Here is a 53,239-nt window from a genome sequence, read left to right as displayed (position 1 = left end):
CGATATAAAGGTCACTTTCGACCTAGTACAGGGGCTCAGAAATATATTCAATAAGACAACTTCTATACAAATAGCATACACAAAAATGGCACATTGGTACAAAGACGTTGAAAACACGGGCTTCAGCTCATTCAATACAATTGCCAACACTATATCCCTCAATTATAAATCGATCCTAAACTATTTTATAAATAGAAGCACAAACGCATCCGCTGAATCATTTAATGCTAAAATAAAAGCTTTTAGAGCTCAGTTCAGAGGTGTGAAAAATGTAGAATTCTTCCTTTATAGGCTGACCACAATTTTTGCCTAAACACAACATTTAGGAATGATCCTAAATTTAAGGCATAAAAAAAGCCTTTATCAAAAAGATAAAGGCTTTAGTACTCGGGACGGGACTTGAACCCGTACGTCCTAATGGACATTGGATTTTAAGTCCAACGTGTCTACCAATTCCACCACCCGAGCGTGGAATATTTTTCAAGAAAGTATCAGAGCGAAAGACGGGATTTGAACCCGCGACCCCCACCTTGGCAAGGTGATGCTCTACCCCTGAGCTACTTTCGCAGTCTTTTAATGAACGAGCAATATTGCTATTGCGGGTGCAAAGTTAGTACTTTTTTAGGATTACCAAAGCTTTTTCGAAAAAAAATTAAAAAAATTTTCATTTTTTATTTTTTGGCTATCAACATGCGCTTAATCTCGTTTAATTTCATCAAAGCCTCCACCGGTGTAAGTGTGTCAATATCAGTTAATAAAATCTGTTCTTTTATATCTTCTAGTAACGGATCGTCTAAATTAAAAAAACTGAGCTGCATTTCATCTTTTATTGTTTTCACCTTATTCGTAAGCTCTTCACTAGAGTGCGACTTCTCTAATTTCTTTAAAATAGTATTTGCCCTATGCAAAACCTGCTGAGGCATTCCTGCTAATTTAGCCACGTGAATTCCAAAACTATGCTCACTACCTCCTGCTACTAATTTTCTTAGAAAAAGCACGTTGTCTTCCAGTTCTTTTACCGAAACATTAAAGTTCTTAATTCTAGAAAAGGTTTCAGTCATTTCATTTAACTCGTGATAATGGGTTGCGAATAATGTTTTAGGTCGCGCTGGGTGTTCGTGCAAGTATTCGCTAATAGCCCAAGCAATCGAAATACCATCGTAAGTACTTGTACCACGACCAATCTCATCGAGCAACACCAAACTACGCTCACTAATATTATTCAAAATAGAAGCCGTTTCATTCATCTCCACCATAAATGTCGATTCTCCCATCGAAATATTATCGCTCGCCCCCACTCTAGTGAATATTTTATCTACAAGTCCGATTTTAGCCTCTTCTGCTGGAACAAAACTACCTATTTGCGCCAACAACACAATTAATGCTGTTTGTCTTAATATAGCCGACTTACCGGACATATTAGGTCCAGTAATCATTATTAATTGTTGCGCTTCACGATCTAAGAATACATCGTTAGAAATATAGGCGTCCCCTAAAGGCAATTGTTTTTCTATTACAGGATGTCTTCCTTTAGTAATTTGTAACTCATGAGTATCATTTATAATTGGGTAGGAATAATTGTTATCTTTCGCCAATTGTGCAAAGCCACATAAACAATCTAACTGCCCTATTAAATACGCATTTTGTTGTACTGGCTTAATATATTGTGTCATCCAAGACACTAAATCTGCAAATAACTTTTGCTCGATAGTTAAAATTTTCTCTTCGGCACCTAAAATTTTAGACTCATACTCTTTCAATTCTTCTGTGATATACCGTTCGGCATTCACCAAGGTTTGCTTACGAATCCATTCTGCAGGCACTTTATCTTTGTGAGTGTTTCTCACTTCTATATAGTATCCAAACACATTATTAGATGCTATTTTTAAAGATGTGATTCCGGTACGCTCACTCTCGCGTTTTAGCATACCATCTAAATATTCTTTTCCTGACGTCGATAAGGCGCGGAGCTCATCGAGTTCTACCGAAAATCCTTCGGCAATCGAATTACCTTTAAGTACATTTACAGGCGCTTCTTCATTTAAAGTTTCCTTTATCTTTTCGCGCAACACATCGCAGCCTTGAAGATTATCACCTATTATTTTAAGGGATTCATTATCACTATGAGTAGCTAATGCTTTTATAGGAACGATAGCCTCTAAGGAGTTTTTAAGTTGAATAACTTCTCGCGGATTCACTTTACCTGTTGCTACCTTAGAGATGAGACGCTCGATATCCCCAATATGCTTTATGTGATTTTGAATCTTCTGATGCTCGACCGAATGCGCCTTTAAAAAGGACACCACTTCATGGCGTTGCTTAATCTTAGTTTCGTTTTTTAACGGTAATGCCAACCATCGTTTTAAAAGACGCCCACCCATGGGTGAAATGGTCTTATCTATAACATTTAGGAGCGTTACGGCATTATTATTTGTAGAATTATAAAGTTCAAGATTTCGAATCGTAAAGCGATCCATCCACACATATTCATCTTCAGCAATTCTAGATAGTGCACCAATATGTTCTAACTTACTATGCTGCGTTTCTCCTAAGTAATGTAAAATTGATCCTGAAGCGATAATTCCTTCGTGTAACTCTTCGACCCCAAAACCTTTTAAAGATTTGGTATTAAAATGTTTTAGTAAGGTTTCGTTAGCATAATCAAATTGATAAATCCAGTCTTCTAAGTTAAAGGTGTGAAAATCTTTTCCGAAGACCTCATTAAACTGTATTCGTTTTTGCTTGGATACCAGCACTTCACTAGGTCCGAAATTCTGCAATAATTTATCTATATATTCTTGATCACCTTGAGCAGTTAAAAACTCTCCTGTAGAAATATCTAAAAAAGAAACCCCAATAGCATGCTTTCCAAAATACACCGAACACAGGAAGTTATTCGTTTTAGATTGCAGGACTTCATCGTTTAAAGCAACCCCAGGAGTTACCAATTCGGTAACGCCACGCTTCACAATAGTTTTGGTTTGTTTCGGATCTTCTAGTTGATCACAAATAGCAACGCGCTGACCCGCTTTTACCAATTTTGGTAAATACGTGTTTAATGAGTGGTGCGGAAATCCGGCTAATTCAGTTTCACTTTCACTTCCCGCACCGCGTTTAGTAAGAATAATCCCTAGAATATCGGCCGTTTTAACAGCATCTTCGCCAAATGTTTCGTAAAAATCACCAACTCGAAATAATAATAAAGCATCAGGATATTTCGCCTTTATCGCATTATATTGTTTCATTAAAGGCGTTACTTTTTTAGTCTTTTTTGCCAATGGATTGTGGTTTTTAAGTAAGTTTGCTAATGTAACTAAATATTGATTTTTTTTGAAGTCAATGGCGAGTAAGTTATTTATAATTATTCACAAACCAAAAGACCTAAATTACAGTAAGGTATTATCATTATAGACCTATGCGCAAATTAAAAAATAGTGAATTAGACCGATTAAGTGTTTCCGATTTCAAAACGGCAGCTAAAACGCCACTTATAATTATTTTAGACAATATACGAAGCCTTAATAACATAGGCTCTGTCTTTAGAACAAGTGATGCCTTTTTAGTTGAAAAGATCTATTTATGTGGTATTACGGCAACCCCACCTCATAAGGACATTCATAAAACAGCCTTAGGAAGTACAGATACCGTTGCCTGGGAATATGTAAATAACACCTTAGAATTAGTAAACAAACTAAAAGCTGACGACGTTGTCATTTGTAGTATCGAACAAGCAGAACACGCTACTATGTTGGACACTTTTTCTCCTGAGCCGAACAAAAAATACGCTTTGATATTTGGGAACGAAGTAAAAGGCGTAGCTCAAAATGTAGTTAATGCAAGCGATTATGTTATCGAAATCCCGCAGTTTGGGACGAAGCACTCTTTAAATATTAGTGTAAGCTGTGGTGTTGTTGTTTGGGATCTGTTTAGCAAACTCAAGGCATCAAATTAATTCTACTCACAGATCTCATCTAGAATAAATAAATAATCCTCTCGGTTCTTAATAAAATCACGATCTGAGATATCAATAATTTTGACATTTAATTCGGTTTGATTTTTTAAGAACTCCAAATAACCCGAATTAATTTTCTCTAAGTAATCGTCCGCAATATTCTGTTCATATTTACGCCCGCGCTTCTTAATATTCTCTTTTAAACGTTCTGTATTTTGATAGAGATACACGTACAATTCAGGCTTTGCAATATCTTTATACATTAAATAGAAAAGCTTACGATACAGTTTAAATTCCTCTTCTGGCAAGGTAATTTTTGAAAATATCAGCGATTTATAAATATCATAATCACTAACAATAAAATCCTTAAACAGGTCAAGCTGCGAAAGGTCGTCGGTTATTTGCTGATATCTATCGGCTAAAAATGACATCTCCAAAGTAAAGGCGTAACGCTGTGCGTCCTTATAAAATTTAGGTAAAAACGGATTATCAGCAAAGCGCTCTAAAATAAGTTTTGCATTATAATCTTTGGAAATCATAGTCGATAAACTTGTTTTTCCCGCGCCAATATTACCTTCTATAGCTATATAATTATATTTTGAAAACTGATGCCTTTTACTGGGGTTTTTCAACCAAATATTAATCGATTCTAGTTGACTAGAATCCGGACATTCATCTAACAAGGCAGACACCTCTTTTTGAAACACAGGGTGCATTACAGATCCTGCGATACTCGCCAATGGTTCTAAGACAAACCGCCTATTTTGCAGTTCTGGGTGAGGCACTTGAAGTGCTTTAGTATCGATTACTGCGTCTTCAATAAACAAAATATCTAAATCAATAACACGGGATTCGTACACGCCCGACTTGGTCCTAACACGGCCTAGATTTGTCTCGATTTGCAACAATTCTTGCAGCACCTTATTGGGCTTTAATGTAGTCTCTACAAGCAAACAAGCATTATAAAACACATCACCTTCAAACCCCAAAGCAGGCGTTTCAAACACTTTAGATATTGTTTTTACAACACCAATGGTTTTATAAATAGCATCGACGGCGTTTTGCAAATTTTTTAATTTGTCGCCTTTATTACTGCCTATAGATAGGTAAATCTTTTTTTGTGATTGAAGCATAAGTACCGGCAAAAATAGTCAAAAGTAAATAGTTAAGTTTTAATTTTTACTCACTATTTATTCACAAGTTCAATTTTAATTAATCAGACAATTGCTTAACACTTAAAAGACTTGAATTTAACTTTACAATAGACTTGAAAATTCTAAATTTGAAGCTATAAATTGTACATTCGCGTTCTATTTTTATTAAAATGACTATAAAAGACACCTTTGCTGCACAACGTATTTATTTATTTTTAGGCGCTTTATTTATTACTTCACTCGTAGTTTCGAATTTAATCTTTCAGAAATTCTTTTACTGGTATCCTTTTAATGTAGAATTTTTTGGGTACAGTTTATTTGAAATATCGGTCGGCGTTTTACCCTATCCTATCACCTTTTTAATTACCGATTTGGTAAGCGAGATTTATGGTAAAAAACGCGCTAATCAAATTGTGATTGCAGGTATCTTTTCGTCGCTATTTTCATTACTCATAATTTATGTTGCGGACAGTGTGCCAGCAATTACAAACTCACCAGTAAATGACGCTTTATTTAGTAAAGTTTTTGGCAATTCGGTTATTGCTGTTTTTGCTAGTATGACTGCGTATCTACTAGCACAGTTTATCGACATTCAAATCTTTCATTTTTGGAAACGGCTTACAAAAGGAAAACATTTATGGTTAAGAAATAATTTTTCGACATGGTTTTCTCAATTTATAGACACCTTTTCGGTACTCTTTTTATTGTCGTCTTTTAACATTTTAGAATGGAGTAGTTTTCCTGGCTTATTAGTGAGTGGATTTTTGTTTAAAGTCTTAGTAGCCGCATTAGACACTCCTTTCTTATACCTCGGGGTTTACCTGATTAGAAAGCGTTTTAATTTAAAAGTTAATGAAGAGCTCTCCTTATTATAAATTTATCTTAAAATAGAGTAAAATCAGCACTTTATACCTCATTTTTGCGTATATTTTCAATATAACAACCATATCCTATCAATGAAAAAAATATTAAAAATAACAGGAATTACCCTACTTATTATTGTCTTGCTTTTAGTAGCAGCTCCTTTTGTATTCCAATCTCAAATAAAAGACATGGTACGCAACTTTGTCAATAATAGTGTAAATGCAAACGTCGAATTTAGCGATGTAAGCTTAAGTTTCTTAAGTAGTTTTCCACAAGCTAATGTTACAGTCGATGATTTAGTGATTACTAATTTCAAACCCTTTGACGGAGAAACATTGGCATCGGTAAAGACGTTATCTTTTGATATGTCTATTAAAGAACTCTTTAAAAAAGCAGATGACGCCCCAATAAAAGTTAACGCTATACAAATTAACGAGGCCTTATTAACACTAAAGACAAACAGTTATGGCGATGTTAACTGGGATATTGCGATCGCAACAGACTCTACTAACGCGACGGTTAACGATTCTAAGAATAGCTTTACTCTAGACATAGAATCGTATGGTATTAAAAATAGTGCACTTACGTATTTAGATGAAGAATCGAATATTAGAATGCACATTACTGAGCTTAACCATACAGGTAAAGGGCAGTTTTCGGAAACACTTTCTGAACTGGATACCGATACCGAAGCTAATGTTACATTTAGTTATGAGGACACCGAGTATTTAAGCAATAACAAAGTCAAACTAGACGCCTTAATTGATTTAGATTTAGAAAATAGCAAATACACTTTTAAAGAAAATAAAGCCCTTATAAACAACCTTCCCGTAGAATTCCAAGGGTTTGTTCAACTTATCGAGGACGGTCAAAATATTGATATTACCTTCGAGAATCCAGGTTCTACTTTTAAAGATTTCTTAGCTGTGATTCCAGAAACGTACTCTAAGAACATTAGCGATGTACAAACCACAGGGAATTTTAAAATTAATGGTAAAATAAAAGGTCAGGTGACCGAAACAACCATTCCGACTTTAGATATAAAAATCACATCTAACAATGCCTCTTTTAAATATCCGGAATTACAAAAGCGCGTAGAGAATATAATTATTGATGCTTCCATATTAAACGCCTCAGGTAATATTGATGACACTTATGTAGATATTAACACGCTTAATTTTAAAATAGATGAAGACGTGTTTAAAGCGTCTGCAAGTATAAAAAACCTGACGAAAAACATGTTAGTTAACGCCCATTTGGATGGTGTTCTAAACCTTGAAAACATTTCTAAAGCCTACCCGATAGAATTAAAAAATGATTTAAAAGGAATTATAAAAGCTAATGTGACCACCAATTTTGATATGAATGCAATCGAAACTAATGCTTACAATCGCATAAAAAACACAGGACGTGTGGCGCTTAGTGATTTCGTATTTGCATCTGCAGACATTGTAAATCCGATAGAAATTTATAAAGCTGAAGTTAATTTTAAACCAGGAATTATCACACTAGATAATTTTAAGGCAAAAACAGGGAAATCAGATTTAGACGCTACCGGTACCATAAACAACTTATTAGGATTTATATTAAGTGATAAAAAACTTAAAGGAAACTTTAATGTAACGTCTAATCATTTTGTAGTGAGTGATTTTATGATTGAAGGAGGTTCGGACCAACCGGTAAATCAAAGTACAGAACCAGCTACCGCACTAAAGATCCCAGCTTTTTTAGATTGCAATGTAACGGCTGATGCCAAAACAGTTGTTTATGATAACATCACCCTTAGGAATGTTAAAGGTTCACTGACGCTTCAAGATGAACAAGCGACTTTAAACAATGTTTCATCCGATGTTTTTAAGGGTAACCTAAGCATGAACGGCTCTATAGATACGAGAAACAAAACCCCTAAATTTAATATGGATTTAGGTATGAAAAATTTCGATATCTCAGAATCTTTTAACGGATTAGACCTATTAAAAAACATCGCTCCTATTGCCAATGCGCTACAAGGAAAGTTAAATAGTGCTATTAATTTATCTGGGGATTTAGGAGATGATTTCACTCCGATTATGAGTAGTATCTCTGGAGGTGCTTTAGCAGAATTACTAACTACAAAAGTAGAGCCTCAAAACGCAAAAATATTATCGGCTTTAACCGGCGCTCTAAACTTTATAGATGTCGATCAGTTGGATTTAAAAGATTTACAAACGAGTTTGACATTTGAAAATGGAACCGTAAAAATCTTACCTTTTAACCTAAACTACAAAGACATTGGTATTACGGTAGAAGGGTCTCATGGATTTGATCAAATCATGAATTACAACGCCGTATTTAATGTTCCTGCAAAATACTTAGGCAGTGAAGTCAATAGACTTATTGGTAAAATTAATGATAATGAAGTGAATAAAATAGCTATTCCAATTACGGCCAGTATAAATGGTACCTTTAGCACACCAAAAATAAGTACAGATTTAACAAGTGGAGTTAAAAACTTAACGCAACAACTAATAGAAATTGAAAAGCAAAAACTGATTAGTGCGGGTGAAGATAAAATAAAAGACATTATAGGGAACGCGATGGGTAATCATTCGGGAGCAACAAAAGACTCGACAGCAACGCAAAACAACGCCCCTATAAAAAATGCCATTAAAGACATCCTAAGCGGCAATAGCGGCTCGGGACAATCTCCTACTAAGGATACGACTAAGACAAATCAAAATCCAGTAAAAGATATATTAAATCTTTTTGGTAAGAATAAAAAGAAAAAACAAGAGAGTGAGCAAAGTACAGTGAAAGACACTGTAAATTAAATAAGTAATACATTAAAATAATACTTCACTAAATTATGTGAAGTAAAATGTAAAGCTTATCTTTGCAACCTAAATTTAAGAACTCACATAATTTACGCATATGTTAAGAATTGAAATTAAAGACGGAGAAAATATAGAACGTGCATTAAAACGTTACAAAAGAAAACACAGAAACATTAAGGTAATGCAAAACTTAAGAGAGAACCAGTTCTTTACTAAGCCTTCTGTAAAAAACAGACGTAAGATTCAAAAAGCATCTTATATCCAAGCATTAAGAGACGCGGAAAACGTATAATCGTTTTTTGATATTTATTATATATAAAAAAACATCGTATTTTTTAATACGATGTTTTTTTCGTTTATATAACTGAAATATTTACAACTATGCCTTCATTACTACGGATATTAAAAACGGTATCATCTTCAAATATAAGATACTGTCCTTTTATTCCTTTAAGCACACCTTGATAGCGTTGTTGTTTTTCAATATTTAAACTTTTAGGTTTTATAGGGTAGCGCAGAACAGGAAATTCTATTTCCGTTTCTGTATTCGTTTCAATATAAAAATCCAAAGCTTCTTCCGGAATAAACGCTTTCAGTTTTTCACGCCAAGTGACTAAATTTTCATCGTCCACATCATTCTTTAGCATTTTACGCCAATTGGTTTTATCTGCGACATGATCTTTTAGTGCGACCTCGGTAATTCCTGCCAAATAACGATTTGGAACCTCTACGATCTCAATAGCTTCATGAGCACCTTGATCTATCCAACGTGTAGGCACTTGTGTTTTACGCGTTACCCCAACTTTTACATTACTAGAGTTCGCTAAGTATACAATGTGTGGTTTTAGCTGCACTTTTTTTTCGTACTCTAAGTCGCGGTCTTCTTGATCCAAATGCGCTGTACTTAATTCTGGTTTCATAATCCAATCTGCAGCCTGAGGAATATCGAAAAAACAACTTTTACAAAACCCTTGTCGGTAAATTGGTTTATCGAGATGGCAGTTTAAACATTCGTGTTTAACAAACTCAATTTGAATCGTTTTATTAAGCAGCTGATTAAAGTTTATAAAATCGTTTTCGAAAACCAAATAATATTGAACAGGCTTCGCAAATTCAGTTTCCATTTTTCTGAGGACACCGTGGTAGGTCATAAAAAAAAGTATTATTTTTAGAGCTTAAATATACTTAAAAATATGCCAATCCCCTTAGTAAATTCTATTGCTTCCTGGTTTTTAAAAAAACGTTTTCACCAAATCGAACTCTTTTTAAAGTATCCTAATGAAGTTCAAAACGAACTACTTTTTAGTTTGTTACAGACAGCAAAAGACACCGAGATTGGTAAACAACACGGTTTTGAATCTATTAAAACCTATTCCGAGTTTGCTAACCGTGTTCCTATTTCTAACTACGAAGGCTATCAGCATAATATTGAGCGCGCTAGACAAGGTGAGCACAATATTTTTTGGCCAAGCCCAATAAAGTGGTTTGCAAAATCTAGTGGAACCACAAATGCAAAAAGCAAGTTTATACCCGTAAGCTCAGAATCTTTAGAAGACTGCCATTACGCCGCTAGTAAAGATTTGCTATGTATGTATTTAAACAATAACGAAGATTCGCAACTGTTTACAGGAAAGAGTTTACGTCTTGGAGGTAGCAAGGAATTGTATAAAGAAAACGGAACGGCATTTGGTGATTTAAGCGCAATATTAATCGACAACATGCCCTTTTGGGCCGAATATAGCAGCACACCCAGTAGTAAAGTATCGCTACTTAGTGAATGGGAAACGAAGATGGCTGCTATAGTTAACGAAACGACCAACGAAAATGTGACGAGTCTTGCGGGTGTTCCTTCTTGGATGTTGGTTTTACTTAATAATGTTTTAGAACACAGTAACAAGGATTCTATATTAGACATCTGGCCAAACCTTGAAGTCTATTTTCATGGTGGTGTTAGCTTTAATCCTTATGTAGAGCAGTATAAAAAACTCCTACCTCGAAAGGAGTTTAGATATTATGAAATTTATAATGCCTCGGAAGGATTTTTCGCTATTCAGGATCGCAACAGTTCAAGTGAACTCTTATTAATGTTGGATTACGGCATTTTCTACGAGTTTATCCCTATGGATACTTACGGGACGCCTGAAGAAAAAATTATTCCTTTAAGTGAGGTAGAACAAGGAAAAAACTATGCGGTAATTATCACCACCAATGCCGGTTTATGGCGCTATAATATTGGAGATACTGTACGGTTTACATCGGTAAGCCCTTACAGAATAAAAGTAACTGGTAGAACAAAACATCACATCAATGTCTTTGGAGAAGAACTCATTATAGAAAATGCCGAAGAAGCTTTGAAACGGGTTTGCAAAAAAACATTTGCTGAAATAATTGACTATACAGGAGCACCAATTTTTATGGAAGGCAAGGAAAAAGGTGCCCACGAGTGGATGATAGAGTTTAAAACACCCCCAAAAGACATTAATTACTTTAACGAACTATTCGACAATGCGTTGAAAGCTTTAAACTCCGATTATGAAGCAAAACGCTACAATAATATGACGTTAAACAAGCCAAAAATAAACATTGCAAGACCCCATTTGTTTTATGATTGGCTCAAAGAAAATAATAAACTTGGCGGACAGCATAAAATACCGCGATTATCGAATTCCCGCCAATTTATAGATAATTTAATAGCTCTAAACCAACAAGGAAAGTCGTAACCCCAAAAAATTATCACCCATAGCATTTTGATTATCAGGTATTTATTATTACTTTTAATGATTAACAATAACTTTTACACTTTTATTTGAATTCTGATTTAATTTTTACCACGAAAAATCAAACCAGTACAAGCCGCTTATAAGTTAATAATAAGTGGCTTTTTTATGGGGTACTACAGCACCAAAAGGTCACGATTTAATGACTACTTTCTGCGTAACCGATTAGAAAAACAGATACACGTTATAAAGCAAAAAACCCTTTCAAGTTACTGAAAGGGCTTTTGTATTTACTAAATAGAGTCTAAAATTTAAGACACTGCTTTTAACTTTTTAAGTGTCGTTTTAGACAACTTATCTTCTGCATAACTTTTTGTTACGTTTAATTCCTTAACATCAGTACCAGGCAATTCGAACATGGCATCAGTTAACACCTCTTCACATAGTGAACGCAGTCCACGAGCTCCTAACTTATATTCGATAGCTTTGTCTACAATATAGTTTAAAGCCCCTTCAGTGACGTTTAACTCGATCTCATCCATTTCAAACAACTTCTTGTATTGTTTAATAATAGCATTTTTAGGCTCGGTTAAAATCGCTCTTAACGTTTCAGCATCTAAGGGATTCATATGTGTTAAAACAGGAAGACGACCAATTATCTCTGGTATCAATCCAAAATCTTTTAAATCCTTCGGAATAATATATTGCAATAAATTGTCGTGATCTATTTTGTTATCACTCATAGACGCACTATACCCTACCGCTTGCATATTTAAACGCTTAGAAATTACTTTATTGATACCATCAAAAGCACCACCAGCAATAAACAAGATGTTTTCGGTATTGACTTCAATAAATTTTTGATCTGGATGCTTACGTCCTCCTTTTGGTGGTACGTTAACAACTGTTCCTTCAAGAAGCTTAAGCAGTCCTTGTTGAACACCTTCTCCAGATACATCACGGGTAATAGAAGGGTTGTCACTTTTACGTGCAATTTTATCGATCTCGTCGATAAATACAATTCCTTTTTCAGCTTTTTCTAAATTATAATCGGCTGCTTGTAATAAACGCGTTAACAAACTCTCAACATCCTCTCCTACATATCCTGCTTCGGTTAGCACGGTTGCATCAACAATAGCTAAGGGTACATTTAACATTTTTGCAATGGTTTTAGCAATTAATGTTTTACCAGTACCTGTTTGCCCAACCATAATGATATTTGATTTCTGAATTTCGATATCATCATTACTTACGGGTTGCAATAAACGCTTGTAGTGATTATAGACCGCAACAGACATTACGCGCTTGGTATAATCCTGCCCGATGATATACTCATCTAAAAACGCTTTAATTTTTTGTGGCTTTTTAAGCATCAGTTCTGCCGATAAGTCACTATTGTCGGTTTGCTTAGATTCTTCTAAAACAATGCCGTGAGCTTGCTCGATACAACGGTCGCATATATGCGCATCTAACCCAGCTATTAATAAGCTAGTTTCTGGCTTTTTCCTACCACAAAATGAACATTCTAATTCTTCCTTTGCCATACTTTGTAATTTAAACTGTTTCTCTAGTACTAGAGAAACAGTTTGTATTTTTTAATAATTAACTACGAACTAAGATCTCATCGATCATTCCGTATTCTTTTGCTTTATCAGCTTTCATCCAATAATCACGATCACTATCTTGGTATACTTTGTCGTAATCCTGACCTGAATGCTTACTTATTATATTGTATAATTCTTCTTTTAAGATCAAAATCTCTCGCGCTGTAATTTCAATATCACTAGCTTGACCTTGAGCACCACCTAAAGGTTGGTGAATCATAACACGCGAGTGTGTTAAACCACTACGTTTTCCTTTTTCACCAGCACATAATAAAACCGCTCCCATAGAAGCAGCCATACCTGTACAAATTGTAGCTACATCTGGCTTAATAAATTGCATTGTATCGTAAATACCTAAACCAGCATATACACTTCCTCCTGGAGAGTTAATGTAAATTTGGATGTCTTTATTCGCATCTGTACTTTCTAAAAATAAAAGTTGCGCTTGAATAATATTAGCTACTTGGTCGTTAATTCCTGTTCCTAAAAAGATAATACGATCCATCATTAATCTTGAAAACACATCGAATATAGCGATATTCATTTGGCGTTCCTCTATAATGTTTGGAGTCAGGTTTGTAGGGTACATACTACTAATAATTTTATTGTAGTACATGCTGTTAATCCCTTGGTCTTTTATTGCGAATTTTTCGAATTCTTTTCCGTAATCCATAGTGTAAGTAATGCTTTTTAATTGAGTTATATATCTTGTAATAATTACAAGCGTATGTATTAATGTACCATTATATCAATAGCTTTCAAACTTTTTAAGTTGAATTTAACTGAAATAATTTAGGCGTTAAAACTATAACATTTCAACGCCTAAAGATAATGATAATTCTTTAAAAAGAAACGGCTTATTTATCGCCATAAACTTCCTTAACAAACTTATCGTAAGTTAACTCTTTAGCTTTAATGTTTGCTTTTTCTTTATAAAGATTAAGTAATTTCTGACTTACAACTTGTTCTGAAATACGTTTAACTTCTTCTTGATTAGATAACACACGTGCAGCGATATCGTCTAATTCTTTTTCTGAAGGATTTAACTGTCCAAATTGAGCCATTTGTGTTTTAATCATTGCTTTAGCACTACTCTTAACGTCTTCAAAATCAATTTTTAAATCGTTTGCTTCCATTAATTTCGACTCGATTAACTGGTAACGTAAACTCTTTTCAGACTTCTCGTATTCCTCTTTAACCTGCTCTTCAGACATTTCAGTTTCACCTGCTTGCTGCATCCATTTTTGAAGGAATGTAGACGGTAGGTCGAAGGTTGTGTTCTCTACTAAATATTCTGTAACGTCGTTTAATAATTTTTGATCAGACTGTTGTACGAATTGCTTTTCAGCATCTTCTTTAATCTTAGCTTTTAATTCTGAAACCGATTTTACAGCACCTTCACCAAATAACTTATCAAATAACTCTTGATCTAAATCTGCAAGCTCTCTTTTGTTGATTTCTGTAATCTCAAAAGTCACTTCAATTTCTAATCCGTGTGCTTTATCGTGCTCCACTTTAAGCGCGTGCATTAATTCGTGATCGTCTTCGTAAAGTCCTTTAGTTTTTAATGTAATTACATCGCCAACTTTAGCACCTACAAATTTCTTTTCTGTTGCTTTACCTTTAAATTTATCTAAAGTTAAAGTTACCGTGTTTTCAATACCTTCTTCTTCATTTTTGAAAACCCCAGTGATTTCACTATCTGCTTCAACAACATCTTGAGAGATTAGTTTTCCGTATTGTTTTTGAATACGTTCTACCTGCTCATCAATCATTTTATCGTCTGCAACAATAGTATAATGAGTGATTGCTTTCTTTCCTTTTAATTCAACATCGAATTCCGGAGTTAATCCTAATTCAAACTCAAAAGAAAAATCGTCTGCATCCCAATTAATATCCGACTGCATTCTTGGAAGTGGCTGTCCTAAAACGTCTAACTTCTCTTCAGTTAAATATTTATTTAAAGACTCTTGAAGTAATTTGTTTACTTCTTCTATTAGCACCGCTTTTCCGTATTGCTTTTTAACCATTCCCATAGGCACTTGTCCTTTTCTAAATCCTGGAATGTTAGCAGTTTTCTTGTAGTCTTTTAAGATTTTATCAACCTTATTACTGTAATCGTCTTTTGCGATATTTACTTTTACAACTGCATTTAATGCATCAATGTTTTCTCTTGTAATATTCATTTTGAATAATATATAGCCGTTGGCAATTAATTTTTTACTAAATAAAAATGGAGTGCAAAAGTAGTATTTTTTTACACTCCATCAAAGTTTTTAACACCTTGTGTTTCAGTCTTATTTAAATTTTAAGACATTGTTTTCAGGCATCTTACTAATCATCATTTAAGAATGAATGTAATAAAGACTGTAATACCGACAATAAAATACTAAATAGCACAGCCCACCAAATACCATCTACGGCAAAGCCTGAGATTAAGCTATCGGCCAATAAAATCACCAAGGCATTTACTATTATTAAAAATAATCCTAAAGTAAGAATGGTAATTGGCAATGTTAATATTACGAGTATAGGTTTTACAAATAAGTTTAAAATAGAAAGTACTAGCGCCACAATAATTGCAGTAACATAACCATCTACAGATACACCATTAAGTATATTTGCTAATACAACTACCGCTAAAGCACTTAATAAGAGTCTAACAATTAATTTCATAAGGTTTCGATTTTTTGGTTTTGATTATTAATTAATAAAATTTACAACAGCATTGTAAAAGTCCTCTGGATTTTCGGCGTGCAACCAATGGCCTGCATTCGAAATGGTTATAATAGTTGCATTTGTAAAGTGAACGTTAATTAAAGCCTCATCTTGAGGACCTATATACTCACTTTTATCCCCACGTAAAAATAAGGTGTCTTTATCAAATTTAGCTTGAGCCGGCAAAGCTTCACCTACTTCTCCAACATGCTCTGTTAGCACCTCTAAATTTATTCTTAATCCTAACTTCCCTTTTTCTTTCCAGTAGAGGTTTTTAAGCAAAAATTGACGCGTGCCAAAATCGGTTACATAATTTGCCATCTGCTCATCGGCATCCCCACGACTACTTAACGTCTCGAAATCTAATGACTCCAATCCTTTTAAAATGGTATCGTGATGCACAGGATAAAAACGAGGAGAAATATCTGCAACCAACAATTTAGACACATATTCCGGATAGGTTGCTGCAAACTGCATAGCTGTTTTACCTCCCATAGAATGCCCTAGAAGAATAATATCTTTTAAATTATGAGCATTACAGTATTCTTTTAAGTCTTCAACCAACACATCATAATTAAACGTATCGCTATGCGGACTCCTACCATGGTTTCTTTGATCTACTAAATGCACTTCGAATGGTAATTCAGAAAACTTGCGTCCCAAGGTTTTCCAATTATCACTCATCCCTAAAAAACCATGTAAAATAACAAACGGTCTTCCCGCCCCTAATATATTTGAATGTAGTTGCATTATTTTAATTTTTGTAAATAGCTTTTTATGACTTGTTCCACACCTAAATATAAGCTTTCTGAAATTAATGCATGGCCAATAGACACCTCCAACAATTCGGGGATATTAGCTTTAAAGAACGCAATATTCTCTAAAGATAAATCGTGCCCCGCATTAATACCCAGTCCGAGACTATTGGCTAGCTCTGCACATTCGGTGTAAGGTACAATCGCTTGCGAATTCCCTAAACCATAGTGATGCGCAAAGGCTTCGGTATACAGTTCTATTCTATCGGTACCTGTTTTTGCTGCGCCTTCTATTTGCTGTTTTTCGGGATCAACAAATATCGACGTTCTTATGCCATTGCTTTTAAACTCTTGGATAACCTCCGATAAAAAGTCTTTATATTTAATAGTGTCCCAACCCGCATTACTCGTTAACGCATCTATACTATCTGGAACTAAAGTCACTTGAGTAGGCTTTAATTCTAAAACCATCTCCATAAACTTTGGTATGGGGTTACCTTCTATATTGTACTCGGTATACACCACTGGTTTTAAATCGTAAGCGTCCTGATACCGAATATGTCTTTCATCTGGTCTTGGGTGAATCGTTACACCTTGCGCCCCAAACTCCTGAACATCCTTTGCAAATTGAACCACATTAGGCAAATCGCCACCTCTAGAATTTCTTAAAGTAGCTATCTTATTAATATTAACACTAAGTTTAGTCATCTTTTCAAGTATTTAAAAGACAAAAATACAAAGTAGAACTGCGTTAGTGTATTAAATTTTAATTAATTTGCGCAAAGTTAACGTGAACTCAGATGAATTTATCAGAATACATAATAAACGATATAAAACCACTTCAAAACACCGGGTTGATTAGTGATTTAAAATTGCTATTTAATCAACTCACCTATTCTCATATCCCTATTATGAATGAAGACGGTGTTTATTTAGGCTGTTTATCGGAAATTGATTTACACTGTTTTGAAAGCAAAAAGCACATTAAAGATTGTGTCTATGCCACCGAAAGTTTTTTTGTTCGCGATAGCACCAATTGGCTCGATGTTTTAGAAGCTTTTGCACAAAACAAAACTAATATCATGCCTATTCTAAACGAGCAAAATAGTTATTTAGGCTATTACGAGTTAAATGATATTATTGGTTTATTTAATGACACCCCGTTTTTTTCTGAAGCTGGAGCCGTTCTAATTATCGAAAAAGGCTTATCTGATTATTCTTTTAGTGAAATTAGTCAGATTGTAGAATCTAATGATGGTAAATTATTGGGTGCATTCATTTCTAAAATTGAAAATGACATCGCACAAATCACTTTAAAAATAGGCAACGCTGGGCTGACTGAAATCATGCAAACCTTTAGACGTTATAGTTATAATATTATATCGGGACACGAAGAAGATAGTTATATTGAAGACCTAAAAGAACGCTCAGATTACTTAAACAAATACCTTAATATATAGTTTATGAAAGTTGCTATTTATAGTCAATTTCCCAAAAAACATTCTATAGACTCGACAAAAGTTCTAATTGATACATTACTGCAATATAAAACCTCAATTTTTATTGAAGAGGCCTTTTTTAAAGCCATAAATAAAGACTTTAATTTCCCTTTCGAATCTAAAACCTTTTCTGAGTTAGATGACAGCTTTGATTTACTAGTTAGCATTGGTGGTGACGGTACCATTTTAAGAGCTATTACCTATGTTAAAAATCTCAACATCCCAATTATAGGTATAAATACGGGGCGCTTAGGTTTTTTAGCAACCATACAACATGATGAAATAGAAGATGCTATTAAACATATTTTTGACAAAAACTACACCCTCTCAAAGCGCAGCTTACTTTCATTAGAAACCTCGGAAGAAAATAGCGATATTAAGGATTTAAATTTTGCCTTAAACGAGATTGCCGTTAGCAGAAAAAACACAACGTCTATGATTACTGTAGACACGAAACTAAACGACGAATACTTAACCTCTTACTGGAGTGACGGCTTAATTGTATCTACCCCTACGGGATCTACAGGCTATTCTTTAAGCTGTGGCGGACCAGTTATTACTCCAGATGCAACAAGCTTTGTGTTAACTCCTATTGCACCGCACAACTTAAGTGCAAGACCTTTAGTTATAGAAGATTCTACAAAAATTGAATTAACGGTGCACGGTAGAGAAGATTATTATTTAGTGTCTTTAGATTCTAGAATAATAACGCTAAGCAACAACACTAGTGTTACCATAAGAAAAGCAGATTTCACCATTAATATGATCGAGCTGCCGTACGAAAGCTTTTTAGACACCTTACGCAAAAAGCTACTTTGGGGGGTAGACAAGAGGAATTAAACAATAATTTACAAAGAAATCTGTTTTAAACCCTATAACTAATTAATTTAAATTGGTATAGGCTAATCTTAGTTTATTATATTTGCAAACTTTTGAACACTTATGAAGTATATTTCATTTTTATTAATAACATTATTCAGCATACAATTAAGTTCTGCTCAAATACATGAATTTGGTGTATTTATGGGAGGTAGTAACTTTATTGGCGATGTTGGTGCAACAAATTACATTGCACCAAGTCAGTTGACTATTGGAGGTATATATAAGTGGAATAGGAGTCCGCGACATTCCTGGAGAGTTTCACTTCTATTTTCGGAATTGGAAGGTATAGACAGTAAATCGGATGAGTCTGGGCGTATTGAGCGCGGCTATGAATTCAATAATAATATATTAGAACTTTCTGCTGGAATGGAATTTACCTTCTGGGAGTTTGATTTACATAGTGACAAACCAGCTGCCACACCATACTTATACTCAGGAATAAGTGTAGCTAAACACGACAACTTTTATTTTGAAAACGGTAAAGTCATTAGTGAAAACACTTCGAGTTATGCCTATGGCATTCCTTTAGTTTTAGGATTTAAAGCCTCTATTTCATCGCAATTAGTTTTAGCTTTTGAAGTTGGTGCACGTTACACATTTTCTGACGAGTTGGACGGCAGTGTGCCTGATAGTGAAAATCTTGTCGAATCAAAGAGTTTTGGAAATATAAATAATAACGACTGGTACACTTTCACAGGTGTAACCTTAACCTATACATTTGGCAGAAACCCTTGTTTTTGCCCCTATTAATTTTGAGTTTAGAAAAAATAAATACAAGCAAACTGCCACAGCATCTCGCCATTATAATGGATGGTAATGGTCGTTGGGCTAAACAAAAAGGAATGCTTCGCGCTTTTGGGCACGAAAACGGAACAAAATCTGTACGGGAAACAGTAGAAGCTTCAGCGGAACTCGGTATAAAAAACCTTACTCTTTATGCGTTTTCTACCGAAAACTGGAACCGACCACAAATCGAAGTCGATACGTTAATGCGCCTATTAGTCTCTTCTTTAAAGAAAGAAATTAAAACATTAACAAATAACAATATAAAGTTGAATGCTATTGGGAACCTTAATTTACTCCCTAAAAAAGTTTTTAAAGAGCTTCAAGAAGTTATTGATATTACCAAGACAAATACGAGAATGACTCTTACTCTAGCACTTAGTTATGGCTCTAGAGAAGAGATGGTAAACGCAGTCAAAAAAATAAGTAATAAAGTTAAAAATAATATAATTTCTGCCGAAAATATTGATGAATCAATTATTAATGAGCATCTTTACACGCAAAATTTACCAGATGTAGATTTATTAATACGCACTAGTGGTGAGCAACGAATTAGTAATTTTTTACTCTGGCAAATCGCTTACGCAGAATTATACTTTACGCCAGTTTTATGGCCAGATTTTAAAAAGCAACATTTGTATGATGCTATTATTGAATATCAAAATAGAGAACGACGATTTGGGAAAACAAGTGAACAAATTAGCTAAAAAATTATCTTTGAAAACATTACTACAATTCGCATTACTTGTATTATTTACAATAACAAGCCAAATCGCAACAGCACAAAATCTATCATACGCAAATGGTAAAAAATATACCATTGCCAATATTACTGTAAAAGGTAATACAAGTTTTAATGATCAAACAATTATAACCTATTCAGGTCTTAGAAAAGGGAAAGAAATACTTGTCCCTGGAGAAGAGATTAGTGCAGCGATAAAAAAACTATGGAACTCGAATTTATTTAACGATATCGAGATATACCTTACTGAAGTACAAGGCGATGCCGCGTATTTAGAAATTCGATTATCTGATTTACCTGAACTGAACGACGTAAAAATCACAGGTATTAAAAAAGGTAAAAAAGAATCTTTAATTAAGGACAACAAACTTCAAAAAGGCGTAAAAGTAACCGAAAACTTAATTACAACAACAAAAAACTACCTTCAAAACAAATACAGAAAAGACGGTTTCCTTAATACTAAAGTGCATATAAACACTGTGCCAGTGGAAGATTCTATAAAAAAAGCACGTGTAAATATGGTTCTTGCCATAGACAAAGGAGAGAAAGTTAAAATTGAGAATATAAACTTTGAAGGAAACACGGTATTAAGCGATAAAAAACTTAAGAAAGCCATGAAAAATACGAAAGAAAAATTCTTTTTTCGTGTTTTAAAACGTTCTAAATATATCGAAGATAAGTATAAAGAAGATTTAGAAAGTGTAATTAATTTATATAAAGAAAACGGGTATCGCGATGCACGAATTATTACTGACTCTTTAATAAAAAATGACAATAAAACTATTGATTTAGCACTTACCATAGAGGAAGGTGAAGAATATAAGTTTGGAGAGATCACTTTTATCGGGAACACGGTATACTCAGATGCTTTTCTAAAACGTAAACTTAGAATTGAGAAAGGTGATACTTACAACGGGGTATTACTTGAAAAAAGAATAGCGGACAACTCGTCTCCAGATGCGGATGACATCACAAACTTATACCAAGATAACGGGTATTTATTTTCTAAGATTAACCCTGTAGAAACTAATGCTGAAGGTAATGTTATCGATATGGAAATTCGAATTATCGAAGGTAAACCTGTATACTTTAACAAAGTAACCGTTGTAGGAAACGAAAAAACTAACGATCACGTAATTTACAGAGAGATTAGAACCCGTCCGGGAGAATTATACCGTAAATCTAATGTAGTACGTACAGTAAGAGAATTAAGCCAATTAGGTTATTTTGATGCTGAACAATTATCTCCAAATTTCATTAACGCAAATCCAGAAGAGGGTTCTATTGATATGGAATACTCGGTAGTAGAATCGGGTTCAAGCCAAATAGAATTACAAGGTGGTTACGGTGGAGGTGGTTTTATAGGAACTTTAGGATTATCATTTAACAACTTCTCGTTAAAAGACATATTTAATAAAGAAGCTTACAAGCCAATCCCTTCCGGAGATGGACAAAAATTAGCCTTGCGATTACAAGCGAGTCGTTTTTATCAAACCTATAGTTTTTCTTTTTCAGAACCTTGGATGGGAGGTAAAAAACCAGTACAATTTTCGACGTCATTATCACATACAAAACAGTTTTTATACAACCCGCAAACACGAGATGCAGATAAAGATAAGCGTTTTAATATTACTGGAATTACATTTGGTTTAGCTAAGCGTCTATCTGTGCCTGACGATTATTTCGTTTTATCTCAAGCGGTAAGCTTTCAACATTATAATTTAAAAAACTATAATACAGGTTTATTCACATTTGGTGACGGTTATTCGAACAACTTAGCCTATACTGTAGGATTAAGTAGAGATAACACGTTTAACGATCCTGTTTTTCCAATGGGGGGTTCTAAATTTAGTGTTACAGCAAAAATGTCTATACCCTACTCATTATTTAACAACACGGACTATACTGGATTAAAAGAGGAGAGAGAAAATAACGAAGCAATAATTGCTGATAGTAACAAATCTGATTTGGTTAGAAATGAAGCTGCAGCAAGAGTATCAGAAATCGATCAAGAGCGCTTTAAATGGTTAGAATTTTATAAAATAAAATTTAAAGGTGATTGGTATACCAAAGCAGTTGATAAATTTGTTTTTAAATCTAGTGTAGAATTTGGTTTCTTAGGAGCTTATAACCAAGACAGAGGAGTTATTCCTTTCGAACGTTTCTTTGTTGGAGGTGATGGATTAGGAACTTATAGTTTAGATGGAAGAGAGGCAATAGCGCTTAGGGGATACCCTAACCAAGCTTTATCTTCTCAGGATGGAGGAGCGCTATACAATAAATTTTCTTTAGAACTTCGTTACCCTATTACTTTAAAACAAAGTGCTAAAATTTATGCCTTATCATTCTTAGAAGCAGGGGGCTCTTATGATAGTTTTAGAGGATATAATCCATTTGATGTGAAGCGATCTGCTGGTTTTGGTGTAAGAATTTTTATGCCGGCTTTTGGACTTTTAGGAATAGACTTTGGTCATGGATTTGATAGTCTACCAGGGCAATCACAAAAACACGGGTGGGAAACTCACTTTATTATTGGACAACAATTTTAACATCATAGGTAATAAATGTGTCTGATATTCTATTCTGAACATAGATATTTAAACTATTTTATATTTTTGGCACGATATTTTCAATAGAGATTTTGAGGATTTGCTAAAAGATTTTAAATATTTAGAATTAAAATTCGTTATTTTGAAAACAGTATGTCAAAACAAAGAATAATATCAAAACATATTATTGAGTAATGACACCATTTTCAAAAAAATAAGACCATGAAACAAATGAAACTTAAAGTCCTTTTTTTAATAGTAACACTAAGCTTTATTAGTCTCACAGTTCACGCACAACGCGGTGTAAGAATTGGCTATATCGACACAGAATATATACTGCAAAATGTACCAGATTATTCGGAGTCGACTTTACAGTTAGAAAATAAAGTCCAGCAATGGAAAAGTGAAATTGAAGAACAGTTAAATGCATTGGAATTAAAACGTACTGCCTTAAACAATGAAAAAGCACTATTAACTAAAGAACTTATAGAAGAACGCGAAGAAGATTTAGATTTTGAAGAAAAGGAAATCTTAGATTATCAGAAAAAACGCTTCGGAACAAATGGGGATTTAATGCTTCAGAAAAAGCAATTGATGCAACCTATACAAGATCAGATTTTTCAAGCGGTTCAAGATATTGCAAAAGCTAAAAAATACGATTTCGTATTCGATAAATCTGCCGACGTTGTTATGTTGTATTCAGCTGAACGTTTTGATATCAGTGAACAAGTGTTACGAACCATCACTAGGGCATCTAAACGTGAACAGTTAAAATCTAAGGCCGACAAAAAAGAAGTTGAAAATGAAGAGGTTTTTGTAGAGGTTAACGAAGGAAAAGATGAAAGAGAGTTAGCTTTAGAGGCTAAAAAAGAAGCTCGCCGCAAATTAATTGAAGAGCGCAGAAAGGAAGCCGAAGATCGAAGAGCGCAAATTCTTGCCGAACGTGAAAAAGCACGACAAGATAAAATAGACGCTAGAAACAAAGACAATAAAACAGACGACAGTAGTACTGCTGAAGATGGTGAAGATGCCGAAAAAAGTACTTCTGAAAACCAGGACGATCAAAAAACAAGAGAACAAATTTTAGAAGAACGCCGCGCTAAAAAATTAGCCGATAGAGAAGCTAGAAAAAAAGAACTCGAAGAAAAGAAGCGGCAGGCTATAGAAGACCGCAAGAATAATAAAGAAGAAGACAACAAAGACGATAACTAAACATTAATTAATTAACAATTTAACACGCAAATACTATTTCAAAATGAAACAATTTAAAACCCTTTTAATTGCAGCAGCATTATTTATTGGAGCAACTAGCTTTACAAATGCTCAATCTAAAGTAGCACATATTAATACTTCAGAATTAATTAAAGCGATGCCAGAAATGAAATCGGCACAATCTGAAATGGAAAAGTTAGGTAAAACTTACGATTCTGATATTAAAGCAATGCAAAACGAGTACAAAGCCAAAATGGAAAAGTACAACGCTGAAGCTGCTACTAAAACTCAAGAAGAGAACGAAAAGCGAGTGATCGAAGTTCAAAAAATGGAACAAGACATCCAACAGTATGCTAACACTGCTCAAAGAGATTTACAACAAAAAGAAATTGATTTCTTAAAGCCTATTACTGAAAAAGCTAAAGCAGCAATTTTAAAAGTAGCTAAAGCTCAAGGTTTCGACTACGTTTTAGACTCTACTCAAGGTGGTGGTGTAATTATGGCTAATGGTAAAGATTTACTTGCCGACGTAAAAAAAGAATTAGGTTTCTAAATCTAAACGTAAGATATTAAATCGCAAAAGCCGTCTTTTTAAGACGGCTTTTGTATTTTTATAGCTCAAAATTTTATCCTATGAATACACAACCTATTGGCTTATTCGATTCTGGTGTTGGTGGCACTTCTATATGGAAGGAGATACACAGCCTTTTACCCCATGAAAACACCATTTATCTAGCCGATAGTAAACATGCACCTTACGGTTCGAAATCTAAAGAAAACATTATCGAACTCAGTATTAAAAACACACAATATCTCGTCGATCGCGGTTGTAAAATAATTGTTGTTGCCTGCAATACAGCGACGACCAATGCGATTTCCATTTTAAGAGATCGATTTAGCATTCCGATTATTGGCATTGAACCAGCGATTAAACCGGCGGCTTTAAAAACAAAAACGAAAGCTATTGGTATTTTAGCTACACAAGGGACGCTTTCTAGCACCCTATTTCATCAAACAACAGATCTTTATAGCGATGGTATTGAAATAGTAGAACGCGTTGGAGAAGGCTTGGTTCCCTTAATTGAAGAGGGTAAGATAAATTCGGAGGAAATGACTTCTCTCTTAAAATTATATACCAAACCCATGCTTGACTCTAATATTGATTATCTCGTTTTAGGATGCACACATTACCCCTATTTAATTCCTCAACTCATAAAGTTATTGCCAACCAACATTAACATTATAGATTCTGGTGCCGCTGTAGCTAGGCACACAAAAGCCATTCTAGAAGAAAAACAACTTATCAACCCCAAAAAAACTAAAGGTGTTAATACCTTTTATATCAATACTAAAAACAAACAAACTATAGCTACACTTTTAGGTGGTGATCATGACATCAAGTACTTAGATTTTTAATCATTATTTAAACCAACTCGAATATTTAATATAATTCTCTGCTATTCGGTTAATCTCACCGTGAATAAGTTCTTCACTAATATCTTTTACTTTCTTTGCAGGCACTCCAGCGTAAATGCTCCCCGATTCGACAACCGTATTTTGAGTTAGCACAGCACCAGCAGCAATAATACTATTGCTTTCCACAACACAATTATCCATCACTATACTCCCCATTCCGATTAACACATTATCGTGAATAGTACACCCGTGAACTATGGCATTATGACCTACAGACACATTGTTTCCTATACGTGTTGGATACTTCTGATACGTACAATGTACAACGGCCCCATCTTGAATATTTACTTTATCTCCTAGGGTTATAAAATTAACATCTCCACGAAGCACGGCATTAAACCATATACTACATTCCTTGCCCATTTTTACATCCCCTACCACCGTGGCGTTTTCTGCGATATAACAATCCTCAGGGATTTGTGACTCTATTCCATTTACTGGTTTTATTATTGGCATAATTAATTTATATTTATTAGTGTTTATTATTTAAAATAAGCAAGCAGCTCTGCTTTTTTAGAAGCCGAAACCATCACTTCAGATCCATTACTTAAAATGACACTTCCACCCTTTCCTTTAATGTATTTCACGACGTGGTTTACATTAACCAAATAACTCTTATGTACCCGAGCAAAGCCAACACCGTTAAGGGCCTCTTCAAAATATTTTAAGGTCTTACTAACCACTTTACGTTTGTTATTTAATAAATAGATTTCTGTATAATTATCATCGGCTTTACAATACAAAATATCTGCATTTTGTATGACTTCGAATCCGTCTTGCTGCGGGATAGTAATTTTACCATCTATATTTTTTATGGTTTTAGGCACCAGTACTTGATGCTGAAGTGCTTCTTCCTTTTGTTTTATATCCCACACATAATCGACGGCCTTTATGAGGTCATCTATAGCTATTGGTTTCATTAAATAATAAGAGGCATGTGCGTTTAATGCTTCTATGGCGTAGTCGTTGTAAGCCGTCACAAAAATCGTTTCAAAGCTTCTGTCGCCAACTTTATCTAATAGGTCAAAGGCATTACCATAAGGCATTTCAACATCTAAAAACACCACATCCAAAGCCGTTTTCCGAATCAACTCTAAAGCATCATTGATATTGGACGCTTCCCCTACAACCTCTACATTGGGACAATATTTATGTAGATAGGTTTTTAGAATCTCCCGACTCGTTTCTTCATCTTCTACTATTATAGATTGTAATTTCATTGTGCTTTTAGATTCTTGTATTAAACTATATGTTTTTTAGCTTGCGATCGTCCTTTTTTAAGGTCACAATAACTTGTGTTCCCGTATCGCCTTCAGTATTAAAATCGGTTATTAATACATCGACCTTATCTTTATACATCGCATTTAATATAGACACGCGCTTTTCAATATTCCCCATCCCTTTAGAGTTTTGTTTCTTTTGATTATGGGTTTTTAAGGCTTTCGATTGTTTACGACCAATGCCATCGTCGGTAATACGAATTGTAATAGTATCATGCGACTGTTTTTGAATTTCAATGGTTAAATGTCCTTTTTCTTTTTTATAACGTAGACCGTGCCAAACCGCATTTTCAATATACGGCTGAAGTAACATGGGAGGAATAGTATAATCGGAAACCACGATTTTCTCATCGACAGTTAGGCTATATTCAAACTTATCTTTAAACCTAAAGTGCTCGAGTTTGGTATACAACTCAATCAATTCAATCTCTTTACTTAGAGGTATGAAATTTTCTTCACTATTCTCTAATACAGCCCTCATAAGCTTAGAAAAATCACTCAGATACTTATTGGCCGTACGCTCATCATTTGTCGCTATAAAACTATTTACGGAGTTTAGGGCGTTAAAAATGAAATGGGGATTCATTTGAGATCGCAGGGATTTTAAGGCAAGTAAGTTATTGGCTAGCTTTTGTTGTTTTATAAATTTAAACATAACATAGGCCACCAACAATAGCAATAGCACCCCACCTATTAATGAATAGATAATTAAGGTTTGTCGTTTGTTTTGTTCTTGATTTAATTGGTATCTACTTTCCGATAATTGACGATCACTTTCTAAAGACTCAATACGATTTTGCTGCTCAGCAATATTTTTGCTAAAACGAGCCGCTTGTGTTATTTGCTGTTCTTTTTTTATATACAACTTCTCTACCGATTGCGTATAATCTTCGTAAGCTTTAAGTGCTTTCTCGAATTCTCCGGCATCGCGATACACTTCCGACAGTTTTCGTTTAGCATCTTTTTCTACAACTAAATCTTTACGTTTGTCAGCCTCAATAATACTTTGTTGTAAGTACGGAATAGCCGCATCATATTCCTTTTTTAGATAATAGGCATTACCTATTTTATAATGCTGTTTTTGTAGGGTATAATCACTTTCATTATCAATTATTGTATCGGCTTCAATAGCTTCAATGACGTGTAAGGATTCTTTACGAAGTTTTATTTCATTACTATAAGCCTGATTAGCACTATTAAAATCGGCCACCTTAAGTTTTTCTTTTACAGCCCGCTCTTTATTTTCCTTAGTGGCTAAATCCAGTGAACTTTTGTAGTAGCTTTCTGCTTCACTTAGAGCGCCACTAGCACTATAGGTCTGAGCTATTTTACTATTTAAATCTGTTATTTTTGGTGTTATTAAAGAACGCTTAGCAATGGCTAATCCTTTTTTATAAGCGGTAATTGCTTTTTGATGCTGCTTAGTCGTACTCAGGACATCCCCCAACCCTTCATAAACATCGCTAAGAACAGTTTCTGACAACTTCGCTTTGGTTAACTGCTCGTAAACGGCTATACTTTCCTGATAATTTTTATTGAGGTAGTAGGCTTGCGCTAACTTTAATTGCACGGAAACGGTATTCACATTGTTTAAACTTATGCGATAATTAGAAACTGCCAAATCATATTGTTTCCAATAGCTATAGACATCGGCCAAAACCTCAAAAGCTTCAGCATTTTGGTGGGTTGAATTACTTTTACTAATACTTTCGGCTATGAACTGAATACTTTTTTCTGCCGATATATTTTTATAGAATTTAGCCGAATCGATTACACTTTTAAACGGTATATTATTTTTTGCTGAATAGCTTTGAGTAGGCCGCTGTTGGTCGGCAGGCCTAACATCTATAGTTAAATCATCTGTAGAATTAACACTGTAATAAATAGTTTCAAAATCTTTATGACTAATAATTAATTCGTCACCAATACGTACTTCTATTAAAAACTTACCCTCAAAATTAGAGGAAGCGTACCCGCCATTATTACCTTGAATATTAACACCTCTAATAGGAGAATGTGTTTCACTATCGCGAACCAATCCTTTAAGAGTGAAGCCATTTTGAGTAACTTGAGAACGTTGCGGAATTGTTTGAGCCTGAACGTCCACTAGACTAACGGTTAATAAGAGAACCCATAAAATGTATTTAATATATATCATTATATACCACGACCCTTAAGTGTCGTTAATTTCAATGAGATAAACTTACGCACTTTTAAGTTTAAAATAAAATGACGAAACTTGAAAATCATGAATGGCAGAACAAAATGAGAGGCTTCACGCAATATAGCGCTACTTATACTCAATTAATACAGGCTGTTACTCAATACTGTTTTTTATTTCAACATAAAAAGCCGCTTATAAAAAACACGCTTTTAAGCACACTTAGACCTGAGCAAACAAAAGGGCATAAAAAACCCCGATAACGAGTTATCGGGGTTTTTACTATACTATTATAATTGTTAGTTAATTGCTGGACAGTTACAACTGTAACGTTCTCTCTTACAACCAAAGTTATATCCTAATGTTATTTGGTGAAAACCACCATTGTTAAACACTACTGAATTCGCTTGGTAACTATAAGTGTATGCAAATACAAAGTTGTTTAAATCCACACCTAAAAGTGGTGTTATATATTGTAATTTCTGACTGTTCACTCCAGAACCATCAACAAATTCCGCACCGTCTAAACTTCTACGGTAAGATAATCCTCCCCAAAGTTTACCAAATTCCATTTGCTTATAAGCCTTTAAGTTAACATCTATAGAAGCCTCTTCAGTCGCATCTCTATACATAAACATCGCTGAAGGTTCAAAGCTCCATTCGCTATTGTACTTAGAGAATGTATTTCCGACAGAAAATAAATACGTTCTTAAATTATCGTAGCTAATACCTTGCTCGTTAAAGTTAACGCCTTCATTCTTTAAAAGGTTCTTTACGGTAGCATGCGCATAAAACTCGTATAAGTGATAAGAGAATCCAAAATCAACATTAAAGTTTGTCGCCGATTGCTCAATTCCTCCAATAATTGGATCTGGACCATCAAATAAAAATGAAGTCTCGTCTAATTTATATTGCACTGCACCAGCACTCAATCCAAACGATAACATATTTAAATCTACTTCACTTCTTGAGAATAATATATGGTGAGCATAGGTAAAATAAGCTCCTGTTTGCGAATGAAAACCGTTTTTATCAGAATATACAATACCTCCTATTCCCGATTGCGTATCACCTATACGTCCGTTAACACTAGCTGTTAAAAGTTTAGGCGCATTATCATCACCAAACCACTGTTGTCTACCTGTTATTCTAATCTTAGAACAGTTTGCTACACCGGCCATAGAGGGGTGAATTAAATAATAGTTATCTGTTAAATAATCAGAATAAATTGGAAGCCCTTCTTGGGCATTAGCAAATTGCGAGCAAAAAAACACAGAAACAGCTAATATTAGTAACTTTTGTAATCTCATAATCTTTCTTTAAAGGAGATAGCGATCTAACTATTTATTATCATCCTATCCTTAATAATAAACTCCGAATTGTTAAATAAATTATAAACGTAGTCAAATATATGAATTTACTTCTTATTTTTTGAATTCGTTTGTTAAAGGTTTCAATTTAAAATGATTTAGTCCAAATACCTAAATCTTCGACGAATTGAAAACACTTTAAAAACCAAATATATGGATATCTATGCTTTTCTTTTAGTATTTTTGCAAAAAAATATATTCAAATGAATTCTTTTAAAGTATCCATTCAAAAAACATCAAATAATTCAATTGTTAAATTTGAATTAAATAAATTTATAACTCAGCACCAAAGTTTTGAATTTAATAACATAGACGAAGCCCAATCATCGCCTTTAGCACAACAGTTATTCTATTTACCATTTGTAAAAAAAGTATATATCACTAGTAATTTTATTGCAGTCGAGCGTTTTAACATTGTAGAATGGGACGCTGTTGAACAGGAAGTTGCCACACAAATAGAGGACTATTTAAACAATGGTGGTATTGCTGTTGAAGAAGATGCTAAGCCAAAAAAAGTTCCTGTTACGGTGTATGCTGAAAGCACACCAAACCCATCCGTAATAAAATTTGTTGCTAACAAAAAATTAGTAACGGCGACTTACGAGTTTACTTCAATAGACACGGCTAAGTTTTCTCCTCTAGCTACAGAGTTATTTCATTTACCTTTTGTAAAAAGTGTGTTTATAGACGAGAACTACGTATCTATAACAAAATACGATGTGGCAGAATGGAATGATATTACTAGCGAACTTAGAGAGTTTATTAGAAGTTATATTGAAAATGGCAAAGACATTATTTCGCCAAACGCTCCTGAAGTTTTAGAAAAAACTACAGAAAAAATTGATGCTCATTTTGAAACTTTAGACGATACCTCTAAAGAAATCATTAATATTTTAGAAGAATATGTAAAACCAGCCGTTGCTAGCGATGGTGGAAATATTCAATTTGAATCTTATGATCCCAATACGAAAGTCGTTAAAGTGATCTTGCAAGGTGCTTGTAGCGGATGCCCTTCTTCTACTTTCACTCTTAAAAGCGGTATTGAAAATATGCTAAAAGAGATGCTAAAAGGTAAAGTAAATACTGTTGAAGCTATAAACGGCTAAGCTCATCTAAAATCAAGATTTACTACCTTGAACTATTAACTGATTCACTACACTTTACGTTTAATTTTTGTACCTTAATAGACTATTAATTAAAAAATAAAACTATTATGGCAGTATTAAAAGTAATTGAAGTGTTAGCTAACTCAGAAAAAAGCTGGGAAGATGCAACTAAAAAAGCAGTTAAGCACGCAGGAAAAAGTCTGAAAAATATTCGTTCAGTTTATGTTCAAGAACAAAGTGCGCGAGTTAATGACAATGAAGTGGTTGACTTTAGAGTGAACGTAAAAATCACTTTTGAGGTCGATTAAATAAAAACCTGTTTATTATATTAAAAAGCCCGAAGCATTAGCTTCAGGCTTTTTAATTCTCAAAATTATTGAACTGCTAACTACATTAAAAATCTATTATGAGGATTACAAGCAAGAGTCCTTTTATTTTTTTCTTTCGATAACGTAATTCACCATAGTTTGCAGCGCTTCTTTAAATTCTGAATCTGGATAGTGATCCAAAATCTCTAAAGCTTCCGTCTGAAACGTTTTCATTCTACTTACAGCATAATCTAAACCGCCATTTTCTTTCACAAAATCTATAACTTCGTTGACACGTTTTTTATCTTTATTATGATTTTTTATGGAGTTGATTAACCATTTTTTCTCTTTTTTAGTACAGGTATTAAGAACATAAATTAAAGGCAAAGTCATTTTTTGTTCCTTAATATCAATACCTACTGGTTTACCAATTGCCGTAGAACCGTAATCGAACAAATCATCTTTTATCTGAAATGCCATTCCAATAAGCTCTCCAAATTTTCGCATAGTTTCTACATCTGAAGATTCTGGTTTCACAGAAGCAGCTCCTAAACTACAGCAGGCGGCGATTAAGGTTGCTGTTTTTTGACGAATAATTTCGTAATAAATGGCTTCGGTGATGTCTAATTTTCTTGCTTTTTCAATTTGAAGCAACTCGCCTTCACTCATTTCTCTTACGGCGACAGATATAATTTTAAGCAAATCGAAATCATTATTATCTATAGACAATAACAAACCTTTAGATAACAAGAAATCGCCAATAAGTACGGCAATTTTGTTTTTCCAAAGCGCGTTTACCGAGAAAAAACCACGGCGGTAATTACTCTCGTCTACTACATCATCATGCACTAGAGTTGCTGTGTGAATAAGTTCTATTACCGAAGCACCGCGATAGGTACGGTCTTTAACCTCTCCTTTAGATACCATTTTCGCAACCAAAAACACGAACATTGGCCGCATTTGTTTCCCTTTGCGGTTTACAATATAATGCGTGATTCTATTTAATAAAGCCACTTTAGAAGACATCGCTAATCGAAATTTCTTTTCGAAAAGGTCCATTTCGAAGGCTATGGGCTGCTTTATTTTTTCGGTGATTTTCAACAGTTTAAAAGGTGTATTTATGAATAATTCAAAATTACAAAATAAAAGCTGAAGCCAAAGCACTAGATTTCATAAAATAACACAACTATTCCGTCTGAAAAATATTACATTATATTAATTCCGAATTATCCCTTCAAAAATTTTATGTATATTAGCTAATTAATTCAAAAAAATAAAATTATGCAAAAAATTACTTTATTATTACTTACTCTTTTCTTAAGCGCGACTGCTAGCGCACAATTATCTGAAGACTTTGAAGGCACGGCCTTCCCTCCAGCTGGATGGACCTCTTTTATTGGCACTAACGGGTTAGGGACAGTAGAAAACTGGAAAGGAGAAGCTTTTGATACTGGAACGGCAGTTTGCGTCTGGGAGGCTTTAGGTGGTGGGCAAAGATCTGAAGACTGGCTTGTTACTCCACAATTTACCGTTTTAGCAACAGCACCCTTATTGTTTTTTGACAGTATTGATAGTGGTAGTACGGAATATGGATCAATTTACACGGTAAGAGTTTCGACTGCAACACAAACCACTCATGCCGATTTTACTATTGTAGACACACAAACTGAGGCGCAAATCGCGCATTCTCAAACAACAATGGCTGGTTCTACAAGAAGCATCGATTTATCTGCTTATGTAGGTCAAAGTATTTATGTTGCTTTTGTTTTAGAGCAAAATGATGGCGATTTATTCCGCTTAGATAATGTATTAATGAGTTCTAACGTTAGTGCTCCTAATCCAGTTATGACACCGACTCCATCTGATGGAGCTGTTGACGTTTTTGTCGACCCTGCTGATGGAACAGACCCCGACACAGATCCTGATATGTTAGTTGCTTTTGACTGGACTCCAGCTGCGACAGGAGATATTGCGACTTCTTATGATGTTTATTTAGGTGATGCAGCGAATAACCTTAACCTATTAGGAAACACTCCTAATGACCAAGTTAATATAACAGGTATGGAGTACTCTACCCTATATTACTGGCAAATTATTGCTAAAAACGCAGGTGGAGAAGCTGTAGGTTCGGCTATATGGAGCTTTACAACGGAAGCAGATCCTACTTTATCAGTTAGCGATTTTACCCAAGATTCATTTAGTCATTTCTATAATAAAAACACAAAAGAATTATCTTTAGATTCTGCTAACGTTGCTTTCTCTTCTATTGAAGTGTATTCTATTTTAGGACAAAAAGTAATAAATAGAAAATTAACTAACAAAACAGAATCTATTAGTATGAAAAGCTTAACTGATGGTGTTTATTTAGTTAAAGTTTATATTGGTAACACTTCTAAAACAATTAAAGTTTTAAAGCAGTAGTATAAAATCTATAGACTACTAATAAAAGTAAGGCCTGCACATTTCTATGTGCAGGCCTTTTTAGTCAATTGCAAAAAAAATACTATTCAACATATTAAGCGTAAATTGTATTGATTTTTTTACTATATTAACTTATTAATCTAAAAATCAGAAAATTATGAAAAAAATTACTTTATTATTTCTTTCTGCATTTGCTTATAGCTTTATGAGTTATGCACAAAACGACTGCGCTTCTGCACAAGCTATTACTGCAGGAATAACAACTGTTGCTACAATAGATGGGACAGCACCAACATTAGTATGTGATAATGAACCCGTTTCGACTGCTGGCGAGTGGTTTTCTTACACCTCTACTTTAGACGGTGTGGTAACCGTAAGCACAGACCTTGCTGCCAACACTGGAGGAGACACAAATATTAACGTGTATTCTGGACCATGTGGTACATTAGTTTGTGAAGGCGCCAATGATGATGTGGATCTTAATGGTGGAAATTACTTATCTGAAGTAACATTTCAAGTAACAAATGGAACTACTTACTATATTGTATTTGACGACAGATGGGATGCTGCAGGGTTTGATTTTGAAATTACAGAAACTGCTGTTGCTTGTAATTATGCAGATCCTTTTGCTGAAACTTTTGATGATAATAATTCTTTTTTAGTATGCTATGAGAAAGAAGACGTTGATGGTGATGGAATTTCTTGGATCTCTCAACAGGATTTAGATTTAGATGGAGATGGTACGCCCGAAACATTTGCAACCAACGGAAATTCTGCAACTGGTACTAAAAACGATTGGTTAGTCAGTCCAGCCTTTACTTTAGACGCAGGAACTCCTTACGAAGTTGTTAGCCGTTTTAATACAACAGGAGGCTCTGGAAGCTTAGAAGCGTTTATTATAGACGGCCCAAGCTCTACAGCCACCCAGGTAGCAACTTTGTTCTCTAATGCTAACATCCCAGATGTTATAGCGTTTGCTGATTTGGAAACTCAAGCTTACGAAGAGATTCATCAATTTACACCTAGTTCTACTGGTGACTACCACATTGCTTACCGTAGTTTTGGAGCTGGAGCAACTGGATTCATTTTACTATTTGATTCTAATATCACCTCTACTTTGAGTACTGATAAATTTACATCAAATGGATTCTCTTATTTTTACAATAAAAACACAGACGTTTTAAAATTGAATTCTGCAATTGATGCTGGATTTACAAGCATTCAAATTAACAATATTTTAGGACAAGAAACATTAAATCAACCACTATCTAAGAAAACAGAATATATTGACATGTCTGGTTTCCAAGACGGGGTGTATTTAGTAAAAGTGTTTATCGACGGAAAAGCAAAAGTTTTAAAGATAATTAAGAATTAATCCTTTTAACCGAGCACAAAAAAAAGCGACCACAAGGTCGCTTTTTTATTTTATATCCAAGGTTAACTAGCTCTTATTAGCTAATTGTCCGCAGGCTGCATCAATATCTTTTCCTCGACTTCGTCGTACGTTTACAACAATTCTATTTTTTTCTAAATGGTAGATATAATTATCCAATGCTTGATTATCGGCTTGCTGAAACTGCCCATCATCAATAGGGTTATACTCTATAATATTCACTTTACACGGCACATACTTACAGAATTGAACTAAAGCATCAATATCTTTCTGACTGTCGTTTATACCTTTCCAAACAACATATTCGTATGTAATCTTACGTTCTGTTTTAGCATACCAATATTCTAAAGCCTCTCGTAAATCTTTTAATGGAAAATGCTCATTAAAAGGCATGATTTCTGTTCTCACCTCATCGATTGCCGAGTGTAAGGAAACTGCTAAGTTAAATTTCACTTCGTCATCAGCCATTTTCTTAATCATCTTAGGCACTCCAGAAGTGGACACCACAATACGCTTAGGCGACATCCCTAAGCCTTCCGGTGATGTAATCTTGTCGATAGCCTTAATAACATTGTTATAGTTCATTAAAGGCTCTCCCATTCCCATAAAGACGATATTACTTAGGGGCCTGTCAAAATACAATCTGCTTTCGTTATCGATAGCCACAACTTGATCGTAAATTTCATCAGGATTAAGGTTACGCATACGTTTTAAACGCGAAGTAGCGCAAAACTTACAATCTAAACTACATCCTACCTGACTAGAAACACAAGCTGTGGTTCTATTTGCTGTAGGAATTAAAACCGACTCCACGATTAAACCATCGTGTAATCGTACTGCATTTTTAACCGTACCATCACTACTGCGTTGCATGGTATCGACTTTAATGTGATTAATCACAAAGTTATCAGCCAACATCTCACGAGCTTCTAAAGATAAATTGGTCATATCCTCAAAGCTATGAGCTCCTTTGCTCCATAACCATTCATAAACCTGATTACCCCTAAAGGCTTTATCTCCTTCTTTTTCGAAGAATGCACGAAGCTGTTCCTTTGTTAATGCCCGTATGTCTTTTTTTTGTTCTGCCATAAGTATTGCAAAAATAGTGAATCGTTTAACGATAAACGATTTTTGATTATTTTTTATGATTTTGTTAGGCATAAAAAAAGCCTCAACTAATATAAATTGAGGCCTTTAATACTGTATATCGTAGTTATTAGATGATTAACATGGCATCACCATAACTGTAGAATTTATATTTTTCTTTAACAGCTTCCTCATAAGCCTTTTTAATAAAATCATGACCTGCAAAAGCAGAAGCCATCATTAACAAGGTTGATTTTGGCGTGTGAAAATTAGTGATCATACAATTCGCAATACTAAAATCGTAAGGAGGGAAGATAAATTTATTTGTCCATCCATTAATTTCATTTAGTGTACCACTTGAAGACACCGAACTTTCTACAGCACGCATTGCCGTAGTACCTACTGCACAAATACGCTTTCTTTCTTTTAACGCTCTGTTAATTCTCTCTACAGTTTGAGGGCCAATAAAAACCTCTTCACTATCCATTTTATGTTTCGATAAATCCTCTACTTCCACAGGATTAAATGTTCCTAATCCTACGTGTAATGTTACCTCTGCAAAGTCTACGCCTTTAATTTCTAATCGTTTTAATAAATGCTTAGAAAAGTGTAATCCTGCAGTTGGTGCTGCTACTGCTCCTTCTGTTTTAGCAAAAATAGTTTGGTAACGCTCTTCATCTTCTGGCTCGACCTCTCTTTTTATGTATTTAGGAAGTGGTGTTTCTCCTAATTCATGTAATTTTTTTCTAAACTCTTCGTAAGACCCATCGTATAAGAAACGTAAGGTTCTTCCTCTAGAAGTCGTATTATCAATAACCTCAGCGACTAAACTTTCGTCTTCACCAAAGTATAATTTATTCCCAATTCTTATTTTTCGCGCCGGATCTACCAAAACATCCCAAAGGCGTTGTTCTTCGTTTAATTCTCTTAATAAAAACACCTCTATTCTAGCTCCCGTTTTCTCTTTATTACCAAATAAACGTGCTGGAAAAACTTTAGTATCATTAAGAATCATAACATCTTCTTCATCAAAATAATCGATGATATCCTTAAACATTTTATGTTCTATGGTTTGCTCTTTTCGGTTTAAAACCATTAAACGCGATTCGTCTCTGTTTTCAGAAGGGTACTCCGCTAATAATTCTTCAGGTAATTCGAAGCCAAAATGTGATAATTTCATTTAGTTTAATTTATGTTATGCTTACAAATATACAATCTCAAGATAGGGGTTGTCAAGTAAATGACTGATTATTATTTATTAAAATGAAAACCGATACGTTTTAGGTCGTCCCAAAACTCAGGATATGATTTTGAAACTACCGATGCGTCTTCAATTCGGATTGGAATTTTTAAAGCCAAGGGCGCAAAAGCCATAGCCATTCTATGATCGTTGTACGTTGCTATGGAAATATCCGGATTACATTTTTCATTTTTAGCCAAATGCAAACTACTCTCCGTCACATTAATTTTACCTCCTAATTTTTCAATTTCTGTTTTAAGAGCTTCTAAACGGTCGGTTTCTTTAATTTTCAGGGTATGAAGTCCCGTTAAATCACATGATAAACCTAAACCTAAAGCGGTTACCGTTATCGTTTGAGCAATATCTGGAGCGTTTGCCAAATTAAAAGCTATACCAGTATCTTTTTCTACCTCTTCTGTTTTGGTTAGTATTAATGAGTGGTCTCTAAATTTAGAAGACACACCAAATTCTTTATATAATTCCGCCAATACAGAGTCGCCTTGCAAGCTCGTTTTTTTATAAGATTTTAGGGTGATACTTGTTCCCACCGAGCTTAACGCCACACAACTGTAAAAATAGGAAGCCGAAGACCAATCGGATTCTACGACTATGGTTTGTTGCTCTACCCCATCAGGTTTTGGAAATACCGTAATCACCTGGTTTTGAAACGTAGTTTCCACTCCAATTTGCTCTAAAAGATCAAGAGTCATTTTTATATAAGGCACCGAGGTCATTGTACCTTGTAAGGTTAATTCCAATCCGTTTTTTAATTGGGGTGCGATAAGTAATAATGCCGAAATATACTGGCTACTCACATTGGCTTGAAGACTAACTTTATGTTTTACTAAGCTTTTACCTTTAATAACCAAAGGCGGAAACCCGTTGTGGTTTTGATATGAAATGTCTGCTCCCAATACGTCTAAAGCATTCACCAAAATCTCTATAGGTCGCTCGGTCATCCGTTGCGACCCTGTTAAAGTTACTGTTTTACCCGCTTTCATGGCAAAATAAGCCGTAAGAAATCGCATCGCCGTACCTGCATGATGGATATCTACAACCAACGTATTTGAAGACAAGGCTTGAGTCATCACTTTCGAATCGTCGGAATTTGAAGCGTTTTCTATGCGCAATGCGGGGTATAAAGCCTGCAGCAATAACAAACGATTGGTTTCGCTTTTAGAACCCGTTATCTCTAGTGTTACCGACTCCTTATACAATTCCGATTTTTGAAGATGAATATCCATAGCTTACATAAAGGCTAAACACCCCTATTACAAATTAAAAGGGGGGCTCTATTTTAATTTCTCGTTATTGTGATGGCGATCGTGATCGCGTTTTGTTTTAAGATCTAGTTTTTTATCGAAAGCCTCTTGTAAATTGACTCCTGTTTGATTTGCTAAGCATAAGACCACAAACATCACATCGGCAAGTTCTTCGCCAAGATCTTTATTTTTATCACTTTCTTTTTCACTTTGTTCACCGTAGCGTCGTGCTATAATTCTAGCCACCTCCCCGACTTCTTCGGTAAGTTGAGCCATATTGGTTAACTCATTAAAATAACGAACACCGTGGGTTTTAATCCAACTATCGACTTCTAATTGTGCGTTTTTAATATCCATATTTTTCTATTTTGTTTTAGCCCTGATGGAGGCTTTGTTGGAGCTCTTGCTATAGTGCTAACTATAGGGAAGCGACTGCCGAGAGCAGGATTAAGCTCCTAATTACTATTATAAATTGTAAACCGTTAGTCTTTATTTTTGGTATCTATGAGGATGGTTACTGGGCCGTCGTTAACCAAGCCCACTTTCATATCGGCACCAAACTCACCGGTTTGAATAGGCTTGCTTATCACCCGCTCCATTTCTTTGACAAAACTTTCGTACAAGGGAATAGCTATTTCTGGACGTGCGGCTTTAATATAACTTGGCCGGTTTCCTTTTTTGGTACTGGCGTGCAGTGTAAATTGACTCACCACTATCACATCGCCATTGGTTGCTAGTAGGGAGTTATTCATCACTCCGTTTTCATCGTCAAATATGCGAAGATTTGCAATTTTATTTGCGAGCCACTCGATATCCGACGCCTCATCACTAGCCTCAATTCCCAACAGTATTAAAAGCCCTGTTTTAATAGCTGCCACTTCTTTGTTAGCGATGGTAACTTGGGCTTGAGACACCCTTTGAATAACTGCTCTCATTTACGTTTACTCTTTTTACTACGCGTATTTTACCCTATTCTTTTTCCCAAATATCGGTTCGATAATGTTGCTCGTCTCCCTCAATCATTTGCACATAACTCGCATAGCGAGATGCCGCAATTTCATCGCGATCTAAAGCATCTTTTACTGCGCATTTAGGTTCTTCGATATGCAGGCAATTATTAAATTTACAGTCTTGTTTTAAGGCGAAGAACTCGGGGAAATAATCTCCTATTTCTTCTTTTTCCATATCTACAATTCCGAATCCTTTAATTCCCGGGGTATCTATAATTTTAGCCCCAAAACTCAAGTCGAACATTTCGGCAAAGGTCGTGGTATGCTGGCCTTGGCTATGTTGAGAGGAAATGGCTTTTGTTTTTAAATCCAAGTCGGGTTCTATTGCATTTACAAGTGTCGATTTACCAACACCAGAATGCCCGGTAAACATACTCACCTTATCTTTCATCAAGCCCTTTACCTGGTCGATATTTTTTCCGGTAACCGCTGAAATACCAATGCACTCATAGCCTATTTTCCTGTAGATATGCGCGAGGTATTTTACTTCCATAAAAGTATCTTCGTCGTAAGTATCTACCTTATTAAACAATATAACTACTTTAACAGAATACGCTTCTGCGGTCACCAAAAACCGATCTATAAAACTGGTAAATGTTGGCGGATTATCGATAGTGACTAATAAAAACACTTGATCGATATTGGAAGCTATAATATGAGTTTGCTTAGATAAGTTTACCGATTTACGCACGATATAATTGTGACGGTCGTGAATGGTGGTTATTACCCCTGTTTCCTTATCACTTTTAGTATCGAGCTCAAAATCTACATAATCGCCAACAGCAATGGGATTAGTACTTTTTATGCCTTGTAACCGAAACTTTCCTTTTATTCGGCATTCGTAAGTCACACCGAGTTCGTTCTTTACGGTGTACCAACTTCCTGTAGATTTATATACGAGTCCTGTCATTATTACAAAGATGAAAATTATTGTGCTGTTTCACAACAAAAGCATGTAGTTAAAACGGTTTAATCTTTAATCACTTTTTCCTGATGGTTAATAGACTCTTGATGAATGGCTTTAAAGAGCTTTAAAATAAATTCTTCGCTCAGCCCTTTTTCTTCACCTTGAAGCACCATTTTTCCTAAAATCTCGTTCCAGCGTTTACTTTGTAATACAGCCACATTTTTCGTTTTTTTAAGTCCGCCAATGCTATCAGCTATTTGCATACGCTTAGCTAGTAAGTCAATAATTTGTTGATCGACCACATCAATTTTTGCACGGAGCGTACTTAAATCCTGATTAAATTTTGCTTCCGGATCACTTTCTTTTCTAATTTTTAGATCCACCATCATTTGCACCAGGGCCTGTGGTGTTATTTGTTGTGCAGCATCACTCCATGCATTGTCGGGATCAAAATGTGTTTCGACCATGAGTCCGTCAAAATTTAAATCTAAAGCGGTTTGCGACACATCAAAAACCATATCGCGTTTTCCTGTAATATGAGATGGATCGTTTATTAATGGTAGATCGGGGAATTTATTTTGAAAATCAATCGCTAATTGCCATTCTGGAATGTTTCTATATTTTGATTTCTCGTAGGTTGAAAACCCGCGGTGAATTGCGCCTAGGTTTTTTATTCCGGCGTTATACAAACGTTCTATACCACCTAACCACAGTGCCAAATCGGGATTTACCGGATTCTTAACGAGTACAATTTTATCTGTTCCTTCTAAGGCATCGGCAAGCTCTTGCATAATAAACGGGCTCACCGTAGAGCGCGCACCAATCCACAACAAATCCACATCATGCTCTATAGCTAATTTTACGTGTGCGGCATTAGCGACTTCAGTACAGGTTTTCATTCCTGTTTCGGCTTTTACTTTTTGTAACCATTTTAAACCCAAAGCCCCAACACCTTCAAACATACCTGGGCGTGTTCGCGGTTTCCATATCCCAGCTCTAAAATAACTAACATCGGTATCTTTAAGTTGGTGAGCAATTTTTAATACCTGCTCTTCGGTTTCTGCACTGCAAGGTCCTGCGATAACTAAGGGATGATTTAACCCTAAATCATTCAACCAGTTTCTCATTTCTTTTGTGTTCTTCATATTCTTTTCTTTTCTGTGACAGCGCTATTGTATGCCGTTTAAAATCTGTTTAATATAATTAGTCTCATCCATTTCTTTATAAACACCTTCAAAATCATCCGACTCTAAAAGGGTTTTAAAATGTGTCAAATTACTTATATACTCTTGTAATGTTTCAATAACATTGTCTTTATTCTGTTTAAAAATAGGGGTCCACATCGCCGGTGAACTTTTTGCTAATCTAACGGTGCTTTCAAAACCACTGCCTGCCATGTCGAAAATATCACGCTCATTTTTTTCTTTTTCGATAACTGTTTTCCCTAACATAAAGGCACTAATATGTGACAAATGCGACATATAAGCTATATGTTTATCATGCGATTCGGGATGCATATAACGCATACGCATTCCTAAAGATGCGAATAAATTTAAGGCTTTCTCCTGAAGCTTAAAGGCTGTTTTTTCAATTTCGCATACAATATTAGTTTTTTGTTGAAACAAATTCGCTACGGCAGCTTTGGGACCTGAAAATTCTGTTCCAGCAATAGGATGCATAGCCAGAAAGTTTCTGCGTTTAGCATGAGCATTAGCCACCTTACAAATTTCTGATTTCGTTGAGCCTACATCAACAACCAACCCGAAATCAGAAACGCGATCCAATAACATGGGCAACAACTTAACGGCAGCATCTACCGGTGTTGAAAGAATAATTAAATCGGCTTTATCTATAGCTTCAACCGTTGTTTTTTCGTCTATAATCCCCAACTCCAAGGCCTCGTTTAGATGCTGAGCACTCGTATCAATACCATGAATAGTGATATCAGGTCGTGACTTCTTTATGTCTTTGGCTAAACTCCCTCCTATTAGCCCTATTCCAATTATATAAACCGTTTGTATCATAATCGTTGTATTGCTGTTTGTATGTCTTTTAGCGGTGCACACAGAGATAGTCTCAAGTAACCACGACCTTGACTTCCAAAAATTAACCCAGGAGCTACAAAAATATGATACTCTCTTAGTAAGCGATCAACCACTAGCTCCGAATCCTCGCCTTCCGGTAATTTTGCCCAAACAAAAAGTCCCGAAGCGTTTTTATTATAGGTACAGTTTAAACGCTCTGCCAATTCCCATATAGCGGTTCTTCGCCTTTTATACTCTGCATTTAATGTCGTAAGCCAATCGTCTGATACGTCTAAGGCTTTAATTGCTCCTTTTTGAATACCATAAAACATACCAGAATCCATATTACTTTTTACATTTAACACCGCTTTAATATGACTATCTAAACCGATCACCATACCTACACGCCACCCTGCTAAATTAAAAGTCTTACTTAGTGAATTTAACTCTAAACACACCGCCTTTGCTCCCTCTACAGCTAACAAACTGAGTGGCTCGTTATTTAATATTAGACTATAGGGATTGTCATTAACCAATAAAATATCATGTCTTTTAGCAAAAGCTACCAAGGCTTCTAATTGCTCGGCTGATGCTTTTGCTCCAGTAGGCATATTAGGGTAATTTACCCACATTAATTTCACCTTAGTTAAATCTTGCTGCTCCAAAGTGTCTAAATCTGGAAACCAATTATTTTTAGCTTTTAGCTCATATAATACAGGAACGGCTTCTACTAATTTAGTAACACTAAGATAGGTGGGGTACCCCGGATTTGGAATCAGCACCTCATCACCTGGATTTAAAAAAGCCATAGAAATATGCAAAATACCTTCTTTACTTCCCATTAACGGCAGGACTTCGGTATCAGAGTTAACCAACACATTAAAGTGTTTCTTGTAAAAATTAGCCATCCCTAAACGTAATTCTGGTAAGCCTTGATAGCTTTGATAGCTATTTGCCGATGCCTCAGTCATACTATTTACTAAGGCTGAAACCACTCCTTTTGGCGGATCTAAATCGGGACTTCCAATACCCAAATTTATAATGGGGCTACCTTGTGCTTTTAGCGCACGTACCTCTTTTAATTTGGTCGAAAAGTAGTATTCTTCTACTGCATGTAACCTCGTTGCTACTTCCATTATTATTTCGCGTTTTTATATACACCAATCACTTTTAAGTGCGTGGTCATTAAGTCTAATATCTGTTTTGCTTTTTCAAAGCTTTTGTATTCATCAAAAGTAACATCGACAAAAAAAGCATACTTCCAAGGGGTTTCAATTATTGGTAAGGATTGGATTTTTGTAACGTTAATTTTACAATCGCTCAATACATTTAAAACCGCTGCTAAACTACCTCGTTTATGTTCCAATTCGAATTTAATAGAGGCCTTATCTAACGTTTGCGTAGTGCCCTGTCCTAAAAGTCGCTGAACAAAAACAAAGCGTGTTTCGTTATGTTTTATAGTTTGAATACTTGCATTTAAAATTTGTAAACCAAAAAGCTCAGCTGCCAAAGCACTTGCTATAGCGGCTATGCCATGACTTTGATTGGACTGAATTTCTTTAGCCACTTCAGCCGTGTCTTTAGCCTCTACCAATTTAATATGCGGGTACCCCTTAAAAAAAGCTGCACACTGCAATAAAGCCATCGGGTGAGAATGCACTTCTTTAATAGCGTATATATCCTGATTTGGTAATGCCATAAGGTGATGCTGAACATCTAAATAATACTCCCCCACTACCTGAAGATTATTAGAATCTATTAAAGCATAATTTGGTATAATAGATCCCGCAATAGAGTTTTCAATAGCCATAATCGCCATATCGGCTTGTTTATTTAATACTACCGCAACCGTATCTTGAAAAGAGCGACACTCCACAACGTCGACTGCAGTTTCAAAATACTGCTGTGAAACAATATGATGAAACGATCCTTTTATTCCCTGTATAGCAACTGTTTTAGGCATTGTAATTAAATTTTTAGTTCGGTTTTGAGCAAAAAAAAGTCCCGATAAAGATCGAGACTAGTGTATAAATATATGAGGTATCAAAATTACATATAGCAGGTCTCGCTCTTTAAGTTAATAAAGAAATAATACCAGCTAAAATATGTGTTCTGAGTTGCTTTCATTTTAAAATTGCGCTATTACCTAGCGGCTAATTATAGTTCAAATGTATATAAATAATTTCTACTGACCTAATAACACCACTATACTTATTTTTTAAAAACCACACAACAATCTCATTTACAACATCTTAAAGCAAAATAAAAATCACAATTAGTATAGCACTACCTCTTTTTATTAACAAAAAGTACTTTTATCCGCAAGGGTAAACAGGTGAAGATTTAAAGATTTAATGGGAATCGACTAATTAAAACTTTTAATGTTTATTTTTGAAGCAAAGAATTTAAGTATGTCTATAAAAGTTGAAAATATCTCAAAAATTTACGGCAATCAAAAAGCCTTAAACAATGTTTCTTTTACTGTAAACAAACCTGAAATTGTTGGGTTTTTAGGACCAAATGGCGCTGGTAAATCGACGATGATGAAAATTCTCACCACTTTTATCAGCCCTACTAAAGGGGAGGCGGAGGTTAACGGACATTCGGTAGCCTTACAACCAAAAAAGGTACAGCAGAGTGTTGGGTATTTACCAGAACACAACCCCTTGTATTTAGAACAATATGTTAGGGAGTATTTAGCCTTTAACGCTTCTATTTACAACGTCTCAAAAGCGCGACGTGAAGAAGTGATTACTTTAACGGGCTTAAGCCCAGAAGCTCACAAAAAAATAAGCGCACTATCTAAAGGGTACAGACAACGGGTGGGACTAGCGAATGCCCTATTACACAACCCTGATGTTTTAATTTTAGACGAACCCACTACAGGATTAGACCCTAACCAACTGGTAGATGTAAGACAACTTATACGCCAAATAGGTAAGGAAAAAACCGTCTTTTTATCGACTCATATTATGCAAGAGGTTGAAGCGATGTGCGACCGTGTAATAATTATTAACAAAGGGGAAATCGTCGCCGATAAAAAACTTAAAGACTTACGAGACGAGCAAGAGCAGGTGGTGATTGTAGAATTTGATTATCGTGTTGAAACGGCTTTCCTACAACGACTACCTCATGTAAAAACAGTGGTAAACACTTTCGATTTTGTTTATGAAATCACTTTTTCAACTCTCGAAGATATGCGTTCTCACGTCTTTGATTTTGCTCATGATAATGAACTTAAAATCCTTCAATTAAATCAGAAAAATGCTAGTTTAGAGACTTTATTTAGAGAGCTGACTAGCTAGACGTTAAAAAACAGCTATTACTCAAAAATAACGCGTCCAGTATACTGCTCGTTAATATCTTGAACGGGCGGTGTATTTACCGCAATCACATTACCCGTACTCACGAGGTTAGCTTTAAGGGATTCCTGCGGATTCACCGTAATATCATTAGTACCGCGATGATAAATAGTAACATGATCAGCTAAAAGATGACGACCTTCAAATCGCGCATCTCCTGAAGCGTAGAAAACATTTAAATGTGTTGTTGCCCCACTTATATACGAACTCGATAAACCGTTCATTATAAAAAATAACTGAGAGGCATTCACTTCCAATTCAAAAACACCACTGGTATAAAAATCTTCTCTATAATTTTCCGAGACCAGTTTTAAAGTCTCATAATTCAATGCCCCTTCACTACGAACGGGCAGCCCTGTACTACTTCGAATTTCGGTAAGATTTGGTGCCGTCACAATTATTTTTGTAATACCATAATCGCGAGATAAATTGCAAGCATTATTGTTCCTCAATACCAATCTTCCGTTATCCACTACCACATCAATATCACTCATTAAATACTCCCCAGTTTGCACTGTTACCGTATAAAGAGGCGCTTCTTTCACAATCATTTCAATACGTTCATGAACGGTAATAGCTAAAAAGTCCTCTACAGCAAACGACTTTTCTATAATATCTCCAGAATTCTGAAAACAATCTGGTACAGACTCGCCGTTACAACTCATTAAAACCAATACTACGAATATAGCTGCTAATTTTCTCATGCTTCTTATAGTCTTATCCCAATTCCAAATTCTACACCTTCAGCCTTTGCTCCATGTGCTTTTAGGGTTATCGCACCAAATACCTTATCACCAAAATAACGTTTTAAACCAATTCGGTTATAGATACGACCTTCAAAATCGTACGGATAATACACGTAATACCCCAACTGTGTTATCAGTGATATTTTATTTATAAATAGCTCATGCCCAACAAAAACCCCGACACGTTTATAATCCTCATCACCAGACACATTATCCTCAGGGAATGCGATAGAATAATAGGTAATTAATTCTTTTAGAAAGGTAGAGAAAAACACATCGGTTCCTGCTTGAAAAGCCGATTTACGATTTATACGTTTATCGGCATACGCCGAAACAATATAGAAAGGGTATTGCCCCATATGATTAACATCACTCTCATTCACACCTGCTCTAAAAGCAAAATTATATCGGATTTTTTCGGTAAATGTTTTCTCCTCAGATGAAGGGATATACTCCGGCTGATTATTATAACCAAACATGTAATTAGCTCCTACGGTAAACACAAAACTGTTTGTAGAATTATTGGGAGCTTTAAAATTAGCGTTCGAATAATGAATCACAGAAATCCCAGCTTGCAGTCCGATGCCCTTAAAAATATTTGGCTTATCGTAATTGAGCATAAAGTAGGTAGAACTCAGTAAATCGGATCCATACGCGCTATTTCTATAATTAGTTTCTTTATCGTAGGGATTAGTAGCATACGCCAAACCTTGGGCGATTCTGAATTTTAAATGTCGTTTCAAGAAATAAAAATTAAAGTGAGCATACAATCCGTAAGCCTCCCCTAAATGCTCGTTTTTTAGATCCTGATAGGTAAAAGATACTCCGTAATCGGGATAATTATAACGACTTTCCCAGGCTTTTTGCCCAAAAGTTTTTTGATTATACCCTATAATAAGTCCGGTAGGGTGTCCTGTAATTAAATGAGCAATATCCGGGTTGTGTTCTAAAATAGTTCCATAGAAGGCATTCACATCAATAGTAAAAGGATTTTTATCCTCTTGAGAAATCCCATAAAAACAATTTAATATAAAAACAACAACAAAAAAAGACCTCATCTCATGGTTTAATTAAGCTGCAAAAGTAAAGCAATTATTAAAAAGAGTAAGAACCCTATCAGTATAATATTATACAAAAAAGAAGAAAGGGGTTTCAGAATACTGAGCCCTGCTTTTATTAGTCTCAGATTTAACCTTATCGTGTTTTAATCTCAGGCCGAATTTCTACTGGCATTAATATTTCCGAAAAGGGAACGCATCACTATTTTTTGAAATATATCGATTTGCTTCTCATCTCTCACTTCTGCTTTTTCTAATTCTTGAATCTTTTTTAACGCATACTGCTGAATCGTTAATAACGGTAGCACAATCGATTCCCTAATACTTATAGACGCTTTTCCTACAGGTTCTTCTTGCATCAATTCGGTATAGCCTGTAAGTTTTAGGATTAGAGCCTTTGTAATTCTATATTCCTCATATATAATTTCCCAAAACGCTCCGTAATCAGGATCTTCAGACATATATTTTGTAAGGTCAAAAAATGATTTTGACAAGGACATCATACTGTTTTCAATGAGTGTTCTAAAGAAATTTGATGTTTGATAAAGTTGTTTTACGCTCTCAAACTCCCCGGCATCATCATAATATTTCAAGGCCGTTCCAACACCAAAAAAGCCTGGCACATTTTGTTTTAACTGACTCCAAGAGCCCACAAAAGGAATCGCTCTTAAGTCCTCAAAAACCAGACCTTCACTCTTTCCTCGTTTTGACGGACGACTGCCAATATTAGTTTTAGCATAATACTTTAAAGTACTCATATGCTCTAAGTACGGGATAAATTTAGGGTGGCTTTTAAAATCTACATAGGCCTTATAACTCCGTTTTGACAAGTTATCCATAACGGCAATATTCTCGGCTGTCATACTTAGATCTGTATCGCTTAACCGGTTGCGCACTCCAGAACTTATTAATTGCTCCAAATTGTATTGAGACGAATCTAAAGTTCCGAAATTAGAACTTATGGTTTGTCCTTGAATAGTAAGTTGCACTTCTTTATCTTCAATTTTAGGCCCTAACGACGCATAGAAATTATGAGTTTTACCACCACCACGCGCTGGCGGACCGCCACGGCCATCAAAAAATAACACGGTTATATTATGAGCTCTAGATATAGCGGTTAAGCGTTCTTTAGCTTTATAAATCGCCCAGTTTGCCATTAAATACCCCCCATCTTTTGTACCGTCACTAAAACCTAACATTATGGTTTGCTTATTACCGCGCTGTTTCAAATGCGCGCGGTATTCGGGATTAGTGTAGAGTTCTTCCATAACCTTATGGGCATTCTCTAAATCGGTTATGGTTTCGAATAGCGGACCGATATCTACCGTGAGCTGGTCTTGAAAGGCCACTAATTTTAACATAGCAAAGACCTGCATCACATTTAAAGTCGTTTGATTATTACTAATAATGTAACGATTGCAGGCCCGTTCACCATTATTATCCTGAATGGTTTTAATAACTTCTATAGTTCGCAATGTTTTAGAGGTATCGTCATCTGTTATAAGAGACAGATCTATCTTCCCACTTACCTTGGCTAATAATTGTACTTGTTCTTTTTCGGATAGTGATAAATAATTATGAGGAAAAATAGAACTCCCACTTTGTATTAAAACGGACACCATTTCAGTAAAGACTTTATCATGAGCACGGCTATCTTGTCTAATATCTAAGCTTGCAAAATGAAAACCGAAGAGATGAATTTTATTTAAGAGGCTCTCGATATCATCGACATACAAACTTTGATGTGTATCTTCTACAATCTGCTTAATGTGTTTTAATCCTGAAACTAAGCCAGCGACTGTGAACTCCGAAGGTTCATTTAACACAAGAGTATACAATTCGGTTTCCAAGCGCTGAACATGCTCTTCAACACCATCGAAGGTCAGTTTTCGTTTTAAATCTCTAATGTCTTTATAATAATTTTTTAGTATAGTCTCTTTAAGTCTGTTAGCAACTTTTAAGGTGATTTCGGGTGTAACAAACGGATTACCATCACGATCTCCCCCTGGCCAAAACCCAATATTTATAATATCGTTATTAATGTGTTTTCCATCAAATATATTTTGCTGAATATAATCGTAAATCGAACCAAAAGAATAGTAAAACACGTTTTCCAAATACCAAATTAAGCTTACTGCCTCATCGTAGGGCGACGGTTTTTCATGTTTAAAAAACGGTGTCTTCCCTAACTGCGCCAGCAATTCCTGAATGCGTAAGAGGTTGTTTTCTTTTATCGCACGCGTTAAATCGGTAATAATCCCTAGAACAGCACCCGGATAAAACTGTGTGGGGTGAGCCGTAAGCACAATACGCACCTTAAAATCTTCTAAATAATCCTGTAACTCATCCATCTTTTTTTCTGCAGCGGCTGTTTCTTTTAAACTTCGAAGCGTACCAAGACCATCCATATTATTCACCACAGAAAACGCGGCATCTTCAATAGCATCAAACAGCACGACTTGGCGTTCTATATACTGAATAAATCGAAAAAGAAGATTCACCTGACTGGACGTATTGCGTTTACTTTGATAATTCGCAAAAAAAGACTCTACAATCGCCGTAGGATTATCACCCTTTTCAAAACCTTTTTTACAGGTATCATAAAATAAGGGGAGTAAAACACCTGTTTTTGTAACCGCATCGAAGGGTAAGGTCATAAATATGCTATTATAAATTTGATATTTAGAAAGTACATTTTGATTAAATCGCGTGAATTTAGGCTGAACAGGCATAGTTAGTGGTTTAAAAGGTCTATTTAAAGTTAGTGAATATGCCCATTAAAACACATTATAATTCTACTATTGTTAAATAAAAATGGGAATACGCTTTGCGAGCATCAAAAACACATGGAGCTATAAAATACTGAGGGCTAAACGCTTTTAAAGTGTTAACGACTTTTTAACGTCTAGTTTGGACTACAATTATTAAAATTTTGTATTTTTGGTGCTTCAAATTAAACGAGGAAGGATTTGACTGATTGCAACCTCATTAAAAAATGCTAAAGGCAGTGTATACTTCCTTAGACGTTTTCGTCAAATCTTCTGACAAAAAATAATAGAAAAATGGCATATTTATTTACTTCGGAAAGTGTTTCTGAAGGACACCCAGACAAAGTAGCTGATCAAATTAGTGATGCATTAATCGATAATTTCCTTGCTTTCGACAAAGAATCTAAGGTCGCTTGTGAAACATTAGTCACTACAGGGCAGGTTGTTTTGGCAGGTGAAGTAAAATCGAACACCTATTTAGACGTTCAGAAAATTGCAAGAGACACCATTAACAAAATAGGCTACACTAAAGGCGCTTATATGTTTGACGGCAGTTCTTGCGGTGTACTTTCTGCAATTCATGAGCAGAGTGAAGATATTAATCGCGGTGTAGACAAGGAAAACAAAGAAGAGCAAGGTGCAGGAGATCAAGGTATGATGTTTGGTTATGCCACTCGAGAGACAGAAAACTATATGCCATTGGCTTTAGATTTATCTCATAAAATCTTAATTGAACTAGCAGCATTGCGTCGAGAAGAGAAAGACATTACGTATTTAAGACCAGATTCTAAGAGCCAGGTAACCATAGAATATAGCGATGACAATGTACCTCAGCGTATTGATGCGATTGTTATTTCTACGCAACATGACGATTTTATAAAACCGGCATCTAAATCTAGAGAGGATATTGCAAAGGCTGATGAGGCGATGCTAGCTAAAATTAGAAAGGACCTTGTAGAGATATTAATCCCTCGTGTAATTGCCAAACTACCTGAGGATTTAAAAGCTCTATTTAACGACACTATTACCTACCACATAAATCCGACAGGAAAATTCGTTATTGGTGGACCACATGGTGATACCGGACTAACAGGTCGTAAGATTATTGTAGATACCTACGGCGGAAAAGGCGCTCATGGTGGTGGTGCTTTTTCTGGAAAAGACCCTAGTAAAGTAGATCGAAGCGCAGCATATGCGACGAGACATATTGCTAAAAACTTAGTTGCAGCAGGTGTTTGTGATGAAGTTTTAGTTCAAGTTTCTTATGCTATTGGTGTTGTAGAGCCTGTAAGTATTTATATTGACACATACGGTACCTGCCCATTTAATATGACTGATGGAGAAATTGCCGAAAAAGTAAAAACTATTTTTGACATGAGACCAGCAGCTATCGAAAAGCGCTTAAAGCTTCGCAACCCTATTTATAGTGAGACTGCTGCTTATGGCCATATGGGACGAAAAAATGAAACGGTAACAAAAACGTTCGAAGATATTTACGGTCATGAAAAAAGCTTAGAAGTTGAGTTATTTACATGGGAAAAACTAGATCATGTTGATCAAATAAAAACGGCATTCGGTTTATAATAAACGTTTCCGTACACATACAAAAAAACCTCCAACGCTACTGTTGGAGGTTTTTTTGGATCAATCTCAAAAGTTGTGTGTGAATTGAAATAAGATTACGATTTTTGTAAAAAAAAATAGCCGTGGAGAATTATTTAGAATTACTAAAACTTATTCTCCCTGAATTTTTAATTAATCATTTCGATTTAATAAAAAACACAAAAAATGGTGAAGTAATGCACCTTTATTTTGAAGAGCGCAATGTGATTCCTAAAGAGGAGAAATCCAAAATGCTTGTTGCTCATGGTTTTCACAAAGAAGTCACTATTCAAGATTTTCCACTTCGAGGTAATACAGTCTATCTTCACGTAAAACGTCGCAGATGGTTAGATAAAAATACGAATCAGGTTGTACAACGCGATTGGAATTTAGTAGCACAGGGAACACGGATGAC

At 35.1% G+C, this 53,239-nt stretch carries 48 protein-coding genes and 2 tRNA genes; 21 read left to right on the top strand and 29 right to left on the bottom strand.

All coding sequences use genetic code 11. The features are described 5' to 3' along the window. On the top strand, window positions 1-313 hold a 313-nt coding region (locus tag BLV64_RS13350), incomplete at its 5' end, for a transposase (RefSeq protein WP_245705917.1). Window positions 314-384: 71 nt separating this feature from the next. On the opposite strand, the gene BLV64_RS13345 is transcribed toward BLV64_RS13350, so the two are convergent. From BLV64_RS13345 to mutS, 3 genes are all read right to left on the bottom strand, one after another. Continuing rightward, window positions 385-468, bottom strand: a tRNA-Leu gene (locus BLV64_RS13345). A 27-nt stretch (window positions 469-495) separates the two neighbouring features. Then, window positions 496-567: transfer RNA gene (locus BLV64_RS13340), tRNA-Gly, on the bottom strand. 104 nt (window positions 568-671) lie between these two features. Continuing rightward, window positions 672-3,278 (bottom strand): DNA mismatch repair protein MutS, encoded by a 2,607-nt coding sequence (gene mutS, locus BLV64_RS13335; RefSeq protein ID WP_092136390.1) that lies wholly within the window; start codon window positions 3,276-3,278, stop codon window positions 672-674. A 137-nt stretch (window positions 3,279-3,415) separates the two neighbouring features. Here mutS and BLV64_RS13330 point away from each other — a divergent pair, with 137 nt between their 5' ends. Further along, complete coding sequence (locus tag BLV64_RS13330; protein WP_092136388.1) at window positions 3,416-3,952, top strand: RNA methyltransferase; 537 nt, start codon at window positions 3,416-3,418, stop codon at window positions 3,950-3,952. Between the two features lie 2 nt (window positions 3,953-3,954). On the opposite strand, the gene folK is transcribed toward BLV64_RS13330, so the two are convergent. Then, window positions 3,955-5,085, bottom strand: coding sequence for a 2-amino-4-hydroxy-6-hydroxymethyldihydropteridine diphosphokinase (folK, locus tag BLV64_RS13325; protein WP_092136400.1), 1,131 nt, complete (start codon window positions 5,083-5,085; stop codon window positions 3,955-3,957). 191 nt (window positions 5,086-5,276) lie between these two features. On the opposite strand from folK, the gene BLV64_RS13320 reads away from it, so the two are divergent. The 3 genes from BLV64_RS13320 (at window position 5,277) to rpsU (ending at window position 9,075) form a co-directional block, all read left to right on the top strand. Then, window positions 5,277-5,981, top strand: a complete 705-nt coding sequence (locus tag BLV64_RS13320) for a queuosine precursor transporter (protein ID WP_092136387.1) — start codon at window positions 5,277-5,279, stop codon at window positions 5,979-5,981. A gap of 81 nt (window positions 5,982-6,062) precedes the next feature. Further along, a complete protein-coding gene (locus tag BLV64_RS13315) occupies window positions 6,063-8,780 on the top strand; it encodes an AsmA family protein (protein WP_092136385.1) in 2,718 nt (905 codons plus the stop codon). 100 nt (window positions 8,781-8,880) lie between these two features. Continuing rightward, window positions 8,881-9,075 (top strand): 30S ribosomal protein S21, encoded by a 195-nt coding sequence (gene rpsU / locus BLV64_RS13310; protein ID WP_092136383.1) that lies wholly within the window; start codon window positions 8,881-8,883, stop codon window positions 9,073-9,075. A gap of 64 nt (window positions 9,076-9,139) precedes the next feature. Here the strand turns inward: rpsU and BLV64_RS13305 are convergent, their stop codons facing one another. Then, window positions 9,140-9,934, bottom strand: coding sequence for a DUF2797 domain-containing protein (locus BLV64_RS13305; RefSeq protein WP_092136381.1), 795 nt, complete (start codon window positions 9,932-9,934; stop codon window positions 9,140-9,142). A gap of 42 nt (window positions 9,935-9,976) precedes the next feature. Here BLV64_RS13305 and BLV64_RS13300 point away from each other — a divergent pair, with 42 nt between their 5' ends. Then, window positions 9,977-11,503 (top strand): GH3 auxin-responsive promoter family protein, encoded by a 1,527-nt coding sequence (locus tag BLV64_RS13300; RefSeq protein WP_092136378.1) that lies wholly within the window; start codon window positions 9,977-9,979, stop codon window positions 11,501-11,503. Window positions 11,504-11,811: 308 nt separating this feature from the next. On the opposite strand, the gene clpX is transcribed toward BLV64_RS13300, so the two are convergent. The 6 genes from clpX to BLV64_RS13270 form a co-directional block, all read right to left on the bottom strand. After that, window positions 11,812-13,044: an ATP-dependent Clp protease ATP-binding subunit ClpX gene (gene clpX, locus BLV64_RS13295; protein WP_092136376.1), complete on the bottom strand. Its 1,233-nt coding sequence runs from the start codon at window positions 13,042-13,044 to the stop codon at window positions 11,812-11,814. 58 nt (window positions 13,045-13,102) lie between these two features. Beyond that, window positions 13,103-13,777, bottom strand: coding sequence for an ATP-dependent Clp endopeptidase proteolytic subunit ClpP (gene clpP, locus BLV64_RS13290; protein WP_092136374.1), 675 nt, complete (start codon window positions 13,775-13,777; stop codon window positions 13,103-13,105). Window positions 13,778-13,961: 184 nt separating this feature from the next. Then, a complete protein-coding gene (gene tig, locus BLV64_RS13285) occupies window positions 13,962-15,290 on the bottom strand; it encodes a trigger factor (RefSeq protein ID WP_092136372.1) in 1,329 nt (442 codons plus the stop codon). A gap of 148 nt (window positions 15,291-15,438) precedes the next feature. Then, on the bottom strand, window positions 15,439-15,780 hold the full coding sequence (locus BLV64_RS13280; RefSeq protein WP_092136370.1) for a phage holin family protein: 342 nt from the start codon (window positions 15,778-15,780) through the stop codon (window positions 15,439-15,441). A 27-nt stretch (window positions 15,781-15,807) separates the two neighbouring features. Beyond that, window positions 15,808-16,572 (bottom strand): alpha/beta fold hydrolase, encoded by a 765-nt coding sequence (locus tag BLV64_RS13275; RefSeq protein ID WP_092136368.1) that lies wholly within the window; start codon window positions 16,570-16,572, stop codon window positions 15,808-15,810. Next, a complete protein-coding gene (locus BLV64_RS13270) occupies window positions 16,572-17,285 on the bottom strand; it encodes a pyridoxine 5'-phosphate synthase (protein WP_092136366.1) in 714 nt (237 codons plus the stop codon). The genes BLV64_RS13275 and BLV64_RS13270 overlap by 1 nt, the downstream gene beginning before the upstream one ends. 92 nt (window positions 17,286-17,377) lie before the next feature. Here BLV64_RS13270 and BLV64_RS13265 point away from each other — a divergent pair, with 92 nt between their 5' ends. From BLV64_RS13265 to murI, 8 genes are all read left to right on the top strand, one after another. Continuing rightward, window positions 17,378-18,037 carry a CBS domain-containing protein gene (locus BLV64_RS13265; protein ID WP_092136364.1) on the top strand — a complete coding sequence of 220 codons (660 nt, stop codon included), beginning with the start codon at window positions 17,378-17,380 and terminating at the stop codon, window positions 18,035-18,037. Between the two features lie 3 nt (window positions 18,038-18,040). Next, on the top strand, window positions 18,041-18,916 hold the full coding sequence (locus BLV64_RS13260) for an NAD kinase (protein ID WP_092136362.1): 876 nt from the start codon (window positions 18,041-18,043) through the stop codon (window positions 18,914-18,916). Between the two features lie 102 nt (window positions 18,917-19,018). Then, window positions 19,019-19,708: a type IX secretion system protein PorG gene (gene porG, locus BLV64_RS13255; RefSeq protein ID WP_092136360.1), complete on the top strand. Its 690-nt coding sequence runs from the start codon at window positions 19,019-19,021 to the stop codon at window positions 19,706-19,708. 56 nt (window positions 19,709-19,764) lie between these two features. Further along, entirely contained in the window at window positions 19,765-20,448 is a 684-nt protein-coding gene (locus BLV64_RS13250) for an isoprenyl transferase (RefSeq protein ID WP_394332351.1), read from the top strand. Next, window positions 20,381-23,032, top strand: coding sequence for a BamA/OMP85 family outer membrane protein (locus BLV64_RS13245; RefSeq protein WP_092136358.1), 2,652 nt, complete (start codon window positions 20,381-20,383; stop codon window positions 23,030-23,032). Before BLV64_RS13250 ends, BLV64_RS13245 begins: the two co-directional genes overlap by 68 nt. Window positions 23,033-23,254: 222 nt before the next feature. Beyond that, on the top strand, window positions 23,255-24,244 hold the full coding sequence (locus BLV64_RS13240; protein ID WP_245705916.1) for an OmpH family outer membrane protein: 990 nt from the start codon (window positions 23,255-23,257) through the stop codon (window positions 24,242-24,244). A 43-nt stretch (window positions 24,245-24,287) separates the two neighbouring features. After that, window positions 24,288-24,797, top strand: a complete 510-nt coding sequence (locus tag BLV64_RS13235; RefSeq protein WP_092136356.1) for an OmpH/Skp family outer membrane protein — start codon at window positions 24,288-24,290, stop codon at window positions 24,795-24,797. An 80-nt stretch (window positions 24,798-24,877) separates the two neighbouring features. Next, a complete protein-coding gene (murI, locus tag BLV64_RS13230; RefSeq protein ID WP_092136354.1) occupies window positions 24,878-25,660 on the top strand; it encodes a glutamate racemase in 783 nt (260 codons plus the stop codon). Between the two features lie 3 nt (window positions 25,661-25,663). Here the strand turns inward: murI and BLV64_RS13225 are convergent, their stop codons facing one another. The 4 genes from BLV64_RS13225 to BLV64_RS13205 all read right to left on the bottom strand — a co-directional run bounded on the left by BLV64_RS13225 (window position 25,664) and on the right by BLV64_RS13205 (window position 30,471). Then, on the bottom strand, window positions 25,664-26,176 hold the full coding sequence (locus BLV64_RS13225; protein WP_092136352.1) for a gamma carbonic anhydrase family protein: 513 nt from the start codon (window positions 26,174-26,176) through the stop codon (window positions 25,664-25,666). Window positions 26,177-26,202: 26 nt separating this feature from the next. Then, window positions 26,203-26,940, bottom strand: coding sequence for a LytR/AlgR family response regulator transcription factor (locus tag BLV64_RS13220; RefSeq protein ID WP_092136351.1), 738 nt, complete (start codon window positions 26,938-26,940; stop codon window positions 26,203-26,205). Between the two features lie 25 nt (window positions 26,941-26,965). Next, complete coding sequence (locus tag BLV64_RS13215) at window positions 26,966-29,158, bottom strand: histidine kinase (protein WP_092136349.1); 2,193 nt, start codon at window positions 29,156-29,158, stop codon at window positions 26,966-26,968. A gap of 302 nt (window positions 29,159-29,460) precedes the next feature. Beyond that, window positions 29,461-30,471: a PorP/SprF family type IX secretion system membrane protein gene (locus tag BLV64_RS13205; RefSeq protein ID WP_092136345.1), complete on the bottom strand. Its 1,011-nt coding sequence runs from the start codon at window positions 30,469-30,471 to the stop codon at window positions 29,461-29,463. A 263-nt stretch (window positions 30,472-30,734) separates the two neighbouring features. Between BLV64_RS13205 and BLV64_RS13200 the strand changes: the two genes are divergently transcribed. Beyond that, window positions 30,735-31,637, top strand: a complete 903-nt coding sequence (locus BLV64_RS13200; protein ID WP_092136343.1) for a NifU family protein — start codon at window positions 30,735-30,737, stop codon at window positions 31,635-31,637. A 107-nt stretch (window positions 31,638-31,744) separates the two neighbouring features. Further along, window positions 31,745-31,945 carry a dodecin family protein gene (locus BLV64_RS13195; protein ID WP_092136341.1) on the top strand — a complete coding sequence of 67 codons (201 nt, stop codon included), beginning with the start codon at window positions 31,745-31,747 and terminating at the stop codon, window positions 31,943-31,945. Window positions 31,946-32,068: 123 nt separating this feature from the next. Here BLV64_RS13195 and BLV64_RS13190 read toward each other — a convergent pair whose 3' ends face one another. Further along, complete coding sequence (locus BLV64_RS13190) at window positions 32,069-33,046, bottom strand: polyprenyl synthetase family protein (RefSeq protein ID WP_092136339.1); 978 nt, start codon at window positions 33,044-33,046, stop codon at window positions 32,069-32,071. A gap of 180 nt (window positions 33,047-33,226) precedes the next feature. Here BLV64_RS13190 and BLV64_RS13185 point away from each other — a divergent pair, with 180 nt between their 5' ends. Together BLV64_RS13185 and BLV64_RS13180 are read left to right on the top strand one after the other, a co-directional pair. After that, entirely contained in the window at window positions 33,227-34,366 is a 1,140-nt protein-coding gene (locus tag BLV64_RS13185) for a T9SS-dependent choice-of-anchor J family protein (protein WP_092136337.1), read from the top strand. 157 nt (window positions 34,367-34,523) lie between these two features. Further along, window positions 34,524-35,741: a T9SS type A sorting domain-containing protein gene (locus BLV64_RS13180; RefSeq protein WP_092136335.1), complete on the top strand. Its 1,218-nt coding sequence runs from the start codon at window positions 34,524-34,526 to the stop codon at window positions 35,739-35,741. Between the two features lie 66 nt (window positions 35,742-35,807). On the opposite strand, the gene rlmN is transcribed toward BLV64_RS13180, so the two are convergent. From rlmN to BLV64_RS13130, 10 genes are all read right to left on the bottom strand, one after another. Continuing rightward, on the bottom strand, window positions 35,808-36,848 hold the full coding sequence (rlmN, locus tag BLV64_RS13175; protein WP_092136333.1) for a dual-specificity RNA methyltransferase RlmN: 1,041 nt from the start codon (window positions 36,846-36,848) through the stop codon (window positions 35,808-35,810). Between the two features lie 127 nt (window positions 36,849-36,975). Beyond that, window positions 36,976-38,025 carry a tRNA preQ1(34) S-adenosylmethionine ribosyltransferase-isomerase QueA gene (gene queA / locus BLV64_RS13170; RefSeq protein ID WP_092136331.1) on the bottom strand — a complete coding sequence of 350 codons (1,050 nt, stop codon included), beginning with the start codon at window positions 38,023-38,025 and terminating at the stop codon, window positions 36,976-36,978. A gap of 71 nt (window positions 38,026-38,096) precedes the next feature. Beyond that, complete coding sequence (locus tag BLV64_RS13165; RefSeq protein WP_092136329.1) at window positions 38,097-39,329, bottom strand: 3-phosphoshikimate 1-carboxyvinyltransferase; 1,233 nt, start codon at window positions 39,327-39,329, stop codon at window positions 38,097-38,099. A gap of 48 nt (window positions 39,330-39,377) precedes the next feature. Then, window positions 39,378-39,704 (bottom strand): nucleotide pyrophosphohydrolase, encoded by a 327-nt coding sequence (locus tag BLV64_RS13160; RefSeq protein ID WP_092136327.1) that lies wholly within the window; start codon window positions 39,702-39,704, stop codon window positions 39,378-39,380. A gap of 125 nt (window positions 39,705-39,829) precedes the next feature. Beyond that, window positions 39,830-40,282 (bottom strand): D-aminoacyl-tRNA deacylase, encoded by a 453-nt coding sequence (gene dtd / locus BLV64_RS13155; RefSeq protein WP_092136325.1) that lies wholly within the window; start codon window positions 40,280-40,282, stop codon window positions 39,830-39,832. A 34-nt stretch (window positions 40,283-40,316) separates the two neighbouring features. Beyond that, window positions 40,317-41,267, bottom strand: a complete 951-nt coding sequence (gene rsgA, locus BLV64_RS13150; RefSeq protein WP_092136323.1) for a ribosome small subunit-dependent GTPase A — start codon at window positions 41,265-41,267, stop codon at window positions 40,317-40,319. A gap of 59 nt (window positions 41,268-41,326) precedes the next feature. Continuing rightward, window positions 41,327-42,409 carry a bifunctional 3-deoxy-7-phosphoheptulonate synthase/chorismate mutase type II gene (locus BLV64_RS13145; protein WP_092136321.1) on the bottom strand — a complete coding sequence of 361 codons (1,083 nt, stop codon included), beginning with the start codon at window positions 42,407-42,409 and terminating at the stop codon, window positions 41,327-41,329. A 24-nt stretch (window positions 42,410-42,433) separates the two neighbouring features. Further along, a complete protein-coding gene (locus BLV64_RS13140; protein ID WP_394332350.1) occupies window positions 42,434-43,288 on the bottom strand; it encodes a prephenate dehydrogenase in 855 nt (284 codons plus the stop codon). Then, the gene (locus BLV64_RS13135; RefSeq protein WP_092136319.1) at window positions 43,285-44,427 is read right to left on the bottom strand and encodes a pyridoxal phosphate-dependent aminotransferase; all 1,143 of its coding nucleotides are present in this window, start codon (window positions 44,425-44,427) and stop codon (window positions 43,285-43,287) included. Before BLV64_RS13135 ends, BLV64_RS13140 begins: the two co-directional genes overlap by 4 nt. After that, entirely contained in the window at window positions 44,427-45,251 is an 825-nt protein-coding gene (locus BLV64_RS13130; protein ID WP_092136317.1) for a prephenate dehydratase, read from the bottom strand. Before BLV64_RS13130 ends, BLV64_RS13135 begins: the two co-directional genes overlap by 1 nt. A gap of 448 nt (window positions 45,252-45,699) precedes the next feature. Here BLV64_RS13130 and gldA point away from each other — a divergent pair, with 448 nt between their 5' ends. After that, a complete protein-coding gene (gene gldA, locus BLV64_RS13125; protein WP_092136392.1) occupies window positions 45,700-46,593 on the top strand; it encodes a gliding motility-associated ABC transporter ATP-binding subunit GldA in 894 nt (297 codons plus the stop codon). Window positions 46,594-46,610: 17 nt separating this feature from the next. On the opposite strand, the gene BLV64_RS13120 is transcribed toward gldA, so the two are convergent. From BLV64_RS13120 to BLV64_RS13110, 3 genes are all read right to left on the bottom strand, one after another. Beyond that, the gene (locus BLV64_RS13120; RefSeq protein WP_092136315.1) at window positions 46,611-47,354 is read right to left on the bottom strand and encodes a head GIN domain-containing protein; all 744 of its coding nucleotides are present in this window, start codon (window positions 47,352-47,354) and stop codon (window positions 46,611-46,613) included. Between the two features lie 5 nt (window positions 47,355-47,359). After that, window positions 47,360-48,454: an acyloxyacyl hydrolase gene (locus BLV64_RS13115; protein ID WP_092136313.1), complete on the bottom strand. Its 1,095-nt coding sequence runs from the start codon at window positions 48,452-48,454 to the stop codon at window positions 47,360-47,362. Between the two features lie 152 nt (window positions 48,455-48,606). Continuing rightward, window positions 48,607-51,186 carry a phosphoenolpyruvate carboxylase gene (locus BLV64_RS13110; RefSeq protein ID WP_092136311.1) on the bottom strand — a complete coding sequence of 860 codons (2,580 nt, stop codon included), beginning with the start codon at window positions 51,184-51,186 and terminating at the stop codon, window positions 48,607-48,609. Between the two features lie 330 nt (window positions 51,187-51,516). Here BLV64_RS13110 and metK point away from each other — a divergent pair, with 330 nt between their 5' ends. Then, a complete protein-coding gene (gene metK / locus BLV64_RS13105; RefSeq protein WP_092136309.1) occupies window positions 51,517-52,806 on the top strand; it encodes a methionine adenosyltransferase in 1,290 nt (429 codons plus the stop codon). A 122-nt stretch (window positions 52,807-52,928) separates the two neighbouring features. Then, a partial coding sequence (locus tag BLV64_RS13100) for an ISAon1 family transposase N-terminal region protein (RefSeq protein ID WP_092136307.1) occupies window positions 52,929-53,239 on the top strand: 311 nt, incomplete at its 3' end.

This window comes from Bizionia paragorgiae (assembly GCF_900107625.1).
Taxonomy (GTDB): domain Bacteria; phylum Bacteroidota; class Bacteroidia; order Flavobacteriales; family Flavobacteriaceae; genus Bizionia; species Bizionia paragorgiae.
The sequence above is the reverse complement of the archived record's forward strand: the minus strand, read 5'-3'. Positions and strand labels throughout refer to the sequence as shown.

Excerpts from the sequence above, each read along its gene's own strand:
- BLV64_RS13330 (WP_092136388.1), top strand. The coding sequence starts at position 3,416 with ATGCGCAAATTAAAAAATAGTGAATTAGACCGATTAAGTGTTTCCGAT.
- folK (WP_092136400.1), bottom strand. The coding sequence starts at position 5,085 with ATGCTTCAATCACAAAAAAAGATTTACCTATCTATAGGCAGTAATAAA.
- BLV64_RS13320 (WP_092136387.1), top strand. The coding sequence starts at position 5,277 with ATGACTATAAAAGACACCTTTGCTGCACAACGTATTTATTTATTTTTA.
- BLV64_RS13315 (WP_092136385.1), top strand. The coding sequence starts at position 6,063 with ATGAAAAAAATATTAAAAATAACAGGAATTACCCTACTTATTATTGTC.
- rpsU (WP_092136383.1), top strand. The coding sequence starts at position 8,881 with ATGTTAAGAATTGAAATTAAAGACGGAGAAAATATAGAACGTGCATTA.
- BLV64_RS13305 (WP_092136381.1), bottom strand. The coding sequence starts at position 9,934 with ATGACCTACCACGGTGTCCTCAGAAAAATGGAAACTGAATTTGCGAAG.
- BLV64_RS13300 (WP_092136378.1), top strand. The coding sequence starts at position 9,977 with ATGCCAATCCCCTTAGTAAATTCTATTGCTTCCTGGTTTTTAAAAAAA.
- clpX (WP_092136376.1), bottom strand. The coding sequence starts at position 13,044 with ATGGCAAAGGAAGAATTAGAATGTTCATTTTGTGGTAGGAAAAAGCCA.
- clpP (WP_092136374.1), bottom strand. The coding sequence starts at position 13,777 with ATGGATTACGGAAAAGAATTCGAAAAATTCGCAATAAAAGACCAAGGG.
- tig (WP_092136372.1), bottom strand. The coding sequence starts at position 15,290 with ATGAATATTACAAGAGAAAACATTGATGCATTAAATGCAGTTGTAAAA.
- BLV64_RS13280 (WP_092136370.1), bottom strand. The coding sequence starts at position 15,780 with ATGAAATTAATTGTTAGACTCTTATTAAGTGCTTTAGCGGTAGTTGTA.
- BLV64_RS13275 (WP_092136368.1), bottom strand. The coding sequence starts at position 16,572 with ATGCAACTACATTCAAATATATTAGGGGCGGGAAGACCGTTTGTTATT.
- BLV64_RS13270 (WP_092136366.1), bottom strand. The coding sequence starts at position 17,285 with ATGACTAAACTTAGTGTTAATATTAATAAGATAGCTACTTTAAGAAAT.
- BLV64_RS13265 (WP_092136364.1), top strand. The coding sequence starts at position 17,378 with ATGAATTTATCAGAATACATAATAAACGATATAAAACCACTTCAAAAC.
- BLV64_RS13260 (WP_092136362.1), top strand. The coding sequence starts at position 18,041 with ATGAAAGTTGCTATTTATAGTCAATTTCCCAAAAAACATTCTATAGAC.
- porG (WP_092136360.1), top strand. The coding sequence starts at position 19,019 with ATGAAGTATATTTCATTTTTATTAATAACATTATTCAGCATACAATTA.
- BLV64_RS13250 (WP_394332351.1), top strand. The coding sequence starts at position 19,765 with ATGGATGGTAATGGTCGTTGGGCTAAACAAAAAGGAATGCTTCGCGCT.
- BLV64_RS13245 (WP_092136358.1), top strand. The coding sequence starts at position 20,381 with ATGATGCTATTATTGAATATCAAAATAGAGAACGACGATTTGGGAAAA.
- BLV64_RS13240 (WP_245705916.1), top strand. The coding sequence starts at position 23,255 with ATGAAACAAATGAAACTTAAAGTCCTTTTTTTAATAGTAACACTAAGC.
- BLV64_RS13235 (WP_092136356.1), top strand. The coding sequence starts at position 24,288 with ATGAAACAATTTAAAACCCTTTTAATTGCAGCAGCATTATTTATTGGA.
- murI (WP_092136354.1), top strand. The coding sequence starts at position 24,878 with ATGAATACACAACCTATTGGCTTATTCGATTCTGGTGTTGGTGGCACT.
- BLV64_RS13225 (WP_092136352.1), bottom strand. The coding sequence starts at position 26,176 with ATGCCAATAATAAAACCAGTAAATGGAATAGAGTCACAAATCCCTGAG.
- BLV64_RS13220 (WP_092136351.1), bottom strand. The coding sequence starts at position 26,940 with ATGAAATTACAATCTATAATAGTAGAAGATGAAGAAACGAGTCGGGAG.
- BLV64_RS13215 (WP_092136349.1), bottom strand. The coding sequence starts at position 29,158 with ATGATATATATTAAATACATTTTATGGGTTCTCTTATTAACCGTTAGT.
- BLV64_RS13205 (WP_092136345.1), bottom strand. The coding sequence starts at position 30,471 with ATGAGATTACAAAAGTTACTAATATTAGCTGTTTCTGTGTTTTTTTGC.
- BLV64_RS13200 (WP_092136343.1), top strand. The coding sequence starts at position 30,735 with ATGAATTCTTTTAAAGTATCCATTCAAAAAACATCAAATAATTCAATT.
- BLV64_RS13195 (WP_092136341.1), top strand. The coding sequence starts at position 31,745 with ATGGCAGTATTAAAAGTAATTGAAGTGTTAGCTAACTCAGAAAAAAGC.
- BLV64_RS13185 (WP_092136337.1), top strand. The coding sequence starts at position 33,227 with ATGCAAAAAATTACTTTATTATTACTTACTCTTTTCTTAAGCGCGACT.
- BLV64_RS13180 (WP_092136335.1), top strand. The coding sequence starts at position 34,524 with ATGAAAAAAATTACTTTATTATTTCTTTCTGCATTTGCTTATAGCTTT.
- rlmN (WP_092136333.1), bottom strand. The coding sequence starts at position 36,848 with ATGGCAGAACAAAAAAAAGACATACGGGCATTAACAAAGGAACAGCTT.
- queA (WP_092136331.1), bottom strand. The coding sequence starts at position 38,025 with ATGAAATTATCACATTTTGGCTTCGAATTACCTGAAGAATTATTAGCG.
- BLV64_RS13165 (WP_092136329.1), bottom strand. The coding sequence starts at position 39,329 with ATGGATATTCATCTTCAAAAATCGGAATTGTATAAGGAGTCGGTAACA.
- BLV64_RS13160 (WP_092136327.1), bottom strand. The coding sequence starts at position 39,704 with ATGGATATTAAAAACGCACAATTAGAAGTCGATAGTTGGATTAAAACC.
- dtd (WP_092136325.1), bottom strand. The coding sequence starts at position 40,282 with ATGAGAGCAGTTATTCAAAGGGTGTCTCAAGCCCAAGTTACCATCGCT.
- rsgA (WP_092136323.1), bottom strand. The coding sequence starts at position 41,267 with ATGACAGGACTCGTATATAAATCTACAGGAAGTTGGTACACCGTAAAG.
- BLV64_RS13145 (WP_092136321.1), bottom strand. The coding sequence starts at position 42,409 with ATGAAGAACACAAAAGAAATGAGAAACTGGTTGAATGATTTAGGGTTA.
- BLV64_RS13140 (WP_394332350.1), bottom strand. The coding sequence starts at position 43,288 with ATGATACAAACGGTTTATATAATTGGAATAGGGCTAATAGGAGGGAGT.
- BLV64_RS13130 (WP_092136317.1), bottom strand. The coding sequence starts at position 45,251 with ATGCCTAAAACAGTTGCTATACAGGGAATAAAAGGATCGTTTCATCAT.
- gldA (WP_092136392.1), top strand. The coding sequence starts at position 45,700 with ATGTCTATAAAAGTTGAAAATATCTCAAAAATTTACGGCAATCAAAAA.
- BLV64_RS13120 (WP_092136315.1), bottom strand. The coding sequence starts at position 47,354 with ATGAGAAAATTAGCAGCTATATTCGTAGTATTGGTTTTAATGAGTTGT.
- BLV64_RS13115 (WP_092136313.1), bottom strand. The coding sequence starts at position 48,454 with ATGAGGTCTTTTTTTGTTGTTGTTTTTATATTAAATTGTTTTTATGGG.
- BLV64_RS13110 (WP_092136311.1), bottom strand. The coding sequence starts at position 51,186 with ATGCCTGTTCAGCCTAAATTCACGCGATTTAATCAAAATGTACTTTCT.
- metK (WP_092136309.1), top strand. The coding sequence starts at position 51,517 with ATGGCATATTTATTTACTTCGGAAAGTGTTTCTGAAGGACACCCAGAC.